This window comes from Paenibacillus sp. CF384 (assembly GCF_900106745.1).
In the GTDB taxonomy this organism is placed as follows: domain Bacteria; phylum Bacillota; class Bacilli; order Paenibacillales; family Paenibacillaceae; genus Paenibacillus_Z.
This window is the reverse complement of the sequence record NZ_FNNV01000014.1, coordinates 1-57,671: the sequence shown is the minus strand read 5'-3', so window position 1 is coordinate 57,671 and position 57,671 is coordinate 1. Positions and strand designations below refer to the sequence as shown.

Annotated in this window: 53 protein-coding genes, 1 rRNA gene and 1 pseudogene (1 of these 55 running past the window's edge); 51 read left to right on the top strand and 4 right to left on the bottom strand. The window is 51.4% G+C overall.

Annotation, left to right across the window (positions count from 1 at the left end; genetic code table 11):
* A protein-coding gene (locus BLW29_RS21190) for a CIA30 family protein (protein WP_090983281.1) crosses the window boundary here: on the top strand, window positions 1-4,193 show its 3' portion. It extends 1,468 nt beyond the left edge of the window; 4,193 of the gene's 5,661 nt are visible here — the last part of the coding sequence; its start codon lies off the left edge, out of view; the stop codon is at window positions 4,191-4,193.
* 339 nt (window positions 4,194-4,532) lie between these two features.
* Here BLW29_RS21190 and BLW29_RS21185 read toward each other — a convergent pair whose 3' ends face one another.
* A complete protein-coding gene (locus BLW29_RS21185) occupies window positions 4,533-6,104 on the bottom strand; it encodes a methyl-accepting chemotaxis protein (RefSeq protein ID WP_143044444.1) in 1,572 nt (523 codons plus the stop codon).
* 407 nt (window positions 6,105-6,511) lie between these two features.
* On the opposite strand from BLW29_RS21185, the gene BLW29_RS21180 reads away from it, so the two are divergent.
* From BLW29_RS21180 to BLW29_RS31870, 5 genes and pseudogenes are all read left to right on the top strand, one after another.
* Window positions 6,512-7,783 (top strand): ABC transporter substrate-binding protein, encoded by a 1,272-nt coding sequence (locus tag BLW29_RS21180; RefSeq protein WP_177186739.1) that lies wholly within the window; start codon window positions 6,512-6,514, stop codon window positions 7,781-7,783.
* 4 nt (window positions 7,784-7,787) lie between these two features.
* Window positions 7,788-8,816 carry a FecCD family ABC transporter permease gene (locus tag BLW29_RS21175; RefSeq protein ID WP_090983275.1) on the top strand — a complete coding sequence of 343 codons (1,029 nt, stop codon included), beginning with the start codon at window positions 7,788-7,790 and terminating at the stop codon, window positions 8,814-8,816.
* A complete protein-coding gene (locus BLW29_RS21170; protein WP_090983274.1) occupies window positions 8,813-9,622 on the top strand; it encodes an ABC transporter ATP-binding protein in 810 nt (269 codons plus the stop codon). The genes BLW29_RS21175 and BLW29_RS21170 overlap by 4 nt, the downstream gene beginning before the upstream one ends.
* Before the next feature lie 29 nt (window positions 9,623-9,651).
* A pseudogene (locus tag BLW29_RS31875) lies at window positions 9,652-10,038 on the top strand (ankyrin repeat domain-containing protein); the annotation flags it as partial.
* A gap of 30 nt (window positions 10,039-10,068) precedes the next feature.
* Window positions 10,069-10,521 (top strand): antibiotic biosynthesis monooxygenase, encoded by a 453-nt coding sequence (locus BLW29_RS31870; protein WP_256208777.1) that lies wholly within the window; start codon window positions 10,069-10,071, stop codon window positions 10,519-10,521.
* Window positions 10,522-11,154: 633 nt separating this feature from the next.
* Here the strand turns inward: BLW29_RS31870 and BLW29_RS21160 are convergent.
* Window positions 11,155-12,633: an esterase-like activity of phytase family protein gene (locus BLW29_RS21160; RefSeq protein WP_256208758.1), complete on the bottom strand. Its 1,479-nt coding sequence runs from the start codon at window positions 12,631-12,633 to the stop codon at window positions 11,155-11,157.
* A gap of 301 nt (window positions 12,634-12,934) precedes the next feature.
* On the opposite strand from BLW29_RS21160, the gene BLW29_RS21155 reads away from it, so the two are divergent.
* The 34 genes from BLW29_RS21155 (at window position 12,935) to BLW29_RS20995 (ending at window position 43,540) form a co-directional block, all read left to right on the top strand.
* Complete coding sequence (locus tag BLW29_RS21155; RefSeq protein WP_090983270.1) at window positions 12,935-14,119, top strand: outer membrane lipoprotein-sorting protein; 1,185 nt, start codon at window positions 12,935-12,937, stop codon at window positions 14,117-14,119.
* A gap of 170 nt (window positions 14,120-14,289) precedes the next feature.
* Window positions 14,290-15,468: an alanine racemase gene (gene alr, locus BLW29_RS21150; RefSeq protein ID WP_090983487.1), complete on the top strand. Its 1,179-nt coding sequence runs from the start codon at window positions 14,290-14,292 to the stop codon at window positions 15,466-15,468.
* Window positions 15,469-15,705: 237 nt separating this feature from the next.
* Window positions 15,706-15,987 carry a CopG family ribbon-helix-helix protein gene (locus BLW29_RS21145; protein ID WP_090644307.1) on the top strand — a complete coding sequence of 94 codons (282 nt, stop codon included), beginning with the start codon at window positions 15,706-15,708 and terminating at the stop codon, window positions 15,985-15,987.
* 3 nt (window positions 15,988-15,990) lie between these two features.
* Complete coding sequence (locus BLW29_RS21140; protein ID WP_090581240.1) at window positions 15,991-16,341, top strand: type II toxin-antitoxin system PemK/MazF family toxin; 351 nt, start codon at window positions 15,991-15,993, stop codon at window positions 16,339-16,341.
* A gap of 174 nt (window positions 16,342-16,515) precedes the next feature.
* The gene (locus BLW29_RS21135; protein ID WP_090983268.1) at window positions 16,516-17,208 is read left to right on the top strand and encodes a polymer-forming cytoskeletal protein; all 693 of its coding nucleotides are present in this window, start codon (window positions 16,516-16,518) and stop codon (window positions 17,206-17,208) included.
* A gap of 14 nt (window positions 17,209-17,222) precedes the next feature.
* Complete coding sequence (locus BLW29_RS21130; protein ID WP_143044442.1) at window positions 17,223-17,900, top strand: hypothetical protein; 678 nt, start codon at window positions 17,223-17,225, stop codon at window positions 17,898-17,900.
* A 184-nt stretch (window positions 17,901-18,084) separates the two neighbouring features.
* Complete coding sequence (locus tag BLW29_RS21125) at window positions 18,085-18,807, top strand: CpaB family protein (RefSeq protein ID WP_090983485.1); 723 nt, start codon at window positions 18,085-18,087, stop codon at window positions 18,805-18,807.
* Window positions 18,804-19,676, top strand: a complete 873-nt coding sequence (locus BLW29_RS21120; RefSeq protein ID WP_090983264.1) for a CpaE/TadZ family protein — start codon at window positions 18,804-18,806, stop codon at window positions 19,674-19,676. Before BLW29_RS21125 ends, BLW29_RS21120 begins: the two co-directional genes overlap by 4 nt.
* Window positions 19,676-21,091 (top strand): ATPase, T2SS/T4P/T4SS family, encoded by a 1,416-nt coding sequence (locus BLW29_RS21115; protein ID WP_090983262.1) that lies wholly within the window; start codon window positions 19,676-19,678, stop codon window positions 21,089-21,091. Before BLW29_RS21120 ends, BLW29_RS21115 begins: the two co-directional genes overlap by 1 nt.
* A complete protein-coding gene (locus BLW29_RS21110) occupies window positions 21,088-22,026 on the top strand; it encodes a type II secretion system F family protein (RefSeq protein ID WP_090983260.1) in 939 nt (312 codons plus the stop codon). Before BLW29_RS21115 ends, BLW29_RS21110 begins: the two co-directional genes overlap by 4 nt.
* 19 nt (window positions 22,027-22,045) lie before the next feature.
* Window positions 22,046-22,936, top strand: a complete 891-nt coding sequence (locus tag BLW29_RS21105; protein WP_090983258.1) for a hypothetical protein — start codon at window positions 22,046-22,048, stop codon at window positions 22,934-22,936.
* Window positions 22,937-22,965: 29 nt separating this feature from the next.
* Window positions 22,966-23,118 carry a hypothetical protein gene (locus BLW29_RS31495; protein ID WP_177186737.1) on the top strand — a complete coding sequence of 51 codons (153 nt, stop codon included), beginning with the start codon at window positions 22,966-22,968 and terminating at the stop codon, window positions 23,116-23,118.
* Between the two features lie 12 nt (window positions 23,119-23,130).
* Entirely contained in the window at window positions 23,131-23,277 is a 147-nt protein-coding gene (locus BLW29_RS31490; protein WP_177186736.1) for a hypothetical protein, read from the top strand.
* Entirely contained in the window at window positions 23,274-23,699 is a 426-nt protein-coding gene (locus tag BLW29_RS21100) for a hypothetical protein (RefSeq protein WP_090983256.1), read from the top strand. Before BLW29_RS31490 ends, BLW29_RS21100 begins: the two co-directional genes overlap by 4 nt.
* Before the next feature lie 26 nt (window positions 23,700-23,725).
* Window positions 23,726-24,214: a hypothetical protein gene (locus BLW29_RS21095; RefSeq protein ID WP_090983254.1), complete on the top strand. Its 489-nt coding sequence runs from the start codon at window positions 23,726-23,728 to the stop codon at window positions 24,212-24,214.
* 164 nt (window positions 24,215-24,378) lie between these two features.
* The gene (locus BLW29_RS21090; protein ID WP_090983251.1) at window positions 24,379-25,344 is read left to right on the top strand and encodes an ABC transporter permease; all 966 of its coding nucleotides are present in this window, start codon (window positions 24,379-24,381) and stop codon (window positions 25,342-25,344) included.
* Window positions 25,345-25,356: 12 nt separating this feature from the next.
* Complete coding sequence (locus BLW29_RS21085) at window positions 25,357-26,238, top strand: carbohydrate ABC transporter permease (RefSeq protein WP_090983249.1); 882 nt, start codon at window positions 25,357-25,359, stop codon at window positions 26,236-26,238.
* Window positions 26,239-26,328: 90 nt separating this feature from the next.
* Window positions 26,329-28,038: a type 2 periplasmic-binding domain-containing protein gene (locus BLW29_RS21080; protein WP_090983247.1), complete on the top strand. Its 1,710-nt coding sequence runs from the start codon at window positions 26,329-26,331 to the stop codon at window positions 28,036-28,038.
* A gap of 101 nt (window positions 28,039-28,139) precedes the next feature.
* Window positions 28,140-29,912, top strand: coding sequence for a sensor histidine kinase (locus BLW29_RS21075; protein ID WP_177186735.1), 1,773 nt, complete (start codon window positions 28,140-28,142; stop codon window positions 29,910-29,912).
* Window positions 29,905-31,458 (top strand): response regulator transcription factor, encoded by a 1,554-nt coding sequence (locus BLW29_RS21070; RefSeq protein ID WP_090983243.1) that lies wholly within the window; start codon window positions 29,905-29,907, stop codon window positions 31,456-31,458. The genes BLW29_RS21075 and BLW29_RS21070 overlap by 8 nt, the downstream gene beginning before the upstream one ends.
* A 148-nt stretch (window positions 31,459-31,606) precedes the next feature.
* Complete coding sequence (locus BLW29_RS21065) at window positions 31,607-32,839, top strand: M24 family metallopeptidase (RefSeq protein WP_090983483.1); 1,233 nt, start codon at window positions 31,607-31,609, stop codon at window positions 32,837-32,839.
* 233 nt (window positions 32,840-33,072) lie between these two features.
* Complete coding sequence (gene uxuA, locus BLW29_RS21060) at window positions 33,073-34,119, top strand: mannonate dehydratase (protein WP_090983241.1); 1,047 nt, start codon at window positions 33,073-33,075, stop codon at window positions 34,117-34,119.
* Window positions 34,120-34,133: 14 nt separating this feature from the next.
* Complete coding sequence (locus BLW29_RS21055) at window positions 34,134-35,006, top strand: sugar phosphate isomerase/epimerase family protein (RefSeq protein WP_090983481.1); 873 nt, start codon at window positions 34,134-34,136, stop codon at window positions 35,004-35,006.
* Window positions 35,003-36,175: a Gfo/Idh/MocA family protein gene (locus BLW29_RS21050; RefSeq protein ID WP_090983240.1), complete on the top strand. Its 1,173-nt coding sequence runs from the start codon at window positions 35,003-35,005 to the stop codon at window positions 36,173-36,175. Before BLW29_RS21055 ends, BLW29_RS21050 begins: the two co-directional genes overlap by 4 nt.
* Window positions 36,176-36,205: 30 nt before the next feature.
* Window positions 36,206-37,009 (top strand): sugar phosphate isomerase/epimerase family protein, encoded by an 804-nt coding sequence (locus BLW29_RS21045; RefSeq protein ID WP_090983238.1) that lies wholly within the window; start codon window positions 36,206-36,208, stop codon window positions 37,007-37,009.
* Window positions 36,996-38,081, top strand: a complete 1,086-nt coding sequence (locus BLW29_RS21040) for a Gfo/Idh/MocA family protein (RefSeq protein ID WP_090983236.1) — start codon at window positions 36,996-36,998, stop codon at window positions 38,079-38,081. The genes BLW29_RS21045 and BLW29_RS21040 overlap by 14 nt, the downstream gene beginning before the upstream one ends.
* A 95-nt stretch (window positions 38,082-38,176) precedes the next feature.
* Complete coding sequence (locus BLW29_RS21035) at window positions 38,177-39,046, top strand: AraC family transcriptional regulator (protein WP_256208755.1); 870 nt, start codon at window positions 38,177-38,179, stop codon at window positions 39,044-39,046.
* A gap of 51 nt (window positions 39,047-39,097) precedes the next feature.
* Entirely contained in the window at window positions 39,098-39,862 is a 765-nt protein-coding gene (locus BLW29_RS21030; protein WP_256208754.1) for an SDR family oxidoreductase, read from the top strand.
* 144 nt (window positions 39,863-40,006) lie between these two features.
* Window positions 40,007-40,552, top strand: coding sequence for an RNA polymerase sigma factor SigY (gene sigY / locus BLW29_RS21025; RefSeq protein WP_256208753.1), 546 nt, complete (start codon window positions 40,007-40,009; stop codon window positions 40,550-40,552).
* Window positions 40,545-40,922: a YxlC family protein gene (locus BLW29_RS21020; RefSeq protein ID WP_090983233.1), complete on the top strand. Its 378-nt coding sequence runs from the start codon at window positions 40,545-40,547 to the stop codon at window positions 40,920-40,922. The genes sigY and BLW29_RS21020 overlap by 8 nt, the downstream gene beginning before the upstream one ends.
* 200 nt (window positions 40,923-41,122) lie before the next feature.
* Window positions 41,123-41,329, top strand: coding sequence for a PLD nuclease N-terminal domain-containing protein (locus tag BLW29_RS21010; RefSeq protein WP_256208752.1), 207 nt, complete (start codon window positions 41,123-41,125; stop codon window positions 41,327-41,329).
* On the top strand, window positions 41,326-42,276 hold the full coding sequence (locus BLW29_RS21005) for an ABC transporter ATP-binding protein (RefSeq protein WP_371264765.1): 951 nt from the start codon (window positions 41,326-41,328) through the stop codon (window positions 42,274-42,276). The genes BLW29_RS21010 and BLW29_RS21005 overlap by 4 nt, the downstream gene beginning before the upstream one ends.
* Window positions 42,273-43,058 (top strand): ABC transporter permease, encoded by a 786-nt coding sequence (locus BLW29_RS21000; protein ID WP_090983230.1) that lies wholly within the window; start codon window positions 42,273-42,275, stop codon window positions 43,056-43,058. Before BLW29_RS21005 ends, BLW29_RS21000 begins: the two co-directional genes overlap by 4 nt.
* A gap of 101 nt (window positions 43,059-43,159) precedes the next feature.
* Window positions 43,160-43,540, top strand: a complete 381-nt coding sequence (locus BLW29_RS20995) for an ATPase (protein ID WP_090983228.1) — start codon at window positions 43,160-43,162, stop codon at window positions 43,538-43,540.
* Between the two features lie 662 nt (window positions 43,541-44,202).
* Here BLW29_RS20995 and BLW29_RS20990 read toward each other — a convergent pair.
* Window positions 44,203-45,075: a hypothetical protein gene (locus tag BLW29_RS20990; RefSeq protein ID WP_090983225.1), complete on the bottom strand. Its 873-nt coding sequence runs from the start codon at window positions 45,073-45,075 to the stop codon at window positions 44,203-44,205.
* A gap of 325 nt (window positions 45,076-45,400) precedes the next feature.
* Here BLW29_RS20990 and BLW29_RS20985 point away from each other — a divergent pair, with 325 nt between their 5' ends.
* From BLW29_RS20985 to BLW29_RS20945, 9 genes are all read left to right on the top strand, one after another.
* Entirely contained in the window at window positions 45,401-46,192 is a 792-nt protein-coding gene (locus BLW29_RS20985) for an ABC transporter permease (protein WP_177186734.1), read from the top strand.
* A 6-nt stretch (window positions 46,193-46,198) separates the two neighbouring features.
* A complete protein-coding gene (locus tag BLW29_RS20980; RefSeq protein ID WP_090983221.1) occupies window positions 46,199-47,014 on the top strand; it encodes an ABC transporter permease in 816 nt (271 codons plus the stop codon).
* A gap of 35 nt (window positions 47,015-47,049) precedes the next feature.
* On the top strand, window positions 47,050-48,036 hold the full coding sequence (locus BLW29_RS20975) for an ABC transporter ATP-binding protein (protein ID WP_218147120.1): 987 nt from the start codon (window positions 47,050-47,052) through the stop codon (window positions 48,034-48,036).
* Between the two features lie 99 nt (window positions 48,037-48,135).
* Window positions 48,136-48,423 carry an Asp-tRNA(Asn)/Glu-tRNA(Gln) amidotransferase subunit GatC gene (gene gatC / locus BLW29_RS20970; RefSeq protein WP_090983217.1) on the top strand — a complete coding sequence of 96 codons (288 nt, stop codon included), beginning with the start codon at window positions 48,136-48,138 and terminating at the stop codon, window positions 48,421-48,423.
* 36 nt (window positions 48,424-48,459) lie between these two features.
* Window positions 48,460-49,917 carry an Asp-tRNA(Asn)/Glu-tRNA(Gln) amidotransferase subunit GatA gene (gene gatA, locus BLW29_RS20965; RefSeq protein ID WP_090983215.1) on the top strand — a complete coding sequence of 486 codons (1,458 nt, stop codon included), beginning with the start codon at window positions 48,460-48,462 and terminating at the stop codon, window positions 49,915-49,917.
* 34 nt (window positions 49,918-49,951) lie between these two features.
* The gene (gene gatB, locus BLW29_RS20960; protein WP_090983214.1) at window positions 49,952-51,394 is read left to right on the top strand and encodes an Asp-tRNA(Asn)/Glu-tRNA(Gln) amidotransferase subunit GatB; all 1,443 of its coding nucleotides are present in this window, start codon (window positions 49,952-49,954) and stop codon (window positions 51,392-51,394) included.
* A gap of 111 nt (window positions 51,395-51,505) precedes the next feature.
* The gene (locus BLW29_RS20955; RefSeq protein WP_090983212.1) at window positions 51,506-53,386 is read left to right on the top strand and encodes a DUF4097 family beta strand repeat-containing protein; all 1,881 of its coding nucleotides are present in this window, start codon (window positions 51,506-51,508) and stop codon (window positions 53,384-53,386) included.
* 83 nt (window positions 53,387-53,469) lie between these two features.
* Window positions 53,470-53,904 (top strand): Fur family transcriptional regulator, encoded by a 435-nt coding sequence (locus tag BLW29_RS20950; RefSeq protein ID WP_090983210.1) that lies wholly within the window; start codon window positions 53,470-53,472, stop codon window positions 53,902-53,904.
* 124 nt (window positions 53,905-54,028) lie between these two features.
* Window positions 54,029-55,756 (top strand): glycosyl hydrolase family 18 protein, encoded by a 1,728-nt coding sequence (locus BLW29_RS20945; protein WP_090983208.1) that lies wholly within the window; start codon window positions 54,029-54,031, stop codon window positions 55,754-55,756.
* Between the two features lie 65 nt (window positions 55,757-55,821).
* Here the strand turns inward: BLW29_RS20945 and BLW29_RS20940 are convergent, their stop codons facing one another.
* A complete protein-coding gene (locus BLW29_RS20940) occupies window positions 55,822-56,196 on the bottom strand; it encodes a YgzB family protein (RefSeq protein WP_090983206.1) in 375 nt (124 codons plus the stop codon).
* A gap of 143 nt (window positions 56,197-56,339) precedes the next feature.
* Here BLW29_RS20940 and BLW29_RS20935 point away from each other — a divergent pair, with 143 nt between their 5' ends.
* Window positions 56,340-57,215, top strand: a complete 876-nt coding sequence (locus BLW29_RS20935; RefSeq protein WP_090983204.1) for a nucleotidyltransferase-like protein — start codon at window positions 56,340-56,342, stop codon at window positions 57,213-57,215.
* A gap of 366 nt (window positions 57,216-57,581) precedes the next feature.
* Window positions 57,582-57,671 (top strand): 16S ribosomal RNA (locus tag BLW29_RS20930); the annotation flags it as partial.

Genomic DNA, 57,671 nt, shown 5'->3' with positions numbered 1-57,671 from the left:
AACATGTGATGAAGGATGTCATGCGCAATTTCTCGAAGCTGTATGACTATTCGACCGACTTGGAATTCGAAGCGAAGAATCCGGTTCGATTCGGCGGCGACCCTTCACGGTTCAAGCAGCTGGAAACCTCGCAGGAGCAATATATTGTTTATGCGCTGCCGACTTCTTCTTCAGGAGTGACGGGACTGCAAGTGAAGGCTACGGCGTATATCGACCCGGAGAAACTGGCTTCTACGGCCTACAGCATCTTCATTTCCGCAGATGGCGAGACCTATGAGGCACTTGATGTTGCAGCTGTTGATAACGGCGGCCCATGGCATCAGGTTGAGTATTCGGGCAGCCTGCCGGCAGCGGCGAAGTTCGTGAAGCTCGTGTTCCCAAGCGATTACAGCGCTTCAGAGCTTGGTGAAGTGGAAATCGAGTACAGCACGGACGGCAGCGCGCTGACCTTCCCGGATTCCATTCAGCGTCCGGAGCTGGCAAACGGCGTGCTGATCGATGATATGAATAATTTCGTCAAAATGAATGACCGCAGCATCAACCTTAGCTTCAGCACCGACAACCCGGATGCGTATTTTGGCGGCGATAACAAACGACTTACCCGCAGCTCCGATACAGAAGAGTTCTTCCAGTATAAGACGAGCGGTGACATGAATTACTTCAAGCTGCTTACGTATGCAAGGCAAGATCCAAGTGCCTATCTCGTGGGGGATTTCAAATTCTTCACGTCTGTTGACGGCGTGAGCTTTACGGAGTACGGCACGGCTGTGAAAGCCAGCAAAGGCGGGGACGGCTGGTGGACGCGCACCGAGTATACGGCGTATAAGTTGCCTGCGGGAACGCGATATCTGAAGGTTCAATTCCCGTTAAGCCAAGCGGATCAGACCTGGAACCCGCAAGTGAGCAGAATTGCCATCGGCGTAGGCGACGAGCAGCTTGAAGCACCGCCTGAGCTGTCGAAGAGCCAGCTTATTGACGGCTTTGACGGCTACAGCGGCTCGAGTACTGCACTTCGCAGCGCCTATGCGGTGAACGAATCCGGTTCGCCGATTACGCTAACGCTGGATGGAGCGCATAAGAACGAGGGCGATTATGGCTTGAAGCTGGAGACCTCGATGAGCCAGGGCTGGGGCGGCCTTGAGATGGCGCTGGACAACGCCGACTGGTCCGGTAACAGCGGCATGCAGTTCTGGGTTCAGCTCGGTGGTGTCGATATGGGCGTTACGCTGCAATTGACGGAGGGCCTTGATACATCAGGCGAGGTGTGGAAGACGGACCTGCGGATCTCCGGCACAGATCCGGTTCTCGTGCAGGTCCCGTTCAGCAAGTTCTACATTCCGCAGTGGTGGAAGGATAGTCATGCATCGCAAGGCAATGGCGTGATTGATGCCGGTAAGGTTGCCTCCTTCGGGCTTTACGTAGACGGTGCGCCTGCGGAGTATGTGGTTTATTTTGACAGCATCAAATTGTACCGGCTTCCGACGATTGATACCTTCGAATCGTATGAGGGAGATAATGCTCGTCTTCAAGCAGCCTATACGCCGAATGCCGGCGGAGACGCGCTTAGTTTGTCGCTTTCTTCCGATGTAAAGGCAGGCGGCGAGTATGGACTGAAGCTGGATTATGCCCTTACCGATGCGAAGGGTTATGCAGGCGTTTCGAAGAACATGGACGCCATCGATTGGAGCGGTAATAATGGCATTGAGCTGTGGTATAAGCCGGATGGCCAGAACCGCGGAATAACCGTACAGTTTAAAGAAACAAGCGGGGAGTATTGGGAAGTGAAGCTGCGCGTGTCCGGCGATGAAGCAAGGCTCGTGCAAATTCCGTTCCATGCCTTTGCCAGACCGGGATGGAATGCACCGGTTAATGGCGTGATCGATCTCGGTTCCATTGCAGAATTCTCACTTTATGTGGAGAAAGGCGGAAGTGGCGCGGGTGAAGGAACGCTGTATTTCGATTCCATTCAAGTGGCTAAAGTCGGGCATATCGATGGCTTTGAATATTATCAGGGCTCGAGCGGTTTAGCATCTGCCGCTTATGTGAGCAAAAGCGACGGTGACGAGATCGTTGCAAGCTTGGATACGGCTCATAAGTCTGAAGGGGACTACGGTCTTAAGCTGGCCTACACGCTGACCGATGAGAAAGGTTATGCCGGCGTGACCAAATCGCTTGGCGGCATGAATCTGGCATCCGGCGGCAACGCCCTTTCCCTGTGGCTCCAATCGGATGGTTCGCAGAACGGGGTCACGCTGCAGTTGAAGGATGCAGATGGCGACTATTGGGAAGCGCAGCTCACGCCTGCCGGAACGGAAGGCGCCGTATATGAAGTACCGTTAAGCGGCTTCGCGCGTAATCCGTGGTCGAGCGGAGATGGATTGCTCTCCTTGTCGGCATTGACGGAATACTCGATCTTCGTCAATAAAGGCGCGGGCTCGGCAGGCAGTCATGTGCTCTATGTCGACGATCTGATGCTTGGCAATGTACCGATTATCGACAACTTCGACTATTACGGCGGGGGCGAGCTGCTTGCGCAGAAAGCCTACACGAGCAATACGTGGGGCGGACCTGTTACACTGACGCCGGACAGCGAACATAAGGAAGCCGGCAAATACGGCCTTCGTTATACGTACACGCTAACGGAAGCCACGAACTTCGCCGGGATGACGAAGAACCTGAATGGCATGTCATGGGCAGGCTACGATGGCGTCTCCTTCTGGCTGACACCGGATGGATCGGGCCGCAAGCTGACCATTCAATTTATCGAACCGGACGGCGAAGCGTGGGAGGCTTACCGCGTTCTATCCGGCACGGAGGCGGGTGTCTTGAAGCTTCCGTTCTCCGAATTCCGGCATGCACCATGGAACACCAAGGGCAATGGCATTATTGATCTTGGTTCACTCGCAGAGTTCTCGCTGTACATTAATCAAGGAGACGGACCGGTAGGTGAAGGCACGCTCTATGTGGATTCGATTGGCGTCTATCATGGTACGGTCGATCCTGAAGTTCCGGATGGTGATGGCAACGGCTCGGGTTACGTTTATGTACCGGACCAGCTGCTCCAGAACCAGCAGAATCTCAGTGAGTCTGATGTGAAGAGCGGCATCAAGGATGGCAAGGTTTCGGTTACGCTGCAAGGCGGTAAGAATGAATTGTTAATTCCAGCATCACTGGCGGGTACTATTGGGGACAACACTCTTGTTGTAGACGCTCAAGGAGTGAAGGCGCAAATCGCTCCGGAGGTGCTGCGTGCATTACTTGCGCTGGTTGAACCGAATGTACGGGGAGATGCGAAGATCTCTCTTCAACTCGCTGCTAAGGAGAATCAGGGTACGGAAGAGGGAGCTCCTCTGCAAACGGGATATCAGCTGGAAGGTAAAGTCTATCAACTGGAGCTTACTATTGTAACGAAGGACGGGAAGCAGCATAAGCTGACGACGTTTGAGAAGCCTGTCATTCTTACAATTCCGGTCCATGTTGGGGCGGACGGACATCCGGAGCTCATGGGAATCTACTACTACAACCCTACCTCTGGCGCTTGGGAGTATGTAGGCGGGCAGGTCGATGAGCAAGCAGGCAGTATCTCTGCACCGCTCTCTCATTTCAGCACTTATGCGGTTATGACGTATAAAAAGACGTTCACAGATGTACCTTCAACACACTGGGCTTTCGCAGCAGTAACAGAGGCTGCGGCACATCATCTTGTGAAGGGGGTAAGCGCCGACAGCTTCGCACCGACGCAAGCGATCAGCCGTGCAGCATTCGTTCAGCTGATGGTGAATGCTCTGCAGCTTTCGGCAGGTGAAGATGCAAAACAGGTCTTCACAGATGTTGCCTCCGATGCTTGGTATGCGGATGCTGTAAAGGCTGCTTACGGGCATGGATTGATCCAAGGCAGAAGCGCCGCATTGTTTGCTCCACAAGCGACGATCAGCCGTCAGGAAATGGCGGTGCTGATGAACCGGATGCTGGCTTTCGGAGGTAAGAAGGAAGCTGCTGACACGCCTGCGGCAGGCGAAGCACAGCCATTCACGGACGCGGAGCAAATTGCTTCGTGGGCGAAGGAAGACGTGAATCTAGCTGTTGCTTCCGGCCTGATGCAAGGAACACGAGCTCAGCAATTCTCACCGCTTAACACCGCGACTCGTGCAGAAGCCGTGCAGGCGATTATCAACTTCATGCATCGCCAATAGAATGCGAAGGCCGGCTGCGAGATGCAGCCGGCCTCTTTACTATTTTGCTAGTAATGCCACGAGAATAACTGCCTAATTATTCTAACGAACCGTAGAGGGTCTATTAACGCGAAAATAGCTACCTATTAATTCTAACGAACCGCAGGGGTCTTATTTTGGCAAAATCGGCCCCAAATCACCTCTAAATCGTGAAATAAGACCTGCACGGTTCGTTACGTTTTTGTGGAGCAATTATGAGGCAAATAAGGCCTCCACGGACCGTTAGCGTTTCCCGCTACCACAAAAGCGGTACGGCCAAAGGCTAGAACAAGCCCTGAACCGCACCGCTTCTTAATAGGTCTAAACTTTGAAGAAATTGATGTTCTTGTTGAGCTCTTCCGACAGATGCGCAAGCGTCTGCGACGAGCTTGCTGTTTCTTCGGCTGCCGCTGCTGATTCTTCGCTTGCTGCTGCAATTGTTTCTACTGCGCGCATGACTTCTTCGGACTGCGCGGCTTGCTCTTCGCTTGCTGCTGCAATTTCAGTCACTTGGTCGGCAGTTTCGCTTACCATGCGTACGATGCTCTCGAAGGTTTGCCCGGTTTTGGAGGTTTGCAGGGTTGCATGCTCCATAGCTCTTAAGCTTTGATCGGTATTATGCTGCATGCCTTTGATGATCTCGGCAATTTGCTGCGTAGCTTCGCTGCTGCGCTCTGCCAGCTTGCGAACTTCATCGGCTACAACGGCAAACCCGCGTCCTTGGTCACCGGCACGTGCCGCTTCAATCGCTGCATTAAGGGCTAGCAAATTCGTTTGTTCGGAAATTTCGTCGATAACCTCAATAATTTGACCAATCTTCTGCGAGTCTTTCTCCAGCAATTGCATTTGAGAGGAGAGCCTCTCCATGCTTTGCACCGATGCACTAACCGTATCGCTGCCATCCTCTGCACCGCGTTTTGTTTTATCCGACAGCTCAGCTACAACAGAGGCTTTGTTCGCAACATCATTAACGGCAATGGACATTTCACGTACAAGCTCGCTAATCACCTGTGCTGATTCGGCTTGCTCTGTGCTTCCTTTAGCTATCTCTTCCGTCGTAGCGGAGATTTCCTCAGAAGCGGCGGCAACACTCTGTGCTGATGTTACGGTTTGGCTGATAAGCCTGCGTAAATTATCCATCATATCGTTGAACGCAGTAGCAAGAGTACCAAGCTCGTCCTTACTCTTCGATACAGCTTGATCGCGCAGGTCGCCTTTCGCCGCTTTGGTCGCTACGTTCAGAATGGAGCGGATCGATTTCACCATCGACTCGGAAATCAGAAGTGCAAGCCCAATACCGACAGCTATGGCGAAAATACCAAAGCCAATGATGAGGGATTTGCCGACTTTATTCGTTTGCGCAGCGCCGTCTACTTCCGCTTTAACGCCGTCATTATTGAACACAATCCAGCGGTCGAAGTCATCTTGTACCTTTTTTCGCTGTGAAGACAATTCATTGAGAAGTGCATACCCTTGTTCAGGCTTATTTTCTTTTCTCGCTTGGATAATAGGAGCTAGCCCATCAGAGTAAGTTTGCATGTTAGCATGAAGCGAATTGTAAATTTCAGTTTCTTCATCGGAGATAAGAAAATGCTCATACGCCTTAAGATCCTGTAAAGCTTTGGTCATACTTTCATTAATTGTTTGTTCAATAATCGCGATTTGGGCTGGATCGCTTTCCAAATTGATTTTATTGACATTAACGCGTGCTTCCATGAAGTCATCCTTGATGACTCCTATATTATTTAAACTCGGCAACCAGTTGGTTTGAACGATGGAACTGGATTTCTGAAGCGATCCCATTTGTACAATAGCAAGTACCCCGATCCCGGTCAGCAGTGCAAGAATGGCAAGAAAGCTGGACATTAGTTTTACGCGTATGGACAATTTCACATGGTTCACTCCTGTTTCATAGGATTAGGTTCTTCTTTGATACTAAAGATACATGGAAAGTGTTAAAACAAATGGGTAAAAACTATTTGATTTCTGTATGGAATTGGGTAAAAGCAGGTTGTTTTTAAGTTCAAATGCTAGAAAAGTGCGAGGTAAAGTCGGACGGAGGAATTTGGCTTGCTTGAAGGATAAACATAGGCTCGAATGCCCCTCTTTCTGAAGCAAATCCATTGCAGTTTCTATGAAAATGCACCTTATAGTAGAAGGGGAAATACGATCTGCAGGCATCTTCGAGATTATTAATAATAGATTAAAAGTTATCATTGACAATGAGAATCATTATCGAATATCATTATTTGTGTTGATTGAGAGTGATTATCATTATTAATTATTGGGAGAGTGGTCATGTGTTTTCCAAAGTTTTAACTCGTTCATTATTAGCTGCATCGGTGCTAGCAGCTCCTTTAGCAATAGGGTCAGGTCAAGCAGCACAAGCAGCAAGTTCATCCATAAGTGTTACGCTTGACGGGAAGTCAGTTTCGCTCGATGCCGCACCTAAAGTGATTAACGGCAGAACGCTTGTACCCTACAGCAGCCTCGTTAATGCGCTTGGCGGTCGTGCAACATGGGATGCGAAGAATAAATCCGTTTCCGCTGTACAAGGCGGCGTTACGGTTAAACTGACAGTGGGTTCTACTTCTGCATACATAAATAATGATTATAAAGCGCTGGAGTCGGCACCTGTGATTTCAGATGGCAAAACCTATGTTCCGCTTCGTCTGATCTCCGAGGCATTCGGCAAATGGGTTACATACAATAAGAACTTCAATTCCGTTGCGATCACCAGCACGATGACTGTGACGACAAGCACAGGCGCGTTTACGCTGAAGAAGAAACCAAGCCGCATCGTAACGCTGTCTTCCTCCGATACGGAAATTATTTATGCGCTTGGCAGCAAAGTTGTCGGTCGTTCCACTGCAATCGGCAAAGTCTTCCCTGCTGAAGCGACGTCCGTTCCAGAAGTGGGAAGCTCTCACGGTCTTAATTTCGAGAAGCTGGCTACATTGAAACCGGATCTCGTCATTGCAAGCCCTGCACTGAAGACGCAGCAAGCGACGATTGAGAAGCTTGGCGCACAAGTGATGTTCAACTCGCACAATTCCTTTACTGAAATTCAAGCTTCGATTAAACTTTATGGCCGCATTCTTGGTCAAGAAACGAAAGCCGCAGAGCTGATTGCGAAGATGAACAGCGATGTGACAGGTTTGAAGAAACCGGCCACAGCTCCGAAAACACTGATCGTTTACGGCGCACCGGGCAGTTTCGTTATTGCGCTTCCTACGAGCTACCCTGGCAACTTCTTGGAGCTTGCGGGCGGTAAGAACGTGGCTTCTTCGTTCAAAGGAATGGACGGCATGCCGCAATACGCGGAGCTGAGCCTTGAGCGGATCGTGGCTGCAAATCCGGACATTATTCTATTCATTACGCATGGCGATGCAGCAGATGTCAAAGCAAGCTTCAAGAAAGAATTCGAATCCAATGCAGCTTGGAAGAGCTTGCCGGCCGTGAAGAATGACAAGTTTGAAGTGCTGCCTTCCGATCTGTTCGCGGCAAACCCAGGCATCAGAGCGCCGCAAGCGATCGAAACCATCAACAAATTGCTCTTAACGGTGGATTAATCCGATGGCGACAATCGTAACCGGACAAAGAGCGCAAGAGGTGCGAACCTCGAGAAGTATTCGCAGAGGCAGTGTACTAATTATTAGTCTTGTCCTGCTGCTGCTTGCAGGGTTGTATGGCTTGATGTCAGGCTCAATTCCGATTCCGGCGCGCGAGGTGTGGAGCTCATTGCTTCACGCCTCCGACTCGGAATCGAGGCAAATTGTTTGGAATCTCAGGCTTCCGCGTGTATTGACCGGCATGCTGGCAGGCATCTGCCTGGCGATCTCTGGCACCTTCTTGCAAGGTGTCTTCCGTAATCCGCTCGCTGATCCCGGTATTATCGGCGTTTCCTCCGGCGGCGGACTTGCGGCTGTTGTTATTATGATTTTGTTCCCCGAGAAGATCGCCTATCTGCCCATTGCGGCTTTCCTTGGTGCGCTTACTGCAGCAGCAGTTGTGTATGCCCTCTCGTGGAAAGGCGGCGCTTCTCCGATGCGATTGATTCTGGCGGGAGTTGCGGTCAATTCGCTGCTCGGCGCGGCGATGACGGCGCTGATGATTTTGAATAGTGAAAAGGTTCAATCCGTTCTGCCATGGATGTCGGGAAGCTTGAACGGACGGAGCTGGCCGCATTTTCAAACGCTGCTGCCCTATGCCGTTATTGGCATCATAGCTTCGATCTTCTTGATTAAGACAGCTAACCTGCTCGTCCTTGGCGACGATGCCGCTAAGCTGCTCGGAAGCCGGGTGGAGATCGGAAGATTGCTTATTATTCTGCTATCTACCTTCCTGGCAGGTGCTTCGATCAGCATCGTTGGGATGGTCGGCTTCGTCGGCCTTGTTGTCCCGCATATCGTAAGGCTGTTAGTCGGCAATGACTATCGAATTCTGCTGCCCATTTCAGCCATGGGCGGGGGAACGTTAGTCATGGCCGCGGATACAGCTGCACGCAGCTGGTTTGATCCGATCGAGTTCCCAGTAGGTATTTTACTTGCGCTTCTCGGTGCGCCTTTCTTCCTCTATTTGCTTAGGAAAGGGGTCAAACGATGAATCCTGCAATAGCTGCCGATCAATTAAAGTATGGCTATGAGCGTTCCGCTCCGATCGTGAACGGCTTCAATCTTAAAGTTGCTGCCGGAGAATGGCTCGGTATCGTGGGTCCTAACGGCTCGGGCAAATCGACTGTTCTGCGCATGCTGGCAAGACTTGCAACTCCTCAATCCGGTAAGATTGAGCTGGAGGGCCGGGATCTTGCTGGCATGGATAACAAATCCGTTGCGAGAACGATGACGATGCTTGCGCAAACACAGGAAGGCGCCTTGGACATTACGGTGCGCGACCTTGTTCGCAGAGGGCGTAATCCTCATTTGAAATGGTATGAAGAATGCAGGGGCCCACATGAGGAAGTGGTCGATTGGGCGCTGCAGGTTACCAGCATGACGAGGCTGCAGCATCGTTCCCTGTTGGAATTATCAGGCGGAGAGCGTCAGCGTGCATGGCTTGCCATGTGTATGGCACAGACGCCTCGTGTTCTGCTGCTGGATGAACCGACGACTTATTTGGACATTGCGCATCAATTGGAATTGATGGAACTGATCCGCAGCTTGAATCAGGATCAAGGCATTACGGTTGTGATGGTCCTGCATGATTTGAATCAAGCGGCTCGTTTCTGCGACCGGATTGTAGCGATGAAGAACGGAGCGATCGTGAAGCAAGGCACGCCGGGCGAAGTATTCCGTGTGGAGTTCTTCCGCGAAGTGTTTGGCATCGAAGCCAAAGTGTACTACGATGAAGGTGTTCCCGTTTATTTGCCAAGCGGTATTGTAAACAAACAGCCTCATGAAGCGACAGCATAAAAGTAAGTTATAATGAGGAGGAGATTCGATTGGCCAAAGCAGCTTTAAGCACCGAATTGGTGCGGGAATTCGTAGGCGCAGCACACGCGGATTTGAATAAGGTCCAAACCCTGCTTGAGCAAGAGCCTGCTTTATTGCACGCATCCATGAACTGGGGCGGCGATGATTGGGAGACAGCTCTTGGCGCGGCATCTCATGTAGGACGCCGTGACATTGCAGAGTGGCTGTTGTCCAAAGGGGCGCGAATCGACTTATTTGCTGCCGCTATGCTCGGTGACCTGGAAGTGATCCAATCGACGCTTACCAAGTATCCGGAATCGATTCATGCGCGTGGACCGCACGGCATTACGCTGCTGCAGCATGCGATGATCGGCGGGGAGCAAGCGAAAGAGGTTGTCTCTTATTTGAAGTCGCTCTTGAATATCGATGAGAAGGGGACGAAGACGATGATTGTGGTAGAAAATCGGATTGAGGTTCGTGCCGGCTTTGCAGAGGCGGTATTGGAACGCTTCAAGACGCCTAAGACAGTACATACATTCCCTGGATTTGTCCGGATGGATGTTCTGCATGCTGTCGTTTCGGAAGAAACCGAAGAAATCCGCGTATGCACAACTTGGGAGAAGGAAGAAGATTTCCAAGCTTGGGCGAACAGCGATTCTTTCCGTCATGCACATACTCGCCGCGAGGGAGCGCAAGGTTCAGCTCACGGCCAAGGCGGCCAAGGACACGGTCACGGCCAAGGACACGGCGGCCAAGCACATGGTCAAGGCCAAGGACACGGCGGCCAACCGGCTGCGGAAGCAGCAGCAGGTCCAATCGTCGGCAACAAAGTGACCATCTATCAAGTTGTGGTCTCTCATTTGCCAGAGTCCGCACCGGTTGAGTCAGCCGCTAACTAATGCAGCAAACAAAAAGCCTCCAATAGTGGAGGCTTTTTGTTGTTTGCCCACGTTTATAAAACTTGAGAGTAGGAAAACCCGACTCTCGTAGCCGAAACCGTGCTGTTACGTAGCTGAGAGTCGTGAAACCCGACTCTCAGCCCTCAACCCCCCGCAATTACACCGGTTTAAGATGCTGAGAGTAGGAAAATCCGACTTTCAGCGCCGAAACCAAGGTGAAATGAAACTGAGAGTCGTGAAACCCGAGTCTCAGCCCTCAACCTACCGCAAATACACCGGTTTAAGATGCTGAGAGTAGGAAAACCCAACTCTCAGCGCCGAAACCAAGGTGAAATGAAGCTGAGAGTCGTGAAACCCGATTCTCAGTCCTAGAAACGCCACAGGTTCACGGCCTGTCCAGGCTGAGAGTTCAAAAACCGAACGCTCAGCTCCAAAACAGCTGCTAAAAACCATCGAGAATTCGAAAGTGGAACTCTCGACACAAAAATCGCCACGTGTGCTACCGACTGTTAATGTTGAGATTTGTCCCGGTTTGTGATATCCGTTAGCAATTCGGAAACCGCTGGAAATATCAATGATGCCAAAAATTGAAGGGCTGCCCAGTCATCGAAGACGACCGGACAGCCCTTTATTCTACTTCCACATATCTTTTACTTTAATTACCCACACTTGAGTTTGCTTGTCCGTAATTTTGAGAACGCCGTTAGCATCGTATTCACCAACGCCGAAGTCGTTGTCATTGGCAATAACCAGCGTGTTCTTGTTCAGCGCGGTCAACCCTTCGAATTTCTCGAACGGATAGTCGAGCGTCGTCAGATCCACAACCAGCTCTTTCGGCGCAGTTGTTACGTTCAGCGCGTTCCAATCCGATGTCCCTTCAACGTTTCCGCTCACAGCGGCGTTGTTAAGGATATTTGTAGCTTTCGCGAGGTCGATGCGGTAGACGCGTTTGATTTGCGCTGCTGCGCCTTCATTCTTATCGCGCTCATCCACGAGCAGAACATCATCGGACAGTGCGTGAAGATCGGAGATGACCACGTCCTTCTGCGCAACGTTCACGAATGATTTTGCATCCTCGGCCACATACACATATTCGCCTACAAGCTTCTTCGTTGCCAAATCCATCTTCAGAATGCGCAGATTGCGGGAAGCTTCGCCTGTCGCTTTATCCGGCACAGCCATCGGGCTTTGAATGGAAGCGTAGAGGAATTTGCCATCCGGGCTGATCGTTACGCCTTCGAAACCGCGGTTAACGATGCGTTTGGAATAGACAGCCGGAATCGCTTCGATTACCGGAATTTGCGCGTTTACAAGCTTCGCTTTATCGCCTACCGGAACATAACGGCTGATAATCGTACCGTCACGTTTCAATTGAATGAGCGAAGGGCGGTACTCATCGGACATCCAGAACGTATCATCTACCTTGTTGTATGCGATGCCTTCGAGATCGAGTCCATCCGGATCTAGCGGCAGCAAAGTCTTGCCTGTGTTGTCGTATGATTTCTCGTCGGAAGCGATGTTGCTAAGACCAGTCGTGAAACGACTTCCCGAAACGACGCCTTTGGTGCCTTCCGGAAGAAGCAGCTTGTTCGTCTCAAGGATGTTCACGGAGCTGCCTTCCAGCTTGATTTTATAGAAACGAGGTACATAATCCTGCACCGGGAATGTGCGATTAACCGTCTTGTCGATCGTAATTTGTCCGTTTGGACCACGATCAGCAAGCGTATAGAAGACATTGTCCGGATCGCCCGGCAAATGAGTCAGACCGGAGAAGCCGCCTTCCTTCAAATCGAGTCCAAGGCTTGGAGGGTTTGTCCACGTGTATTTGCCGGCAACATAAGGATACGCGCGCAAAGTCACTTTCTTGCTTGTGCTGTCCCAAGCCACTTCTTGTCCAAGTGCCTCGCCCATCGCTCTCACCGGCACGTATAAGCTGCCATTGATCGTGACGGCGTCTTTATCCAGCTTCACTTCAGAATCGCCTGCAAACAGCTTGATTTGGACTGCTAGTGCTTTGAGTGCGGTGTCGGCAGCTTGTACAATTTGCGTACTGCCCATGACGAGGCAAGCAGCGCCTGCTACGGCAACCCATTTCTTTGTTACAGCTTTCATTCCCATCTCTCCTCTATTATACATACTGGCAGGGCCATATCTCTGAACAGCATAGAAGAGAATTATTAAGCTAATATGATAGTGGTTTGGAGAAATTGTAAATCAGACCATTTTCACACATTGGAGGAGATCCTATACGGGCTCTTCTTTTCTTATGTCGAGATCGATCCCGCAAGCTTGTCATGCTAGTCTGCATAATTGTCCAAGTCCTCTCATAGACATAGTACAAGTCAAGCGTAAACGGCTTTTTGTCAAGGGCAACTCCGGATACGTTTAAAAATTGTGATGAGGGGTGGATCTCATGCGTCGTCGATTCAGTTTAATCGCAGCTATTTTGCTTTGCCTTACGGCGGTGCTCGCAGGCTGCGGGACTAAGGACGCGGAATCGGTTGTCAAGGAATTGGACAAAACACTTACTAACTTGGGCAGCTATCATGGCAAAGGCACGATGACGCTGTTTACGGGCCAGCAGCCGCTGGAGTATCAGGTGGATGTTTCTTATCAGAAGCCGCAATACTATCGCATTGCTTTGACGAACGCGAAGAAGGACATCACGCAAATCGTGTTGCGCAACGATGAGGGCGTTTTTGTCTTGACGCCGCGCCTGAATAAAGTGTTCCGTTTCCAAAGCGATTGGCCGGCTAACCAAGGGCAAGTGTACTTGTATCAAACGCTGGTCCAAAGCATTCTGCTCGACAACTCGCGCCAATTTGCAGTGGACAATGATGCTTATGTATTTGATGTCATGGCTAATTATCAGAACGGATCGCTTGCACGGCAGAAAATCTGGCTGAACAAATCCGACTATGCCCCGAGCAAAGTGGAAGTCAGCGATGCCAATGCAGCGGTGATGGTATCCGTTAAGTTCGATTCGTTCGAATTCGGCTCCAAGCTGGAGAAGAGCGTATTCGATACGCAGACGAACATGGGTGCAGCGGCCGACAAACCGACTACAGCTGAGCCGGATTCCGATCAAAGTAATACGAATGCAAATGTTGAAACCGATGCGAATACAGATACGAGTACGAATTCGAATAATGCAGTCGAATCCGATTCGGATGCAACGGCGAATCCGGACAATAACGGAACAACCAATGAAGAGTCCGATGACGGCTCACAAGGTACGCTTGGACCGATCAATCAGGCATTCACAGCGATGGAGCCATCCTATCTTCCAGATGGCGTATCGGAGAAAGACCAGCAGGATATCGTGTTCGGCGGAAATGCGGGCATACTGATTCGTTACGCAGGCAGCTTCGACTACACCTTGATTCAAACGCAGCCGAAGGATGTCGCGGTATCCGCAATGAAAGGTGATCTGATCGATCTGGGCTTCACTTACGGCTCTATAAGCGGTGCCGAAGACGAACAGCGCACGCTGACATGGACATACGACGGCACAGAATTCAGAATCACAACCGGTAATCTGCCGCAAAATGAAATGATCAAAGTCGCGCAATCCGTACAAGGCGAGATGAGTAAATAGTGTGTACAATAAACATTTTCCAGCCTGAATCGAGCCTGTTAAACCCTCCAATTCATTGACATCAGGAAGCAAAAACGTTTAACATATAGGTTACGGGTTAATAAGATAAACGCCTGCCCTCACCAAGGCGGGCGTTTACTTTTTGGAAATGAAGGTGGAGCAAGTTGGATGTGAACGCTTATTATCGCCCTACTCGGGCAGAGATATCTTTAGATGCGCTTTCTCATAATTTGCAGTCTTTTCGCCGGGCAATGCCTGAAGGCATGAAGCTTATGGCATCGGTGAAAGCGAATGCTTACGGCCATGGCGCCATTGAAACGGCTCGGGAAGCCGAACGCTGCGGCGTTGATTTTCTCGGTGTCGCTTTTCTTGATGAAGCACTTCAACTCCGGCAGGCCGGTATTAAGACGAACATTCTGGTACTTGGCTATGTACCGCCGCAAGGCTTAGCTGCTGCGCGGGATGCGGACATCGCAATTGCGCTTTTTAGCGATGAAATTTTGGAAGCTGCGGCAGCATTGCCGGCAGCCGATAAGAAACTCGCTGTTCATGTGAAAATCGATACGGGCATGGGACGATTAGGCCTGCTTGCTGGTGAGGATGCATTGGCGTTTATTTCGCGCGCGATGGAACAGCCAGGCATTCATGTCGAAGGTTTGTTTACGCATTATGCGAAAGCAGACGAAGCCGATAAAAGTTATACGCAGTTGCAATATGAGCGTTTCTCTACGTTCGTCAAACAGCTTAAGGCAGCAGATCTTCATATTCCAATCATTCATGCTGCTAACAGTGCGGCCGGAATTGATACACCGGAGATGGGCGGCGGCATGCTGCGCCTTGGTATTAGCATGTACGGCTTATATCCTTCCGCTGAGTGCAATCGGCAACGCGTTCAGCTTGAACCTGTCATGACACTCAAGACGGCTGTCGTAATGGTCAAGGATGTGCCGGAGGGCTGGGGAATCAGCTACGGTACACGTTATGTGACGAAAGGCAACGAGAGAATCGGAACGCTCCCGGTTGGTTATGCGGATGGCTTTAGCCGCATGCTGTCAGGTAAGGCAGAAGTGCTGCTGCGTGGTCAGCGTGCACGAGTACTCGGCACGATTTGTATGGACCAGTGTATGATAGCGCTGGATGATGCTGATGCCGCTCAACAAGGTCCCGTTCAAGTCGGTGAGGAAGTTGTGCTCATGGGCAGGCAAGGCGACGAGGTGATCTCTGCAGAGGAATTCGAAGAGAAGCTCGGCACGATCAATTATGAAGTCATCTGTATGGTCGCAGCGCGTGTACCGCGCGTATATATGCGAGGGCAGCAAGTTGTTGCTGTGACGAATCCCCTCCTGTAAGCGCGATGCAGGAGGAACGAATTACCTGCTAAGGATTTTCAATGGATTTAAAGGATTTTATCGTCTTATCTCGAATAATGTTGTTAAGATGTTCTTTGTTGTCGGTCTAAATCGTTTATCTTCGGGTGCAGCATACTTGCTATACGGTCTGCATACATATGAAGGTGTATAATACGGACCAAACAATGACATACTGTTACTGTTTTTTGCTGGAAATGTTTTGGGGGTGCGAGTTCGGTGGCCAATTTGCAAAATACCAAAAGGATTATGATCAGTTTACCGGATCATTTGCTGGAGGAAGTCGACGGAATCGTCGCCAAAGAAAACTCGAACCGAAGCGAATTCATTCGTCAGGCTATGAAATTGTATTTGATCGAGCGGAAGAAACGACAAATTCGCGATTCGATGCAGCGAGGCTATCTGGAAATGGCAAAAATCAACCTAGTGATGGCGTCGGAAGCTTTTCAAGCGGAGGAAGATGCCGGCGATACGCTCGGCCGACTCGTAAGCGGGGTGTAAAGCTTGATCGTTAAACGCGGCGATGTGTTTTTTGCGGACTTGTCACCTGTTGTCGGTTCTGAACAGGGGGGCGTTCGTCCTGTTCTGGTAATTCAAAATGATATTGGCAATCGTTTCAGTCCAACCGTCATTGTTGCAGCCATTACGGCCCAGATTCAGAAGGCTAAGCTGCCGACACATGTGGAGATTGATGCGGCGTTGCATGGATTTGACCGTGATTCCGTTCTGCTTCTGGAACAGATCCGCACGATTGATAAGCAGCGTCTGACTGACAAGATCACTCATCTGGATGATGAGACGATGCGTAAGGTAGACGAGGCGCTTCAAATCAGTGTCGGTCTAATCGATTTTTGAACTGAAGAGCATCACACGACAGCAGGGCCGGATGGCTCTGTTTTTTTTGTCCATTTACATAGCAAGGATATCAGTCTTCGGACGTAGCTTATGTTCCATCCTGCGCCGCTGTTTGAAAGCGTCGTTTCCATCCATAATGAAAGTAACATATGGAATGGATGGAGGGTCATGAGAATGACGACAATGAATCGACCGGATTTTGCAATTGCAGGCGTGGGTACGACTGGCGGAGGGGACTTTCACCGCGTTGAGCTCGAAGGTGTCAGCAAAGTAGACGGAAGCTTGGACTGCTATTCCTTTAAGATGAACGGCTTGGCTAAGGTGAAAGGCAGCATTCGTGTAGAAGAGAGCTTCGAAGCGTCGGGCAAGTTGACCGTGGATGGTTCGGTGAAGGCGGTCATGACTAAGATTGAGGGTCAGTCTACGATTCGTGGTCATGTGGATAGTGAGTACTTACAAGCGAATGGTTTTGTGAAAATTCAAGGTGATTGCAGGACGCAGGGATGCGATGTTAGAGGTGCGATGACCGTGGATGGTGTGCTCGATGCGGAGCGTCTGCATATTTATATGGATGGTCCTGTACGAGCGGAAGTCATTCGCGCCAAGCAAATCAGCATCATGATTACAAGCAGCGGGACACTTAAACGACTGATGAAATCGATTTTACCTGCAACATGGCAAACTCAACTTCGCGCAGATCACATTGAAGGCGATGATATCCAGTTGGTTGAAACTACAGCAACAATTGTGCGCGGCAGACGAGTTAAGATTGGCGCAGGCTGTGTAATTGACCGCGTCGAGTTCGAGTCGGAGCTCATTGTCCATCCGGATGCGGTTGTTCGCTCGCGAGAGCGGATTTTCGGATAAGGGGCGAGGTGGAGATGCAGATGATGACGGGGACCAGAAGAAAAGTACGGATTACCGGAACAGGCTCAACCTCCGGCGGTTATTATGAGAGTATACGCGTGCTGGGTGAAGGGCAAGTGCTCGGTTCGATAGAGAGTGAATCCCTTCATAGCATGGGGAACCTGACCGTATCAGGCGATTTGAAGGTCGGCCTTTATCGCCAGGTGGGGGAAACGACCGTTCGAGGCGATGTTTATGGCGCCCAGATGAATGTGCTTGGCGAGATGGATACGACAGGCAGCATTCGCAGCAAGTCGCTGAAGGTACGGGGGCAGCTGGCCGTTCTTGGAGAATGCGAGGCTGAATACTTTGACGTTCGAGGCGGGTTCCATATTCACGGCTTATTAAGTGCGAATGTAGTGGAGATTCGTCCATGGGGTCCTTGTCACGCCAAGGAAATTGGGGGCGGACGGATCAATGTTCGGCAGAGCAAGTGGGGCGGAATGAAGCAGTGGTTTACAAAGCCGCATTCGATGGAACTGAACAGCGAGCTGATCGAAGGCGAGAATATTTACTTGGAGCATACGACTGCCGATGTTGTAAGAGGAACGAACGTGGTCATCGGACCAGGGTGCAGAATTGGGCTGGTCGAGTATCGGAAGTCGCTGAAGGTAAATAAGGCATCGGTTGTGAATGAGGAAATGAAAAGATAACAATTTTTGAGAAAATGACAATTTATGCTAGACAGTGATAATTGGGTCTGTTATTATGAGTTCAATATTATAGTAGCAGATTTTTAGCGACCGCTATGCGAAGAACGCAAGCTTGGGCTCCATGCCCCTGCTTGCGTTCTTTTTTTGTTTATCGCTATTTGAAGAGCTGCGGAAAGGAATTGCCATGAATCGAAAGCGTCATATAGGGGTTACCGTTTCGGCAGCCCTATTGTCAGGTTTACTTGTCTACGGAGTATATGTTCTGCAGCTGCGTCAGGTGAAATTTCAAGAGACGGTGAATGTCATCGTGCCGGTTCGCTTCGTAGATGCCGGAGAGCGGCTGACAACGGAGATGCTTGGCGTGAAGCAGATTGCCAAAGCATCCTACGTTCCGGAGATGTTTCTGCATGAAGAAGAGATGAACGGCATGGAGGTGATCGTACCTCTGGGAGCTAATGAGCCTTTGCTTAGCTGGAAGGTGGACAAGTTCCGGTTGCTGCCAAGCCGAGAGCAAGCCACCTTTCAAATCCCGCGAGACTATGTCCTCTCCGTCTCGAATGGCATTCGTGCCGGAGACAAAGTGATGCTGTATTTATCGGGAGAGTCTGTGGCATCTGCCAGGTTGTTTGCTGAATCGGTAACGGTTGCCTCAGTGAAAACATCGGGTAATCTCGAAATTGACGATACAAGCAATTCGAACTTGATGTCGTTAGCCAACTCGGACAAAGAAGGCATGTATGCCGCCAGACGTGATGCGAACGGCATGATTGATGCCGTCAATCTTAATCTGACGGAGGCGCAGTGGCTGAAGCTCGATTCGATCTGTAAAGGCGGCAAGAGCAAAGTGGTGATTGCCTACTCGTCCGAATCGCTGGCTATTGCGGCAGCCGAGGGGGGAACGCGATGAATGATTATGCCGTAGCCGTAGCCGGTGCCGCGACATCCAATCCGATCATCACTTTTCTAGGTACGACACCTAATATCGGTACTACTGCTGCGGCTTTCGCTTCGGCCTGCCGAATTGCAGAGGAAAGCGGGAGGTCCGTTGGGTATCTATGCCTGAATCTCAAGAGTGCGAAGGCGCATCGTTTCCTAGGTGTAGATAAGCCCAGTGCAACATTGGATTCGTTGCGACCTGAGCTGCTTACCGGTTCCCTGCAGCCGGATAAACTGCTTCGTTCCATGCATCGCTGCCGAGGAGCAGCTGATCTGCATGTGCTGTTCGGCAACATTATGCGAGATCAGGCAGAGTTTTTTACCATCGAAGAAGTGGAGCATTTGCTCGCTGTCGCTGAGCAGACTTTCGGCATCGTGATTGCGGATGTCGGTGCGTATTGGGATAATGCAGCCACACTATGTGCGCTTCGTAAGGCACATAAACGGATTATCGTAACGACAAGCGCGTTGTCTCACTTTCAGGAGGACGGACAGCGCTGGATCAAGCAGCTTTCCGCTATGTACGGCGTTGCTCCTCACGATTATGAAGCGATTATAATACATCAGCCCTGGGGCAGAGGAGGATTTCATGTGAAGGATATTTGTAAAGAGCTCGGAGTTGCGTTTCTAGGTGAGTTGACATTATCGGAGCCGATGTTATCACAGCTTGATAGCGGAACACTCGACGAGTGGCTGCTTCATGACGAGAGAGGGAAGGCGGTCATGAAGGAGCCTTCAAGTAAACTCATTGCGCATTACGGCTTGAAACGGCAAATGAGGATGACGGTGCAGCCTTGGTATAAGAAGCTGCTAACCCATCGCGGCGGAGTCAGCTCCTAATGAAAGGCGACGGGCGCTTCTCGCCATCGGCCTTCTCGGCGAAGCTGCTGGCGGTTGAGTCGGCAACTGAGGCTGCTGCCCCGGCAACAGAGCATGATGCACAGCGGGACTTTAACCGGTTATCGGAAGACGTGCGTGCCTACTTGGCGTTGCCGCGCGGCGAGACAGAGGAAGAGCGGCGTGAATACAACGAGAGCTTGAATCGAGCGGTGCTTGGGTACACGTACGATCGGGAGCGAATTCTCGCGGTTATTGCAGATCGTCTGCTTCGGCAGCGGATTCACGAGCTGCCCGGCTATCAGCATCCTTATTCGACGCTTGCGGAGGCACTGTTCGCCGAAGTGATCGGAATGAGCGTGCTGGAGCTGGTGCTGCAGAAACGGGAAGGGCTGGAGGAAATTCAGGTCGTGGGCACGAGGATATTCGAAGTGCGAGACGGACGGAGTACGCCGTCCCACTATGCCTTTGAATCGCTTCGCGAGGTTGAGCGGATTCAGCAGAACTTAGTGCTCTACAATAATGATCGCATCAATCCGCGCAAACGATGGGCGGAAGTGATGCTTCGAGACGGGACACGGGTCACGATGACCGGCCATGGGTTTACGGCTCAGCCTACGCTGACATTGCGATTCTATACCGTTAGGCGATTTGAATTGGAACAGCTGGGGCAAGAGGAATTTGGAACGATTAATGAGCGGCTTCGGCGGATGCTGCTGGCCATTCTGGAAGCAAGATTCAACCTTGTTGTCATTGGCCCAACGAACTCCGGCAAGACGAATCTCATCAAGGCGCTGATTGGTGAGTTGCCGGACGAGGAGCGGATTGTAACCATTGAGGGCAGGCATGAGCTGATGCTGATGCGGGATTTCCCAAAGAAGAATGTGATTGAATATGAAGCAGACGAGGAAGATGCGATGCATCGATCTTCGCAGGCCTTCAAGCTGGCTCTGCGTCAGTCGCCACAGCGCATTATTCATGCCGAGATTCGAGATGAGGATGCCAACATCTATGTGCGAGCGTGTACGAGAGGACATGCAGGCAGCATGACAACGCTGCATGCCAATATGCTGGAGGATGTGCCCGAAGCGATTGCGGATATGTGCATGCTCGATGGCCGGGGGATGAACCCGGAGAGGCTGACGAAACGGATTGCTGAATATGTGACTCAGATTGGAATTGAAATGCGTATTGCTGCAGGGCGACGCCGGCTGGTCCGATTAGCGGAAATGGGATGGGCTGACGGTGTAGTGTTTGTCAGAGATTGGGCTGTATTCGATGAGAATCTTGGCGATTGGCGGTATCCACAGGGGCCGTCGGCGGCGGCGCAGGTTAGGATGACGACGCTGTCTGTGGAGCAATGGGATCCCGTATGGATGCCGGATATCGTGCGCATGGCGGGGGTTGAGCCGAAATGATTGTCAAGCTGGGGCTGCTTACATTCATCTTTGCGCTCTTCGGTGCCGTATTTGTTGCTGTTCGAGGAATAATGGGCATATGGCTGCATCGGCAGCAAGTCATCAATCGCCTGAATTATCGAAGAGATCGTGGTGTTCATGAACGGTTTACGCGTTTTCTTCAGCGCTTCGATCGAACGTATCGCCATCTATCTGAGCTGCTTGAATCGTTGCAGCTGAGCTGGCGTCCTGTCTCATTTGCCGTTGCAAGTTTGCTTCTGCTGCTAATTGGCCTATCCTTCGGGGCGCTGTTTTTCCAAAGCGCCAAAGGAGCATCCATGCTTGGCGGTGTGATGGTCACGGCGCCGTATATGCTGCTTCGGACGATGCTGGTGCACCGCCAGATGAAGACGCGAATCGATTTCCTGCCCGCAGTGGAGCTGTTCTATCAATGTTGCCTCGTCAGCGGGGGAAGGCAGATTAAATCGGCGCTTCAGCGGACGGTAGAAGAGAAGCGGCTTCTTGGTCCTATGCAAGCTGTGTTCGAGCAGCTGTACAGGAATGTATCCGTCCGCGGCGATGATGAAGCCAGTTTGCGAATTTTTGCGGCATCGCTTGGACATGTGTGGGCGGATTATTTTGTGAATATAGTCCGTGCAGGGCTGGCAGAGGGACATCCGATCGCTGCCAACTTAAAGGACTTGATTACCGATATGCGCAAGGCGCGCAGAGCCAACCAGCAGGAGCGCAATAAGCTGCTCGAGATCCGTATCGCGAACTTCTCGCCGATCCTGTTTCTCCTTCTCTTCATCGGGATCAACTTCCATTACAATCCTGAGAATGCTTACCACTATTATATTGTCGATCCGGCAGGGCGAGATTTATTGCTTAACGCAGGGATGATGATTTTCGGCTCATTCGTTATGGGGTTATGGTTATCTCGCAAGAAAATGTAAAGGAGGTTCATAGTCAACTATGAGTGACTCTATTGCGAAACTCGTCATGTGGGCAGCGCTTGGCGGCCAATATGCAGTGTTATTCCTGCTCTTCGTCTCCCTGATGAAGCTTCTGACGTTTAAGAAGCCGCGTTATGTGCATGTAATCATGCAGCATTGGCGGAAGAAAACGGTCAGTGATCAGTGGCTTTCATTTGCGAGAATCAGTCGTGAAAGCAGCTCATTTAAGGAGCGGGAACGACTACTCGCCGGATGCGGCTATACAGGTGATGCGGCTCTGTATGTGCTGCTGCGCAGACTCTTCTTCCTGCTTGTCCCGATCTGGTCGGCAGCAGCGTACGGTTTCACCTATGTGGAATGGAATGCTTTGCCGCGTATAAGCGCGCCGTTACTGCTGTTTATCGTAATCCTGTTCTTGCTCTGGGATCTTCCTTGGCTGGAAGCGATTCGGAAGACGAGAGCAGAGCGGATGACCAAGGAGATTTATGTCGTCAGCAATCAATTGCTTTATCTGGCAGGTTCATCGCTTCATATTCATACGAAGCTGATGCGCTGTTTGCCTTACACGCGCACCTTGCGTAGCGAGCTTCAGATGCTGCTTGGCGAGTGGTACCACGATGCAGAAGGGGCATTAAGGCGGCTTAAGCTGCGGCTTGGAACCGAAGAGGGGCTGAGCTTCGTCGAGACGATCGATTCCCTGCGGCTCCACGGGAGCGAGCAGTATTATGAGCTGCTGCGAGAGCGAATTCAAGATTACAAGGAGAAGCTGGAGTTGGCTAAGGACAGTCGCAAGGAAACGACATCCTACTTGTTATTTGCCATAGCAGGGCTTCCGATCATGTATACCTTTCAGATTTTTATTTACCCTTGGGTTCGAGAAGGCCAGAAGCTGTTTAGCTCCCTGAATTAACGAATTGTGAATATAAAGGAGGTGAGGGCATGAGGAATATTCTGATAACCGTTATGATGCTGGTTGTCGTTGTCCTGTTGTTTAATGCGATTGTGGCCAAGGATACGACAGGCACGAAGGATCAAATCGAAACACAAGGCAATGCTGCAAATACCAAAATTAACACCATTATGATTCCATAAGGAGGCAGTGGCATGCGCTCACTATTGATGACGCTGCTGCTTATCATCGTTGCAGTCACTCTGTATAAAGGTGTAACCGGCGGCAAGCAGGGGACGAACGCTCAACTCGAGCAATCCGGGCGGCATATGAGCGATGGGATTCGGAGGATGAGCCCTTGAAGAGTTTACTTGTCTTTATCCTCTTGTCTGCCATGATGTGCTGGTTTATGTTTTCGCCGATTTATAAGCATGTGCTGATTGTCCGGCAGGCCGTTCTTCAGCAGGAAGTAGATTACATGCTGGAGATTGGGGCTAACGGCGAGCATGGCTACATAGATGCAGCCATGCTGCAGGAGTCCAAACTTCGACTAGCCAAGTACGGTCTACTCCCCAGTTCAGTCGAGTTTATAGTCAGCTCAGGGAGCGGCGCCTCAGCGACCGACGCCGCTCAACCACTGCTAAGGGGAACATCCTTGTCACTGACAGCGAGCTATCCCATCGAAGGTTTGCTCGCCATCGACCGGCTGATCGGGTTGGCACCGCCACCGGCAAATACGAAGCTTCGAGCCTCCGGGATGAAGATGAGTGAATATGTCCCATAACCATTCCGGGGAGAGGAAGCTGACGTATGTATAAGCTGGTGCTTGTCATGCTGATGATGGTCGTATGGATGCTGCTGCACGCACTACAAACCGATGAGGAGCTGGCGATTACAGCACTGTTTCAGAGCAAACATGCGGTTAATCGCGCCGCGCATGCAGCGGCACAGCAGGTGGATGCTGCTGCGCTGGCAGAGGGCAGGCTGCATATTGACGAGATTGCGGCGAGCAGTGCGGCCGGGCTATACTTGCAGCGCAATCTGCAGCTGGATGAGAGCGGGCAGCCTTTGCCCGGCTCCTATTTGAAGGAGCAAGTGGAGGTCGTTGAATTCCAGGTAATCAACGGGGACTCTGCGGCGTTCCCATATACCTATCGCAATGATACCTACGACTATAAGGTAACACTGCACCGCCCCGGCGTCATTCTGATCGCCAAGATTGTATATCCCCGCGTATTTACGGTAATAGAACCAATAGAGTGGATGATTAAAGGAGCAGCGGAGCTGACGTCAAGTTGACGGGGCCGCTGCTTTTTTTTGTGTTGCCGGGCAGACGCAGTCTGAAAACTCAGTGGATTTGTGCACCTTTTCAGTTTCACAGTGTACCTTTCTGTTGTAAGCGTTTGCTATACTGTGTTTATCAAACCGGCAACGCTTCGGAAAGTGAGAAGGAGGAAGCAAATTTGGCAAAATCAGGCCTTAAGTCAGTCGCAGCTACGCATCCCTACAGGGCTCCTTCGAAACGCGGCCTATGGCAACGGATTGTGGATCATCGCGTGCTCTATCTGATGTTTCTGCCCGTCATCGCGTATTACGTTATTTTCAGGTATTGGCCCATAGTGCTGGCATGGATCGTTGCATTCAAGGATCTTCAGCTGGGTACCGGCGTCTTCAGCAGCGAATGGGTCGGCTTCGATAATTTTCGCATGATCTTCGAGGATCCCGAAATCGTCAATGTGCTGAGAAATACGGTCGAAATTAGCTTGCTCCGCATCCTGGTCGGCTTCTTCCCGCCTATTATCTTGGCTATCATGTTCCATGATCTCGCCTCGAACAGGATGAAGAAATGGCTGCAAAGCGCCGTGTACATCCCGCATTTCTTCTCGTGGGTTATCGTTTATGGGATCGTGTTTGCGTTCTTCTCCACGGGCTCCGGCTTCGTTAATAATGTACTGGCCTGGATGGGCTACACCAGATTCGAGTTTTTTCTATCCGAATCTTGGTTCCGTCCGCTGCTGCTCGGTTCTGCACTGTGGAAGGAAATCGGCTGGAGCACGATCATTTATCTGGCTGCGCTGACGACAGTTGATCCACAGCTGTATGAGGCGGCCACGATCGATGGCGCTGGACCGATCAAACGAATCACGGCGATTACGCTGCCGAGCATTCTGCCTGTGATCACCTTTGTGCTTTGCATCAGTCTCGGCAATATCCTGTTTGCGGGCGGTGAGCAGATTCTGCTCTTCTATAATAAGGCCGTGCTCGATTCCGCAGACGTCATCGAGACCTGGGTGTATCGTGAGGGACTTAATCGACTTCAATTCAGTATCGGAACGGCTGTCGGCGTCTTCCAGTCCATCATTGGCATGGTCTTCATCATCTCCAGCAACTTCATCGCCAAAAAATATACCGGCCGCGGCATCTGGTAGAATGGGGGCTTTATGATCTATAAATCGCGAAGCGACATGATTTACCAGATAATTATTCATTGTATCGTTATTCTGGTGGCGATCACCGCTATCTTCCCACTGGTCTACGTCCTCGGGATGTCGTTCACGACCAAAGCGGAAATGATTCAACGCAATTATTTTGTCATTATTCCGAAGGAACCAACGCTGGAGGCCTACAAGCGGATCATGGCTTCCTCCGTTGTGTGGCATTCGTTCCTGATTTCCGTCTTCCGCAGCACGGTCGGGCCGCTGCTTTCATTGGCGTTGACGACAATCGGGGCATACGTCTTGGCGCAGCGGACGCTGCCTGGAAGGAAGCTGTTTCTATTCTTTATATTGGCTACTATCCTACTGAATGGCGGTATGATTCCAACCTACCTCGTCATTAAGCAGCTGGGGCTTATCAACTCGCTATGGTCTATGGTTCTGCCTCTCTTGGTAGATAGTTTCGGGCTGCTCGTCATCAAGATCTTCATCGAGAATCTGCCCGATGGGCTTATCGAATCCGCCAAGATCGACGGAGCCGGAGAATGGAGCACATTAACGCGAATCGTACTTCCGCTGGCCGCGCCGGCACTAGCCGCCATTGGGCTGTTTAACCTCGTAGCGCATTGGAACAGTTGGTTTGATGCACTGCTTTATTTGAATGACAAGTCGCTCTATCCGCTGCAGATGGTGCTCAAGAACATGCTGACCGTCGATTCGATCAGCGGCGACAATATGAATGGGATGTTGAAGTCTACTCAAGCTGTGAGTACAGAAACAATCAAGATGGCAACCGTCGTCATCGGCCTTGTCCCGATTCTATGCGTCTACCCGTTTCTGCAAAAGCATTTTGTCAAAGGCATGTACATGGGTGCTGTAAAAGGGTAAATACCCGGCAAGTGTAACAGAGGTGTCGAGAAGCCATCAGGAGGCGCTTCTTCACATATATCATTGGTTTCAGAGAGGGGATCAAGAGCTATGAGAAAGAAAATGACCTATTCCGTATTAGCCGTTATATTGGCTTCCGTTACGATGCTGAGTGCCTGCTCCGACAACTCGAAAAACAACAGCGCCACCAATAATACGACAACGGATAACGGAGGCAGCAATAACACAACAACGGATAATAGCAGTGGAAATGCGGGTAACGGCAAGACAGAGCCGCCGCTCCAAGAGCTCAATTTCCCGGATGCGTTTCCGAAAATCCCGGCAGCCGTGGATAAATCAAGCTATGCGTACGACGATATGAGCAAATCCTACGACCTGGATATTATGGTATCCGGCTCCTTCAACCAGTCGGTGCCTGAAGATAAGGTGAAGGAATTCTTAGAGAAGCAATTCAACGTGAAGCTGAAATTCACAAGCATGAATGCGGATGATCTGAAAAACTCCGTTAGCGTGCGCTTCGCTTCCGGGGATGAACCGGATATGGTGATGATGCCGGTCAAGGATGTCGCATTATCGCTCTATAATGCCGGCCAACTGCTTGACGGCAAGGACGTTCTGCCATACATGCCGCAGGCGATGCAATATGTCACGAAGGAATACAAGAACTGGGCGACCACGAAGGATGATCAATTAATCGGGGTGCCGCGTTACAGCGTGTTCCCGGACAACTGGGCTTATTTCATCCGCCAGGACTGGCTGAAAGAATTTGGCATGAGCATGCCAACGAATGAAGACGAGCTGTTCGCTTATGCGAAAGCAGTGGTCGAGAAGGATCCCAACAAGAATGGCAAAGCCGATACCTGGCTGATGGGCGCTGCCGGTGCCGGCAACGGCTGGTCCATGATGGACGCGCTGAAGACGATGTATGGGCATCCAAGCTGGAATGAGCAAGACGGCAAGATCAATCATCCGATGCTGGATGGTACGACCAAACAGTTTCTGCAATTTGTGAAGAAGTTGTACGACAACAAGCTGCTTGCACCGGACTGGTATACGATTGGCTGGGAGCCGTTCAAAGCCTATAGCTTGAACGATCAGGTCGGTCTCGTCTGGTACCCGGGCTGGAATATCGTGCAGGAGCAATATGATGCGAAGAAGAAAGACGCGGTTGCAGCTACGCTGTGGGAACCGCTCAATCCGCTGAAATCGAATGACGGCAAAGGCGGCATGTACGGACCGGGCGGCAATCCGGGCGGGCTGTTCATTTTCTCCAAGAAGCTGAAGGATGACCAAGGCAAATTAATGCGTCTTGCCCATATGCTCGATACGATGATTTATCCGAACGAGAATTACTGGGCGGTATCTCAGGGCGGCGGGCCGGAAATCTTCCCGGATGACTCGACCGTGAAGCTGAATGACGATGGTACGAACGTCTTCTTCATTAAGGATTCGCACATCTCGAAAGTGAAGCCGGAATATCAATCGCTCGCTGACTGGCAGTTCTTCGGCTACACCTTGATCTGGCAAGTCTACGATGACGAACCGGTTGGCGTAACAGGCAGCAAATGGAATCAGCAGGTCATCGCCATGCCACGCTATAAGAACTTTGATATGAATCTGACACTCGATGGTCCAACGAGCCAGAAACTGTCTGACTTCCAGAACAAGAACGAAATTTCCTTCGTGCTCGGCAAACGTTCCTTTGACGATTGGGACGCTTATGTGGAAGAATGGAAGAAAGCAGGCGGACAGAAGCTCATCGACGATGCTGCCACGCAGCTGGGCGTAGAGAAACAATAAGGTTCTACAGGTATTCGGTATACTCATGAATGCGCACTCTCGCATTCGTGAGTATACTTGTCTATTCCCGGATAACGCCGCCAAGGAAGGGTGCAACAGGATTGAAACCTCGCTTCGCGCTTGGTTCGCGCGCCAAATTAATTGTGCTCTTGTTTATACCAAGCACGTTGTTCGTGTTTTTCGTCGTTCAGATCGCTAAAGACTATACGCTCGGGTTCCTCAGGGAAACGCAGAACGAAGCACTTGCCGGCATGTCCAGTCAGGTCACGCATCTGATCTCCATCTATAACAGTGAAATTACCTATAACATGCTGGAAATGGAGCAGACGATCAAACAGGAGGGCGGCTCGGGCGATAATCTGAGCAGTTCCATGCATACGGCGGCGCAAATCCGCTCTGATTTTGTTCGGGGTATTGTTTATATACGCAATGACGGGGTTATTACCGGATATCCGCAAACCTTCTGGGGCAATTTCTCGGAGAAGGAAGAGCAGCTTGTGCGAAAGCAGGCGCAAGAGAGCCGAGGCGTGTTCGAATGGTCGGATACGATTCGTTCCGATATCGGCCGGACTGGTGCATACGGCCCGACGAGCCTCGTGACAAAGACGGTTTTCGATGAAGAGGGTCATACTTCCGGCTATCTGGCGTTTCTCGTCGACTTGTCTGGTTTTCTGGATCGAAGCGCGGCCTTCGCCGGCAGCTACGATACGCAGACACTGCTCTATGGCAGCGACAATCAATTGATCGACTACATCTGGGCAAGCCCATCGACGCAGGGCAGAAGAAAGCTTATCGAGGAGAAGAACGTGGAGACGCTGCCTCAGGCGCTTCGTTATTTCAAAGAAGCCGGCGTCTATCATTCTGTCTCTTACATGAATACGAACTTAAAGTGGAAAGTCATCGTCGTCGGCGACGTCAATAAACTGGAGAACCGATTCAAGCCTCTCGGGCAGATCGCTTGGTCCTTGCTGTTGTTCGGGCTCATCGGTTTTCTGGGCATATATATTACCGTCTCTTGGTGGTTTACGAGGCCGATTCTCGCACTGACCAAAGGAATTCGCAAGGTTGCCAGAGGAGATCTGGAAGCGAAAGTGCAGGTGAAGCAGCGAGATGAGCTGGGGGAGCTGGCGAATCAGTTCAATCAGATGACCGGCAAAATATCCGATCTTGTCATCGGGCTGCAGCGAACGGAAGAAGCTAAGCGCCAATCTGACATGCAGGTGCTGCTGTCGCAGATCAATCCGCATTTTCTGTACAATACGTTGAATACGATCGACATCATGATCGATGTCAGCCCCAAACCGGAGCTGCACGAAATGATGGCCGTGCTCTGTAGATTGCTCCAATACAGTCTGGAGGACAACAAACAACCGCCGTTGGAAGAAGAACTCCGATATGCGCGCGATTATCTGCATATTCTATCCGTCCGCTACGGTAACCGCTTCCAGTTTCGGATTGGATCTGCGCCGTCTGAGATTGCGCGCATGCCGGTTATGAAGCTGGTGCTGCAGCCGATCGTAGAAAACGCGGTCTTCCACGGACTGCATGCATTGGAAGAGCGTCAAGGCGAGCTTGACGTTTCGGTTCATGTCGAGGAACGAGCGGTCGCGATTTATGTGCGCGACAATGGCGTCGGCATTCCGCAGGAACGACTGGAATGGCTGCGTCAGGCACTTCGGGAAGACGTGGATCCGGGCAGTGAACGCGGCATCGGGGTGCTGAATGTGCATCGACGGATTCGGCTTCATTTCGGAGAGCGCTATGGGTTATCCATCGTCAGCGAATTTGGTGAAGGAACGACTGTCGTTATTCTATTGCCACGGCTGGAAGATGAGAGAACTCTCAAAGCTGACGGGAGGTTAGCGAATGAATGAATCTACGTTTCGCCTGCTTATCGTCGATGACGAACCGTTAGCCAGGATGCGCATTCGTTCATTCGATTTGGCTGCCCGCGGTTATGCTATAGCCGGGGAAGCGGAGAACGGTGAACAAGCTTGGCGCATGATCGAGAAGCTGCAGCCGGATATCGTGATTGCGGATATTGGCATGCCGATCCTTGATGGACTTGGCTTATTAAAGCGCATCCGCGGCATGACGTCGCCGCCGGCAGTCATCCTGTTGACTTGCTTCGAGGACTTCGAGAAAGTGCAAAGCGCCATGAGGAACGGTGCGGTTGATTATTTGACGAAGCTGCTGCTAAGCGAAAAGGAATTTATCGCTTGCCTTGATCGGGCGGTCGAGGATATTCGCAAAGCGCGTATGCAGAAGCATTGGACACTAAGACAGCTGCTGCAAGACCGGCTGCTCTCCGGAGGTGCATCGGCATCAGCATCCGCGGAGGCGCCGGAATCCGAATTGTCAATCTACAAACAATTCAGGCTCTGCCTGCTGCGGTTTCCAAGCCATGTCAAGTATGATGCGGCGCAGCTGATAGACGCCTATGAGAAGGAAGAGGCACCTTATTCTTCATTTGTCATTCGTCTGGCAGAGCCGCTCTGGGCAGTGCTGCTCACTTCAAGCGATACGAATCATAGCGCCGAATTCAATGCTTGGACCTTGCATACGTTGAAGCAGGGCTTTGAAGAATGCACGGTTCGCGGCAACCAGCCGCTTCAATCGCTAACAGACCCCAAGTATAAATGGGCACAACTGCCGGATGCGCTGATAACCTGCCGCAAGCTGCTCGATCATGCTTTCTATGAACCGAAAGGGACTGTCATCATCAGTGAAAGCAGTCCGGGAGAAGAGTCATCAGCATCAAATGCCAGACTGAAGGCGCTCTATGCGGGTATAAAGAAGGTAACGGAAGACAACGACGTGAACGCTATCGGAACGCTTCTGAATACATGGCAGGATGAAATTTCCTTTCATTTAAAGCCCGGTATGGAACAGTTGAAGCATGCCGGCTTCGAGCTCAGCAGCTGCTTCAGAGAGGACGTAGTATTGGAAACGGAAGAAGGGACGGTCGCTGTTCGCGAATGGATTCTTGCTGCAATCGAGCAGTGCGAGCATGTCAGCAGCCTCTCCTTAATCGTCAAGCAGCTAATTGACTTGATCAATGACAAAACAATGCCGAATAATCGTTGCCGCCATGAAATCCGTGAGGCGATTCGATATATCCGCAGCCGTTATCAGGAGGACATTGATTTGGTGAGCGTTGCCCGTCAGGTCAACTTGAGCCCAAGTTGGTTCGGGACGCTGTTTCGCAATGAAACGGGACATAGCTTCTTGGATTTCCTCCAGGACTACAGATTAGAACAGGCAAAGGTGATGGTGGCTCAGTCGGACCTCAAAATCTACGAAATCTCCACCATGGTCGGCATCACGAACCCGAGATATTTCTCACGGCTGTTCAGTGATAAATACCGGATCAGTCCGCAGGATTACCGAAGCAAGTCAAGAAGCAAGCTGCTGGGATGATTGGACGGTATAGCTGCCAACGGATGAAGTGGGCCATTGAAAGGAACAGCGGAACGAACGTCAAGTTGACGGAGCCGCTGTTCTTTTGTTGTAATGGAGGAAATAAGCTTGGAGCAAGGAGCGGTTGAAAGTGCAGGTGAACAGCGGAATGACGGAAACGGTGCAGCAAGTCGAAATCGAGGATCGTATTAGCCGGCTGCAGCAGCTAATGGGGGCAGCAGGTATTCATGCTTTCCTGGTCACACAGCATGTGGACCTTTATTATTTTACAGGCTCGATGCAGGCCGGATATGCATTTATTCCTAGAGAAGGCGCGGCAGTGTTCTATGTGAGGCGCAGTTTGGAGCGGGCCATTCAGGAGTCGGCCGTTCAAGTGCAGCCATTACATTCGCTGCGCCATTTCCGAGCCCAGCTGGAGCAGGATCATCCTGCCGTGTTTGGCAGCGGCAATGGAAGCGGCGCTCAAGCGGTGAAGATTGCAACGGAGATGGATGTCCTGCCGGCAGCTACATTCGCCAAGCTAGCCGAAGTGCTGGCAGGCAGCAGCAATGATTGTTTACTCGTAGACGGATCAGCTCTTGTTCGACGCGTAAGGATGGTGAAGTCACCTTGGGAGATTGGCCGAATTGAGTCTGCTGCACAGGTTGTCGCAGAAGCGCTGGAAGCTGCAGTGGGCATCATTAAGGAAGGTCTTACCGAACTTGAGCTGATGGCTCGCATCGAATATGAAATTCGCATTCGCGGTCATATTGGATTAATGCGTACGCGAAGCTACAACATGGAAATTTCGACCGGCATGCTCGGCTCAGGCGCAGCGGCTGCCGTTCCGAGCGCGTTCGACGGTCCGGCAGGAGGGCTGGGGCTCGGACCTGCTTTTCCGCAAAGCACAAGCCGCAAGTCGATCATGCGGGGGGAGCCGATTCTCATCGATATCGGCTGCTGTATCGATGGCTACATTATCGATCAGACGCGAACCGCAGTAATCGGCAGTCTGCCTGATGACCTAGCGGAAGCGTATGCGCAGGCAGAGCTCATCATCCGCCAATCGGAAGCGCTGATGCGACCTGGAACATCCAGCGAGTCTATCTATGCGGCTGCGCTGAAGCAAGCTGCAGATGCAGGACTTGCTGATCATTTTATGGGATATGGCAGCAATCAGGTCAAATTCCTTGGTCATGGCATCGGGCTTGAAGTCGATGAGTGGCCTGTGCTGGCGAAGGGATTCAGCGATCCGCTCGAAGCGGGCATTACGCTTGCGGTAGAACCGAAATTCACGTTCCCGGGACGCGGTGTCGTCGGCATCGAGAACAGCTACCTCATTACAGATACCGGCTGCCGGCCTCTCACAAGATCGCCTGAAGGGCTGATCGTTATACCATAGAAGAAGAGGCTGTTTGCGAGTTAACGATAAGTTGCTCGCAGGCGGCTTCTTTGCGTTTTCCGGTTGTCGCCAGCTTGACTCAGATGCGGTACTTCTCTCTTAGATTTAACTGTGGTTAAGGTAATCGGTAAAGCCGATTTCTATTGGACTTTGCTGTGCTACAATAATGCTGACTTCAAATGCCATGTCGCGAATAGCGACCCCATTCTCCTATAAATAAGAGGTGCAGTCCGATGAAAATGACGTTTAGATGGTTTGGCAATGACGACCCTGTCACCTTGCAAAATATCCGCCAAATTCCTGGGATTTACGGGATTGTAACGGCACTTTACGATGTGCCGGTCGGTGAAGCTTGGCCGGTGGAATCCATCCATCGGCTGAAAGAAACGATCGAAGCCGCAGGGCTGCGGTTGGCCGTGATTGAGAGTGTCCCCGTACATGAAGACATCAAGCTGGGACGACCTTCGCGTGACCGACTTATTGAAAATTACAGTCAAACGATTCGCCGTCTTGGCGAAGCCGGGGTTCCGGTCATCTGCTACAACTTTATGCCCGTGTTCGACTGGACACGCTCCCAATTAGCCTATACGCTGCCGGATGGATCCACGACATTGACGTTCGAGGATGAAACGATTTCCCGCATGGATCCGGTGAACGGTGACTTGTCGCTGCCTGGCTGGGATCAGAGCTACACCAAGGAAGAGATGGGACAGCTTATCGACGCCTACGCCGAAGTAACGGAGGACGTGCTCTGGAGCAATCTCGCTTACTTCTTGGAGCGCATCATTCCCGTTGCCGAAGAAGCCGGCGTCGTAATGGCCATTCACCCGGATGATCCGCCTTGGCCTATCTTCGGCCTGCCGCGTATCGTAAGCAATTTCAGTCAATTGAAACGTCTGACTGAGCATGTCGACAGCCCTTCGAACGGCATTACCTTCTGTTCCGGCTCGCTCGGTGCTAACGAAGATAACGATTTAACTGCGATCATTCGCCATTTCGGCTCACAAGGCAAGCTGCATTTTGCCCATACACGAAACATCCTTCGTACAGGTCCGCGTTCCTTCCAGGAATCGTCGCATCGCTCGTCCGACGGCTCGATTGATATGGTGGGGATTCTGGGAGCACTGCACGAAACCGGGTTTACCGGTCCGCTTCGTCCGGATCACGGCCGCATGATTTGGGGCGAGCAAGGACGTCCCGGCTATGGACTCTATGATCGCGCGCTTGGCGCAACGTATTTGAACGGGATTTGGGAAGCGATTTCAAAGACAAGGAGCTGACCGCAAGCCATATGTTGAAACTTTCTGTATTCACGGTTGCGACACCGGACCTTACGCCGGAGGAGTTATGCGAAGCAGCATCAGCTGCCGGAATCAGCGGCATCGAATGGCGCTGCAAGGACACGCCGGCCGAGCTCCGCAAGGAGGCGCCTTCCTTCTGGGGGAACAACATTAGTACACTTTCGCAGCATGCGGATGAGGAAGAGATTAGCCGTTTCGAACAGGCGGCGAACCGATCGGGGATGAAGACCATCTCCATAACGCCGTATATCCAATGCGGCGACATTGAAAGCACAGAGCAGGTCATGCGGCTTGCTAAGCGTTTTGGCGCATCCATGATTCGAGTCGGCGTTCCCGGTTACAACCGCACCCGCAATTATAACGAGCTCTTCGAGGAAGCGACCGCGTACCTCAAGATAGTAGAGCAGCTGTCCCGCCATTATGGTGTCAAAGCGCTGGTGGAAGCTCATCATGTAACGATTGCGCCAAGCGCTTCGCTCGCACACAGACTTGTGTCACCTTTTGATCCGGACTGCATCGGCGTGCTCTATGATCCAGGCAACATGGTGTATGAAGGGTTCGAGAATTACCGGATGGGCTTGGAGCTGCTTGGTCCTTATCTGGCGCATGTTCATGTTAAGAATGCAGGCTGGCAGCAGCCGCGCGAGGAATCATCAGATCCTCTGCAATCGCAAGAATGGTCTTGCAACTGGCGCCCCGTTGCCAATGGCCAGGTGCCGTGGAAACAAGTACTCCGCGACCTGAAGGCTGTCGGATACGACGGCTGGTTTGGCGTGGAGGATTTCAGCAACACCTTCGATACACGAACCATGCTTCAGACGTACGCCAATCAGATGAAAACTTGGATGGAGGAGATCAACGAATGAAACAGCTTCGCTACGGCATTATCGGAATCGGAAACATGGGCTCGGGACACGCAAACATCTTGACTTCAGGTGCAATCAAGGGGGCTGTGCTCACGGCGGTTTGTGATGGCTTCGAGAGCAAACGAGACTGGGCCAGAGAGAAATTCGGCGATAAAATCGCGGTGTTTGAGAGTGCCGAGTCGATGATCGATTCCGGCCTTATTGACGCCGTCGTTGTGGCTACGCCGCATTACGATCATCCTACGGAAGCGATTCATGCTTTCAGCAAAGGCATGCATGTATTGATCGAGAAGCCTGCAGGCGTCTATGCGAAGCAGGTGCGGGAGATGAACGAAGCGGCTGCGGCAAGCGGCAAAACCTTCGGGATCGTCTATAACCAGCGGATGAACCCGCTCTATCAGAAGCTGCGCGAAATGATTCAATCCGGCGAGATTGGCGAAGTTCGCCGCATTAACTGGATCATCACGAACTGGTACCGGACGCAAGCGTACTACGACTCCGGCACTTGGCGTGCAACATGGGGCGGCGAAGGCGGCGGCGTACTGATCAACCAATGCCCTCATAACCTCGACTTGTGGCAGTGGACAACAGGTATGATGCCAACGCGGATGCGCGCATTCTGCCAATTCGGCAAGAATCGGAATATTGAGGTCGAGAACGACGTGACGGCATACGCAGAATATGAGAACGGAGCAACGGCGGTGTTCATCACATCCACTTCGGATGCGCCGGGCACGAATCGCCTTGAAGTATCCGGAAGCCGCGGCAAAATCGTCATCGAGAACGATAAAATGACGTTCTGGCGTCTGCGCGAAGAAGAAGCGGCATTCAACGCCCGCAACACGGAACCGTTCGCTTCGCCTGAATGTTGGAAAATCGATATCCCAAGCTCGGGACCGAGCCCGGAGCATGCGGGTATCCTGCAAAACTTCACGGATGCCGTTCTGCTTGGAACGCCTCTCGTTGCACCGGGAGAAGAAGGAATCAAGGGCTTGACGCTCTCCAATGCGATGCATTTGTCCACTTGGCTGGACGGATGGGTGGACCTGCCGCTGGACGAAGCGCTGCATGAAGCGGAGCTGAATAAACGAATCGCTAGCTCGACGTTTCAGAAGCCTGAGGCGGCAGCTGCAGAGACCAAACCGGCTGATCTGACGGGTACGTTCTAATCTTACTCAATATAAGGGAGAGTGGCCTCATTGTATAAGAAGCAAATCGCCGCACAGCTCTATACGCTCCGTGACTACTGCAAGACAGCCGAGGATCTGGATGCCGCGCTGAAGCGGGTCAAAGCGATCGGCTACGATGCTGTGCAAGTTTCCGGCATCGGCCCAATCGCACCGGATGAAGTGAAACGCATATGCGACAGCCATGGCTTGGCCATCTGCGCCACACACGTACCGACTAACCGTTTGCTGAACGATCTTGACGCGCTTATTGCGGAACACCAAGCATGGGGCTGCCAATATATCGGCATCGGCTCTATTCCTCCTGAATATCGGAATGACAAAGCGGGCTACACGGCCTTTGGGGACATTATGAATGAGATCGGCGATAGACTGGCTGATGCCGGCCTGGAGCTCATCTATCACAATCATAAATTCGAATTCGAGAAGTTCGAGGGCAAGACGGGCATGGATTGGCTGCTTAATGCCAAAGACAGCCCGAGCGGCGCATTCAGCTTCGAGCTGGATACGTACTGGGTGCAAGCGGGCGGAGCCGATCCTGTCAGCTGGATCATGAAAGTGGCCGACATGAAGGTCGTCCATCTGAAGGATATGGCGATCGTAAACGACCAGCAGGTATTCGCCGCAATCGGTGAAGGCAACCTGAACTGGCCGGCGATTATCGAAGCCTGCCGCGAAACGGGCGTTGAATGGTATGTCGTCGAGCAGGATGTCTGCCCGGGCGATCCGTTCGAGAGCCTAGAGATTAGCTACCGCGCGCTGCAGCAGCTCGCCTATCAAACGGAAGAGGAGTTGAAGGGCGATGTCAGGGTTTAATCGCAGCGACGGCATGAACTACGCGCCGGTAGCAATCAAGAAGCCGGAACCGGTCGTCGGCATCGGCGAGTTCGTATTCGCCGCCATGGGCCTCGACCACGGCCATATCTACGGTCAGACGAATGGCCTTCTCGAAGCCGGTGCAACGCTCAAATGGGTATACGACCGCGATCCGGCGAAGGTCGAGCAGTTTCTGAAGGTGTACCCGCAGGCGACAGCTGCCGCCTCGCCGGAGGTTATCCTCGAAGACCCGCAGGTCAAGCTGGTTGCTTCTGCGGCCATTCCGTCCGAACGCGGTCCGCTTGGCGTCACGGTCATGAAGCATGGCAAAGATTATTTTACGGACAAAACCCCGTTCACCACGCTGGAACAGCTTGCGGAAGCGCGGGAAGTCGCCGGGCTAACAGGACGTAAATACATGGTCTATTACAGCGAACGGCTGCACAACGAGAGTGCGATCTATGCCGGTAAATTGCTGGAGGAAGGCGCTATCGGCCGTGTCGTGCAGGTAATCGGAACCGGCCCGCACCGGCTGAACAAGCCGTCGCGTCCGGATTGGTTCTTCCGTAAGGAACAATATGGCGGCATTCTATGCGATATCGGCAGCCATCAGATCGAGCAGTTCCTGCACTTTGCAGGCTGTAAGGACGCGACTGTTGCGAGCAGTAAAGTCGCCAACTATAGCAATCCGGACTATCCGGAGCTGGAGGACTTTGGCGATGCTACGCTCATTGGCGACAACGGGGCGACGAATTATTTTCGCGTGGACTGGTTAACTCCGAATGGACTTGGCACTTGGGGCGACGGACGGACGATTATTCTCGGTACGGACGGCTATATCGAGCTGCGCAAGTATATCGATGTGGCGCGCGACAAGAGCGGCGATCATGTCTTTCTGGTCAACCACGAAGGGGAGCATCATCTCTCGGTTGGCGGCCAGGTCGGATTCCCGTACTTCGGCGAGTTGATTCTGGACTGCCTCAACCGAACCGAGAATGCGATGACGCAGGCACATGCATTTAAGGCGGCGGAGCTCTGTATGCTAGCGCAAAATAAAGCCGTCCGTTTGTAAAGGAATCTATACAATGGCGCTGTGCGACATGGTAAAATCATTTCATTAGGATGCGCCTCGGGCAAGACAAGGCGCCTCAAATGGAGGGGAACTGTGTGCCGCTCACGATGCAATGGCAGCAGCCGATCGAGCTGATGTACCGGAACGATGAACCGTATCCGGGCGCTCAATTTCATTCGCATGCCTTTTACGAGATGTATTATTTTCAAGAGGGCGAATGCAACTATCTGATCGGTGACAAGCTGATTACGCTTCAACCCGGTGATTTGATTCTGATGCACGGAATGACGCTTCATTGTCCGAACCCGGCACCGCATAAGCCTTACATTCGCACGATCATACATATGGATCCGGCTTACATCCATAAAGTGCTTCAAGCGGATACGGCGGCGATGCTGCTGAAGCCGTTCGATGAGCTGCGCAACATTCGCATTTCGCTTAGCCCGCAGGATCAGGCCGAGCTTGAAAAGCTGCTGGCTGAGATGGATCAGCTGTTTAAGCGGACGAACGAGGCAGGCGTGCGAACAGCTTATAATCGGTTTGTCATGCGGGTCATCGAGTTGCTGCATCTTATTCGGGAGTGGTGCAGCGAGCCGGTTAATGAGCGGGAGCATCGTTCCCAGAAAGAGCAGCATGTTCAGCGTGTCATCTCTTACTTGGAGGATCATTACCTCGAGGAAGTGACGCTTGATCATATTGCCAGTGCACTCCATCTAACGAAACCCTATCTGTCCAACCTCTTCAAGGATGTTACCGGCACGACGGTATTCAAATACTTATATAATCGGCGGATCAATCAGGCCAAAATGATGTTTCGGCTCGAGCCCAAGCAGTCGGTTTCGGAAGTGTGCCGCGCCGTAGGGTTCCACCATCTGCCGCATTTCAGCAGGCTGTTCAAAACCACGGTCGGCGCAAGTCCGGAGACATACCGGAAGCGAATGCTCCAGCTCGTTGCCGAAAGCTAAAGCCTAACGTGCGCCGCCGCATATACGGAGGCGTTCTATATCGGAAGCTCATTGTTTGATTTAACGGGCCGTACGGCGGTCATTATTGGCGGCGCCAGTACGCTCGGCAGTGTCATGGCCGAAGCGATGCTTGACCATGGCGCGCATGTGGCACTTGTCGTCCGCAGCAAGGAGAGAGCGGAAGAGAAGCTGACGCATCTGATGAAAACCGGCCAAGCGGCGCTGTTTGAAGCGGACGCAGCGGTGAAATCGGATCTGGAGCGGGTGCTCGACGAGATCAAAGACTGGTCGCCAACCGGCCGAGCGGATATCTTGTTGCATGCGGCAGGCACGAACAGTGCGACGCCATTCTTCGATATTACGGAAGAAGAATGGGATCGAATCATGGACGTCAACGCGAAGAGCGTGATGTTGGCCTGCCAGGTGTTCGGCCGATCGATGATCGACGCCGGCCATGGCGGAAGCATCATTACGATCAGCTCCGTCTCCTCGGGACCGCCGCTCTCCCGCGTGTTCACGTATTCGGCTTCGAAGCATGCCGTGAACAGCATGACGCAGTTTCTGGCACGTGAATTCGCGCCGCATGGCGTTCGTGTTAACGGCATCGTACCGGGATTCTTCCCGGCGGAGCAGAACCGCGCCATTCTATCACCCGAACGGGTGGAAAGCATTATGAGCCATACGCCGATGAAGCGCTTCGGCGATCCGAAGGAGCTGCAAGGCGCAGTCGTTTGGCTGGCCTCCGAGGCGGCATCCGGCTATGTCACCGGCTCGCTCATTCGCGTAGACGGCGGATTTGGTGCAATGACGATTTAACAACCCATACGGCCGTTCCGCATCATATGCGGAACGGCCGTATTTTTTTTGCGGAGCAAGTGAACAAACGAGCAACCTTGATCGTCATATTGGCGAGACTGAAGGAATGAGGCTTAATTCAAGCAAGCAGGTGGGGAGAACACGATGATCGGGATGGAACAGCTCGGGGATGAAGCGCAGCTAGTGAAACGTGCAGTTCGCGGCGATGACCATGCGCTGTCGACCCTGCTGCGCAGCCATTACACCTTGTTGTATCGATACATGCTGAAGGTGACGATGAACAAGGCGATGGCCGAGGACTTGGTACAGGATACGATGCTGAAGGCCATTGAGAAGATCGGCACGTTTCGGAAGCAAAGTAAATTTTCAACATGGCTGATTTCCATAGCAACCCGGCGTTATATCGACGAGATGCGCAAGCAGCAGAGAGAGCAGAAGTGGCAGACGCAGGAGCAGGCGCTGCAATCCATTCGGTTTCATGCCGCGATGCAGCAGCAGGAATGGCCGGATGCGCTCGATGTACTTGGTGCGTTATCCTATGAGATCCGCGTGCCGATCTTACTCAAATATTATTACGGGTATGCTTACGAGGAAATCGCCTCATGGCTCGACATTCCTGTCGGCACGGTGAAATCGAGGCTGCATAACGGCTTGAAACAGTTAAGGAAGGAGCTTAACGAGGATGAATAGAGACGGTAGGCGCAGCAAGCAAAGCGACAATGATGATCATCAAGAGGAGCAGCAATTTCAGCAGCTGCTCGGGGTTCATTTGGACGAATGGGACCGCTCCATGCAGCCTGACATTCCATCTGTCGAATCGATAACGAAGCTGGTTCGCGAGCAGAAGAAAGAGCTGGGTCGTCGTCATATGCGGGAACTGCTCTTATTCTGGCTGGTCAGCGCTTGTGTGCTAAGCGGCTTGCTGCTGCTGTGGGTGAGCAGCATCGCGATATTCGTAGCTGTGCAAATCTTGGCGTTTACGGCTGCGGCCGTATTCGTGATGCTGTTCATAGTCAAGGGCAGAGAAGGGCGGCGTCCAAAATGGTCGGATGGAAAATAGCTGTAATCATTGGTGCTGTCGTTATTTTACTATGCCAATCTTCTTGGCTGTTTAAGGATGCGAGGAAACGCAGTCGTTATCCTTGGTTTTGGGGAATATGGGGGCTTATTCAGTGCCCGATGCCGCTTATATTCTATCTGTTGATCGTTAGGGTGAACTGGTCGAAGCGAAGGAATACTTAAGGAAGAGGAGGTACGAATATGGATGATTTTTCGAATAAAATGCTGCTTTCCCTTGTATTGCCGTTCCTCATTGTGCAGCTAATCCTGATGGTTACGGCACTTGTTGTTTGCGCGCGCGCTGCTGAGACAAGAGGGCCGAAGTGGATGTGGGTGCTTATTATTATTTTTCTGAATTTACTTGGTTCGGTGCTGTTCTTCCTCTTCGGAAGGAAACAGTCGTCATGATGGAACTTGTTGCTGTCGAAGGACTTAGCAAAACATTCAGCGGAGCAACGTCCGCGCTGCAGGATATTGATTTCACGCTTTGGGAAGGGCGCTGCACAGCGCTTCTTGGTCCTAACGGAGCGGGCAAAACAACCACGATCCGCATTCTCAGCGGGCTGCTGCAGCCATCGTCAGGCAGTATCCGCTTCCGTGATCTTAAGCCGGGCGATGATCATCGCCCGCTTATTGGCTATTTGCCGCAAACACCGGCGTTTCACGGCTGGATGACCGGCGACGAATTTCTTCGCTACGCTGCGGGGTTGTGCGGACTGACGAAACGGGAAGCAGCCGCCCGCAGTGCGGAATTACTGGAGCGGGTTGGCATTGCCGATGCAGGCAGGCGGCGAATCGCCGGCTATTCCGGCGGCATGAAGCAGCGCCTCGGCCTGGCGCAGGCGCTTATTCACCGGCCGAAGCTGCTCATTCTGGACGAGCCGGTATCTGCGCTTGACCCGATTGGACGCCGTGAAGTGATGCAGCTGCTTGGGGAGTTGAAGCGCGAGACGACGATTCTGTTCTCCACGCATTTGCTCCATGACGCCGAAGAGCTGTGTGATGACGTGCTTATTATGAAGAGCGGCCGCATTGTTATTAGTGGGGCAATCGAGGATATACGCGCTGCCTATCGCGAGCCGGTTATGATGGTTGAGGTCGAGAATACGGAAGAAGCGCGGACGGCATTTTTGCAGTTGATTTCGGGGGTATCGTCTTCGGCGCAGTTTTTTCATTCTGTGAGGCTTCAACCTGGTGGAAACGCTGTTAAGCTGCATGTACAACACAATCAGATCGATCATGCCAGAAGGATCGTTCTTCAGCAGCTGCTGGATCGAGGAATACCCGTGACCAAGCTGGAATTCGGGTCGACGACACTGGAGGACTTATTTATGAAGGCGGTGCAGCGCGTATGAACCGGTGGATGGTGCTATTCGGCAAAGAATGGACAGAGCTGATCCGCAGCTACAAGCTGGTTTGGGTACCGCTTGTCTATATCCTATTTGGTGCGATGCAGCCTCTCTCCACGTATTTTCTACCGGACATCCTTGCGCACGCTGGTAACTTGCCGGAAGGAGCGGTCATTTCAATTCCGCAGCCTTCGGCGAATGAAGTCATGGCCGCGACACTGCAGCAGTTCAACACGATGGGACTGCTGGTGCTCGCCTTATCGGTAATGGGCAGTATTTCCGCGGAACGCACGAGCGGCTTGACCGCGATGATTCTAGTAAAGCCGATCTCGTATCTCTCGTTTGTCTCGGCCAAATGGGCTGCCATGCTGGTGCTCGTCACACTCGCATTTGCAGGCGGCTTCGGCGCCGCGTTGTATTACACAGCGACCCTATTCGAAACCGCAGATTGGCAGAGCAGCCTCTATGCCTATCTGTTGTTCTTGCTGTGGCTGAGCTTTGCAGGCTCGCTCACGCTGCTGTTTAGCGCTTTGCTGCGCAGCGGGGCAGCGGCGGCCGCGTGCGCGCTTGGCACTGCGGCCGTGCTCGCGCTGACGGCCTCCGTGTTCCCGCACGCGCTCGCGGCAAGCCCGGGCATGCTGCCGAAGCTTGCCTACGCGCAGTTCACGGCTTCGCCAAGCGGACAGGGCAGCCCGTGGCCGGCTGTCTGCATCGCGCTTGGCATCATGATTGCCATAATGGCAATCGCCGCTTGGTCTCTGCGACGACGTCCATCACTGGAAATGTAATAACCAATAACCATTCTCATCTATTGGACTTCCTTACTGAATTTTAGTAGGATAGAGTAGAGTCATAGAGTATGGTTATTGGTGACAGGAGTGAGACGCTAATGTATAAGCTTGGCCAACGTATTATTATTATATCGGACTTATTTGAACAGACCCTCCCGGTCGGGGAGTATGGTTATATAATCGCCTACGATCGCAATGCGGATAACGCGTTCGATTATGTGATCCGAGTTCCCAAAGCGAACCGGAATTTCTACGTGCCTGCCGCAGACATCGAGCTGGAGGAAGTGCTGATTAAGCAGGAGGTCGACCGTTTGGAGCGCGAAGCGCTGATCGACTTTGCGCTGGCAACTCATAATGCGGATCTGTTTCATCGCATCATGAACGGCGGGGAAGAACCGCTGCAAGAAGAAGAAGTGGAAGGCGAACCACAAACTCGCGAAGAGTTTATTCGTCAAGTCCATTTGAAGGCTTGGATTTAACGCTAACGCGAATGCGAACCAAGCTACGCCTAAAGAGAAAGCCTCCATCCGAGTTGGGATGGAGGCTTTTTCTGCTTGGGAGACTGCTGCCGCTGCCTCCGAGAGCGCCAAACTAACTGATTTCTAAGCTGTAAGCGGTATATCCGCTATCAAAGCTCCAAACTAACTAATTCCTAAGCAATAAGCGGCATATCCTCTTAAAATCGGTGAAATTCCCTTGATTAGCCTCGTTTCAGCACTTGAATCGCCTTGATAGCCGTATATCCGCTATCAAGGCTCCAAACTAACTAATTCCTAAGCAATAAGCGGCATATCCGCTTACGGGAGACCAAATTTTCTTGTTTCGAAGTTTAGAGTTCACTTTTGCGACTCTCACGATACGACGAGAGGGGATTTCAGCTAGTTTAACCACCGAGAGTTCAAATTCGGAACTCTCAACCTCAATTTCCTCCTGTTTCGAGCGCGAGCGTTCACTTTCGCGACTCTCACGATACAGCGAGAGGGGTTTCCAGCTAGCTTAACCACCGAGAGTTCGATTACGGAACTCTCAGCTGCATCTCTTCCACCTGAGACTCGCGCCATACGCACATGAACCCGCCCCAAAACAAACGAATGGCACAGGGGCAAAACCCTGTGCCGTTATCCCTAAGTCAACTTAGCTACTAAGCGTCCGTATCTGCTGACGGAGCCGCCGATGTACCCGTATCTGCTTTGGTGCTCGCATCTTGCTTCACACCATTACGGTCGATTTTGATGGTATGTGGTTTTCTGTCCATTTTCCCGTTCACGATCCGTGTGGCGATATCAGCTGCTTTGGCGATCTCTTTATCAGCTTCAGCTTGTGTGAGCTTGCCGGCTTTCACCGCGGCATTCAGATTGTCCACAATGACCTGCTTCTGAGCATCAATCAGCTTCTGAACGTCGATGCCTTTCTCTTGAGCTAGATCAGCAAGGGACTTACCGCCGCTCAGTGCAGTCTTCAACTCCTCATCGCTGAGTCCAAGCACCTTGGCAGACGCACTGAAGTCGGCTATTTCGGCGCGAATGCCTTTCTTGAACTCCATCTTGAAGTTACCGCCTCGCTCGCCGCCTCTTCCGAAACCGATGTTATCTTTCATTGTGGAATCCAGCGATTTATCGAGATTTTCGGTGAAGTCCTTCTTCTCTTCGGCCTGCCGCTTCTCGAAAGCCGCTGTCATCGTTGCCTTCAATTGATCCCGCGTGACGCCTTGTTCTTCCGCAATTTGAGCCAATGTTTTACCGGCTTCGATTTTCTCTTTCAACGCCTTCATATCCAGCTTGAGCAAATCCAAAACCTCTTGGCTGTAGAAGCCGCCAGCACGAACTTTCATCACTTCACCTTTACCACCAAGGCCAAAAGGTCCTTGTCCCACTACTACCGTACTGGTAGCCGTTGTTGTCGACTTTGCACTGTCCGAAGTTGTAGGAGTAGCGCTTGTTGCGGCATAGGCGCTAAGTGGAATCATCACCGCGATAGCGGCCGTTAAACCGAGAGCTTTCATTGTTTTGTTCATTATTTCTTCCTCCTTGAGTGTAGTTGTGCTTGGTTACATTCCCCAGTATGGGCAGCAAACCTTAAAGAAAGCTGAAGGCAACGTAAAAGCTCCCTTAGCCCAGGATGAAGTTTCTCTTCATATTTAGCCTTCATATTTAGCCTTCATATTTAGCCTTCGTATTTAGTCTCCATATTTAGCCTTCATATTTCCCCTCCATATGTCCTCTCCATATGTCCTCTCGATAATCTCTCTTCCTAATTTACTTATTGCCCAAATCCCAATGGCAACGTTATCATATAACAAAAACATCCAATTCTTAGACGAGGTTGGAAGGGGGGCTTGCATGGCTGCTTACTACTACTTTTTCAAAATGAGAATTTTAACGACGATCGCCTATCGATTCGAAGTGTTCACCGGTATGGCCTCTAATGCGGTCATGCTGCTTGCATCCGTATTCCTTTGGAAGGCGGCTTATCGGGGCTTGGGTTCCATACAAGACGTGAGTCAGGATCAAATGATCGTCTATGCTATCTTAGCCGTCGTGATGGGGGCGGTTCTATCCGTCAATGTTCAGAACGACATGTACTATCGGGTCAGGGAGGGGCATATCGCGACCGATTTCATTAAGCCCATTCATCTGCTTGGCATGTTCCTGGCCGAGGATCTCGGCACCACGGTAAGCGCGCTCGTCAACCAAGCCATCCCGCTTATTCTGCTGGCCTCCATTCTGTTTAGCCCGCCGCTGCCGGTAAGCATGACTGCCTTTCTACTCTTTATCCCAAGCTTGATGCTGAGCTTTCTATTGCTCTGGCTCATGGGGGCTATCGTCGGCATGATCTCCTTCTGGGTCATGGAGCTGGGTAACCTCGGCAACGTGAAGGATGCAATCGTGCGCATTCTGTCAGGCAGCCTTATTCCGATTTGGTTCTTCCCCGGCTGGATGGCGACCGTCTCGAGCTATCTTCCGTTCCAGTACATGTACCAAACCCCGCTTTCCATTTATATTGGCAAAATCTCATACGCACAGGCAGGAACAGCGCTTGTTATTCAAGCGGTTTGGATTGCGGTGCTCGCTTTTATCGCGTACGTCGTGTGGCAGCGTGCCCAGCGTGTCACGCTCATTCAAGGAGGTTAATCCGTCATGGTTACCGCGATTCGTTATCATGCATCCGTAGCTTATTTTTTTGCAAAATTAGCCGTTCAACGTCAATTGGAATATCCGCTGTTCTTGGTCAGCTGGTTTCTTATGATCCCCTTACAGTACATTAGCGGTGTATGGGTGCTGAAGCTGATGGTGGAGCAGTTTCAAGCGCTGGCAGGTTGGACCTTCCCGCAGCTCGCATTTCTGTACGGATTAGGACTGCTGAGCCATGGCCTGTCCGTTATTTTCTTCATTCAAACCTGGCATATCGATAATATGGTGATCCGTGGTGATTTCGACCGGATGCTTCTTCGCCCCATGAACGTCTTTTTTCAATTTGTCATCAACTACGTGAACTTTATCGGACTCATCGATCTCATTCCCGGCTTCCTTATTTTCTTCTACGGTTGTGCTCAGATCGGCTTCGACTGGACTGTCATCAATGTGCTCAAGCTGCTCGGCGTCGTCATCGGCGGGATGTTCATCCGTGCCTCGATTTGTACGATCATGGGTTCAGCGGCGTTCTGGACCAAGCGCAGCGGATCACTCGTTTCACTGACCTTGGCTACGATGGAACGGACGACCATGTACCCGCTCTCCTTATACCCGAGGCTGATCCAGCTGGCGCTGACCTTCATTTTGCCGATCGGGTTTATCAGCTTCTATCCCGCAGCGGATTTCATCGGCCAAGAAGACGGGTTCACACTCCCTGTCGGACTGGCGATTTGGACGCCGGTTGTCGGACTTCTTATTTTTACGTTATGCCATTTCGTTTTCCAAAGCGGATTGAAGAGATATGAAAGCGCCGGCTCGTAGCGAGTCGCAGCAGCAGAGAGAGAGGATACGTGCATATGATCGAACTTACGAATGTCGTCAAAGAATACACCGTCATTAAGAAGAAAAGCGGTCTAAGCGGCTCCATTCAGAGCTTGTTCCGGCCGGAGAAAACGATCGTGCGCGGCGTGGATGGCATCAGCTTCCGAATTGAGCCAGGTGAAATGGTTGGTTATTTGGGGCCGAACGGAGCGGGCAAGTCGACGACCATTAAGATGCTGACAGGCATTCTTCATCCGACTTCAGGCTCGGTGAGAATTGGCGGCATTTCGCCGCAGGAAAGCCGGAAGTCCGTCGTTAAACAACTGGGCGTCGTCTTCGGGCAACGCACGCAGCTTTACTGGGATTTGCGGCTTGGCGAAACGTTCGAGCTGCTCAAACGCATTTACCGAATCGATGAAGAGACCTATAAGACGAATTTGGCGATGATGCATGATGTACTCGGCATTGATCAATTGATTAATACACCTGTAAGGCAGCTGTCGCTCGGACAGCGCATGAAAGGCGACTTGGCGGCGGCGATGCTGCATTCGCCATCCGTTCTGTTTCTCGACGAACCGACCATTGGACTCGATGTCGAAGCCAAGCAGAACATCAGAACGTTTATCAAAGAGATGAATAGGAAGCGCGGCACGACGATTATTCTGACGACACATGACTTGGATGATGTGGAGCAGCTGTGCAAGCGTCTGATTGTCATCAATCACGGTAAAGTAGTCGAAGACGGTCCGTTGTCGGAGCTGATTCTGCGTATGGCGCCTTATCGATTGCTCGTGCTCGATCTGAGCGAACTTCCGGAGCCATCGGCCTTGCAGCATCCAGGTGCAGAGTTAATCAAACAAGAGGGTCTTAAACTGACATATCGGTTCCACAAAAGCGATATTTCCGCGTCCGAGCTCATCAGCGGTTTATCGGCCAAGCTTTCGGTTGTCGATCTCAGCGTCAAGGAGCCTGACATCGAGGATATGATTCGGGAAATGTACCGCAGCTCCACACCGGCTTAGGCACATCCGCATTCGCATTCTCATTGAGTTTAAATGCAGGCTTACGTTATAATAGGTAGAATGTGTGCAAAATGGATGGAAAGGACGGGACCATAGACAATGAGCATAACCATCAAAGATGTCGAGCATGTGGCCAATTTGGCCCGACTGGAGCTTTCTGAACAAGAGAAGGAACAGTTTACCGGACAGCTGAATGCGATTCTTAAATACGCGGAGAAGCTGGACGAGCTCCAAACGGACGGCGTGGAACCAACCAGCCATGTGCTGCCGGTTCACAATGTCATGCGTGACGACGTGACTCGCGAGTCGGTTACGAACGAGACTGCACTGCGTAATGCGCCGGATGATGAAGACGGCCAGTTCAAAGTGCCGGCTGTTCTTGAATAATAGTGTGAGGGTTTATACCGAAGGGAGGAACGGCTGTTGGCACTCTTTGACTTACGCCTACAGGAAGTACATAACCAATTAAAGAAGAAAGAGCTGTCGGTTGGCGATTTGGTGGATGCTTCGTATTCACGAATTGCAGCTACAGATGCTTCCATACAAGCGTTCCTGACGCTGAATGAAGAAGGCGCGCGCGCTGCAGCAGCTGAGCTTGACGGTGCTTTGGCAGCTGGCGAAGAGCAGGGATTGCTGTTCGGATTGCCGGCTGGCATTAAGGATAATATCGTGACGGAAGGCTTGCTGACAACTTGTGCGAGCCAGTTTCTGCGCAACTACGATCCGATTTATAACGCGACAGTAATGAAGAAACTGAACGCAGCCCAATCGGTTACGATCGGTAAGCTGAATATGGACGAGTTCGCCATGGGCGGCTCCAACGAGAATTCGAGCTTCCATCCGACACGTAATCCGTGGAATACGGAGTATGTACCGGGCGGTTCAAGCGGCGGCTCTGCGGCTTCCGTTGCGGCAGGACAAGTTTATTTCGCGCTTGGCTCCGATACTGGCGGCTCGATCCGTCAACCGGCGGCGTACTGCGGTATTGTCGGCTTGAAGCCGACTTACGGCCTGGTTTCACGTTTCGGTCTTGTTGCCTTCGCTTCTTCACTCGACCAGATCGGTCCACTTACGAAGAATGTTGAAGATTCTGCCTATGTGCTGCAAGCAATCGCAGGCTACGATGCAGGCGATTCCACATCAGCTAACGTGGAAATTCCCGACTATGTCGGTGCACTAAGCGGCGATGTCAAAGGACTTCGCATCGGCGTTCCGAAGGAATACCTCGGACAAGGTATCGATCCGAAGGTCAAAGAAGCAGTGCTTGCTGCGCTGAAACAATTCGAAAGCCTTGGCGCAACATGGGAAGAAGTGTCTCTGCCGCATACGGAATACGCGGTTGCGACTTACTATCTGCTTGCTTCGTCGGAAGCTTCCTCGAACTTGGCACGCTTTGACGGCGTTCGTTATGGCGTTCGCGCAGAGAACCCGGATAACTTGATTGAGCTGTATCGCAAATCCCGCAGCCAAGGCTTCGGACCGGAAGTGAAGCGCCGTATTATGCTTGGGACTTATGCACTCAGCTCCGGCTATTATGATGCGTATTATTTGAAGGCACAGAAAGTCCGCACGCTGATCAAACAAGATTTTGACAACGTGTTCCAGAACTTTGATCTGATCATCGGGCCGACTGCGCCTACTCCTGCTTTCCGTATCGGCGAGCAAGTGGGCGACCCGCTCACCATGTACTTGAACGATATTTGCACCATTCCGGTCAGCCTTGCTGGCATTCCGGCAATTAGCGTACCTTGCGGTTTCGCAGATGGCCTGCCTGTTGGTTTGCAAATTATCGGCAAAGCGTTCGATGAGCGCACGGTGCTTCGCGCCGCGCACGCGTTCGAACAGCATACTGAGCATCATAAACAGCGTCCGCAGCTATAATTCTCGGATGCCAATAAAGCAGGAGGGCTAAACGATGTTTGAACCGAACACTTACGAAACGGTTGTCGGGCTGGAAGTGCATGTTGAGCTCCATACGAAGAGTAAAATCTTCTGCGGCTGCTCCACCTCCTTCGGCGCCCCGCCGAATACCCATACATGTCCGATCTGTCTTGGACACCCTGGCGTGCTGCCGGTACTGAACCGTCAAGCACTGGAATTCGCGATGAAAGCAGCGATGGCACTCAACTGCCAAATTGCCGACATCAGCAAATTTGACCGCAAAAACTATTTCTACCCGGATTCTCCGAAAGCGTACCAAATCTCGCAATTCGACAAGCCTGTCGGCGAGCATGGCTGGATCGACATTGAAGTGAACGGCAAGACCAAACGCATCGGCATTACGCGCCTTCACTTGGAAGAAGATGCAGGCAAGCTGACTCATGTCGAAGGCGGTTTTGGATCGCTGGTCGATTTTAACCGTGTCGGTACGCCGCTTGTCGAGATCGTATCCGAGCCGGACCTTCGGTCGCCGGAAGAAGCGAAAGCTTACCTCGAGAAATTGAAAGCAATCATGCTTTATTGTGACGTTTCCGATGTGAAGATGGAGGAAGGCTCGCTTCGCTGCGATGCCAACGTCAGTCTGCGTCCTTACGATCAAGAGCAGTTTGGTACACGTGCCGAACTTAAGAACATGAACTCCTTCCGTGGTGTTCAGCGCGGTCTTGAGTATGAGCAAATGCGCCAAGCGGATATTCTCGACAGCGGCGGCAAGGTTGTTCAGGAAACACGCCGCTGGGACGAAGCGCAAGGCAAGACGTTCTCGATGCGCAGCAAGGAAGAAGCGCATGACTATCGCTACTTCCCGGATCCTGACCTTGTGCAGATCCATATCGACGAAGAGTGGAAGGCTCGTGTCCTGGCATCCATACCGGAGCTGCCCGATGCACGCCAAGCTCGTTACACAACTGAATTCGGTCTCCCTTCCTACGATGCAGGCGTCATTACGGCTTCCAAGAAACTGGCTGATTTCTTCGAGGAGAGCCTTCAATTTACGAAGGATGCCAAAGCGGTATCCAACTGGATCATGGGCGATCTGCTCGGCTACTTGAATGCAGGCGGCCTTGAACTGGAAGACATCAAGCTGACAGGTCAAGGACTCGGCGAGATGATCGGTCTGATGGAGAAAGGCACGATCAGCAGCAAGATCGCGAAGACGGTCTTCAAAGAAATGCTCGAAACAGGCAAACGTCCTCAGCAAATCGTTGAAGAGCAAGGCCTTGTTCAAATCAGCGACGAAGGTGCAATCGCAGAAGTGGTTGACCGCATTGTCAGCGGCAATCCGCAATCCGTAGAGGATTTCAAAGCCGGCAAAGAGAAAGCCATCGGCTTCTTGGTTGGTCAGGTGATGAAAGAAACGAAGGGCAAAGCAAATCCGGCGCTTGTTAACAAGCTGCTGCTTGCGCGCTTGAATCAATAACTACAATAAAGAGGCATGTCCGGCGTCATCATGCGGACATGCCTCTTTTGCTGTGGGAAATTATGATACAATATTTGTAATCATCAACAGTCAGGAGGTGCCATCCATCTCATGCGGGAATCATCTCGAAGTACACTGCTTGCGTCGCTGCTCGCTTTTCTCATTCCGGGCGGCGGACATCTTGCGCTGGGCAGGCATTTAACAGGCATGCTGCTGCTGCTTGGCACGCTGACCGATATCGCTGCAATGATTCGCTTTGCCGACGAAGGCGGAGGGAAATATGCACTGCTGATCATCTTCCTAGGATTGGCGCTGCCTTTCTTTTGGTTCTATAGCGTATTCGATACGCTCCAGCAGGCTGCGAAACAGCGCGAAGCAGCCGCGAGTCCGGCTATGGAAGAGTCGCCTCGTGTAGGAATAGGTACGATTATTCAAGGTGTTGCTGTCATCGGACTGGCCTTTCTCTTGCTGGTGTTTGTCCAAGCGCCTGTCGTCTTTCAAACGATCGTGGATACGATAGGCACCTATGCACCGGGAATTGCTTTTATTGTACTGGCGATCTGTTTTGCCTCGAGGAGGAATAGGTTGATGTTTAAAATGGGGAGATTCACTGCTGCGGCGGTGATGATTACGGTAGGGGCATTATTGCTCTGGGACCAAATTCGCGAACGCAACGATATGGAACTGATCGGACAATGGTGGCCGGCAGCGTTTGTCCTGTTAGGCATTGAAGTCGTCATCATGAGCCTTGTGTATCGCACAGCCTCCAAACGGCCGTCTTTTGATATCGGTGGCACGTTCCTTGCTGCTCTCATAGCGGTTACTGCTTTTGGGGTGACGCAGTTCGCTTCGATGCCATTTCGCTGGCTGGATGAATTTAAAGTTAATTTGACCGGAACGAGCGCCTACGGGGAAGAGAAAGGATTCCGTTATGCCAAGGAAACTATTCATGCCCCGGTAACGTCTGAGACTATAGGGATCGAAATCGTGAACCCGAACGGCAAAGTTACCGTCAAGAAGGGGAATGTAAGCGAGCTGACGGTTGAATCTGTCATGTGGGTCGATGCAGCTGAACAAACAGAAGCGGATGATACGGCCGGCAAGTCGGAAATCACGGTCAGCGGCGAGGATGAGCTCAAAATCGAGGCAAAAGGTCACCCGTATGGTGCTAATGGAGATCGTGTGCCGCGTATAAATATAGTAGTGACCGTACCCGCCGAGTCGGCATTTGGGAAGCTTATCCCAACAGAACCCGCCGAGTCGACTGATTCTGAAACAAACACCTCCGAGGTTTCTGACCAGCCCCCGTCTGTAGATGATGAATCTACAGGCACAGGTCAGCCCGAATCGGAAGAATCCACCAGTCCGCAGATCAATTACATGCAATCCGAACTCGCCATCCAAATCGTGAACGGTTCAGTCGATGTAACAGGGTTATCCTTACCGGGAGGACTAAGTATCAAAGCGACAACCGGTTCGATTATCATGCATGGCCTGGCAGGCTCGGTGAAGGCTGATACCAAGAATGGCAGCATTGATGCCTCGTCAGTAACAGGAGATGCGAAGCTGAGCACATACAATGGCGATGTCAAAGCAGGTTATATAACCGGCGCAATCGAAGCTTCTACGCTTAGCGGAAGCATCAACCTGCAGCAAGTTACCGGCGACATCGATACGGATACGAAGAATGGCGAGATCATGATTAAAGAAGGAACCGGTGCAATCAAAGCGGATACCCTCAATGGTGATATTCAGATTGCGAGCTCTCAAGTCGGCGGAGACTGGGACATCGACAGTTCCATCGGCGAAATCAAGGTATCGCTTCCACTGTACGGTAATTATTCGGTTAACGGCTCGGCTACTTTCGGCGAAGTAACAAGCGATTTACCCCTCACAATCAGTAAGAAAACGATCCGCGGCAGCATTGGAACGGCGAATTACAGAATCAATATAGACGCCAATAGCAGCATTCAGGTAAATCGTTACAAATGATAAAATGATTCCCGCTTTCATTGACAAAATGAAAAGTATCCACGTACAATGGTTCTAACAAAAGCAGAAAGGACGTGTTGGGCATGGGTGCGACCGTTGAGCAGGCGCTTGAACAATTGAAAAGTACCGGCGTACGAATGACCCCGCAGCGTCATGCAATTCTAAGCTTTCTCATGCACTCCATGACACACCCCACTGCAGATGAAATTTATAAATCACTCTCGCCATCGTTCCCTAGTATGAGTGTGGCGACCATTTATAATAATCTCCGGCTGTTTGTCGATGCGGGCTTGCTTCGCGAATTGACTTATGGCGATGATTCAAGCAGATTTGATGCCGACTTAACCGATCATTATCACGCCATATGCCGATCATGCGGAACAATCGTTGATTTTGACTATCCGCCTCTAACGGATGTAGAAGCAGCGGCTTCCAAAGAAACGGGCTTTAAAGTAGAGGGGCATCGAATGGAGATTTATGGGTATTGCGCTGATTGCTCCGCGCGGCACACCAATTAACAAGCGATGATTGAAAGACTAATAAACGCGCAGGGGTAGAGGCAGCTCACCATCATGCGCGTTTTTTATTTGAAGAGTTCGCACATCAGTGGACTAGCTTAATTTGGAGAGGAGCGCTTTACAAGTGGAAACCGTACGTATGCGGCCTAGACGACAAAGTGGCGGCGGCTGGTTGAAATGGGTAGTACTTGCAAGCGGGATAGCAGCTGCAGCAGCAGGCATGTGGTTGGGATGGCAGCGACTAACGCCTAATAATACAGAAGTTAAACCGGAATATGGTGCAGCGCACCCGATTCTGTTTCATGGACAAGTCGCCGAAGGCGGTGCACTGGTTAATCAAGATATCATTAGTCTTCCCTTGAACTTCATTCATGATCAGCTGGGACTTAAGGAAGAAGTTTATTATGAAGCGAAGACCGGATCGATCGTTCTAACCAATGCGAATAAAGTGCTGCGGATGAAAACAAATGCATTAACCGCCACGATCAATAAGAAACCTTACCCGCTGCGCATCGCCGCGCAGGTGAAGGACGATGCCGTCTACTTGCCGATCACACCGCTTGAAGAGCTTTATGGACTTCATGCTGAATATAATGAGCAGGACGATATTATTACGATTTTGCGAGCAGGAGATGCGGTTCAGCGCGGAGTTATAGATGACGATACGGTCATTAGACGCGGACCGACCATCAAGGAACCGATTGTAGATCGCCTTGCGAATACCGATACCGTGCGCATTTGGGGAGAGAAGGAAGGCTGGTATACGGTCCAGAGTACTGATGGTATCCTGGGATACGCCAAGAAACAAGATATCAAACTTACGGAAACGGAACAAATTAAACAGCAAGTTGAACCGGCTCCTTTCACAGCATGGAAAGCCGTCGGCAGCAAAATCAATCTAACCTGGGAAGCTGTCTACGAGAAAGCACCGAACACCGATCAAATCAGTGAAATGCCCGGTGTAAACGTCGTTTCACCGACGTGGTTCGAGCTTCTTGACGGCGAAGGCAACATTAGAAGTAAAGCGGATATGCACTATGTCAAATGGGCTCAGAACAGAGGCATGCAAGTATGGGCGGTGTTCAGCAACGGGTTCGAACCGGAGCGAACGTCGGCTGCATTAGCGAAGGCCGATACTCGCCTGCAGATGATTCATCAGCTTGCTGCTTTTGCGCAGATGTACAAGCTTAAAGGGATCAATCTTGATTTTGAAAATGTGAATACGTCAGATAAAGCAAACCTGGTTCAATTTGTTCGAGAACTGACACCGCTCATGCATGAGCAGAATGTCGTTGTATCCATAGACGTAACGCCGAAATCGAACAGTGAAATGTGGTCCTTATTCCTGGATCGAGGGGCACTGGGTAAGGTAGTCGATTATATGATGATTATGGCCTACGATGAGCATTGGGCATCCAGTCCTACATCAGGCTCGGTTGCTTCCCTACCATGGACTGAGCAGTCGCTTTCGCGGATCATCGAAGAAGACGGGGTGCCAGCTAACAAAATCGTATTAGGCATGCCGCTGTATGCACGGTTATGGACGGAGAAGAAAGATGATTCCGGCAAGGTCAAAGTAAGCTCGAAGGCGCTCGGAATGGAAACCGTAAAGTCGATTATTAATGAACGCAAGCTTAAGCCGACCTTTGATGCCGATTCCGGACAGAATTACGTGGAGTACGAGGCTGACGGCGCATTGCAGCGCATATGGATCGAAGATGGAGTCTCTTTGAAGGCAAGAACCGCACTAGCTAAGAAATACGGAATAGCAGGTGTTGCGACTTGGCAGCGCCAGTTCCAGTCCGATGATATTTGGGCCATTATTCATCAATCCTTAAATAAACTCCCATAATACTAATGCAAAAACGCCCTTCGCCGGCTGTAACCGGTCGAAGGGCGTTTCTATTATCGCGTATTCTAGGCTTGGGGCTGCGTGATTTCTTCTTTCTCTTCCGTATCATCCAGGTCAGTTGCCTGACTGGGATCCAGTGTAAGCTTTGTTTTGCAATACATACAACGATCTGTTTTGCCAAGCATCTTCGTATGTCTGCCGCATTCCGGGCAAACCAGGATAACTGCGCTTGTCGACAGCATGCCTGCCCAGAAGTAAACACCTACACTCGCCAGCATGGCGATCATCCCAATAACCATGAAGATGCCCGCAAATACTTTACCGGCTTGTCCCCAGAACACAATTCCCGCAGTACCCAGTATCATTAGTCCCATTCCAAACAGCGTGAACAGAAGGCCCCAGAGCCGAAATTCATTGATTTTACTTGATTTTCCGAACATATCACAAATCCTTTCTGACATTTAGGTACGGTTTTCTAAGACCATAGGCAGGAAAACCTGCGTACATTGTCGAACAAGAGTATAAACAACTGCGAAATCATTATAGCTTAAACAACAGCATGAAGCTATATGGGGGATAGACCGTGGAACATATAAAGGCATATTTTAAAACAATTTTTGAACATAATGAGGCGCTGATCAGTTTGGCAGCTATCGACAACCCGGTTCCGTACAATCCTATGATTGACGGATTGGATCTTCTATTATTGGTTGTTTCTACGCAGAACGACCCAAACCGGGGTATCGAACATGTACGCATCGGCGAAGATCGGGTGCAAATTCGAACCGTATCACCTGTAATGCTGGAGCAATGGACAACGGGCGGCGAGAACCGCAGCATCATACAATGGCTTGTTCGGGGGGAGATCCTGGTGGATCGAGACAATTACTTGTTCAACCTCAGGGAAAGCTTGCTTTCTTTCCCGGCATCCTTGCGCGGACAGAAGGAATTGGTGGAGTTCTCACATTTCATTCGTTCTTATCTGCAGGCGAAACAGGATTTGCAGGATAACAATTTGCTTGATGCTTACTCCAATGTACTAACTGCTCTTCATCATTGGGCGCATATCGCGTTTATTGAAGAAGGCGTACACCCGGAGCTTACGGTTTGGCGTCAGATGAGGCGGTTCAACCCAGGCATTTATAAACTATATGAAGAGCTGACCATTTCGCCGGAATCGCTTGAGAAGCGGGTACAGCTGGTATTGCTGGCTTGCGAGTTCTCGGTTATGAGCAAAATGAAATCGTCCTGCGGACTGCTCTTCTCCATTCTTGGCAGCCGCGAGGAGCCGTGGAGCGTGATGGAGCTGCAAACTCATCCGCACCTGAAGGACTTGCATATGGATTTGTCGCTGCTTCTGCAGAAGCTGGTCATGCGCGGGTATATAAGAGAGGTTGCCTACATGCCGCTTCTTGGGGATACAGAAGCGTTGGAACTGCGATATCACAGTGTTTCTTAGAAGGATTAATCGCGGGCAGCGTGCCCGCGATTTTTTTATTAATTAATGCTTGACGTAGCGCGCTGACATATGATAAATTCTTTATTACCGCCTCCGAGGCAAACATGAAACAGCTTAATGCTTGCAAGCGAGTAAGAAAAAAGAAATAAAAAAAAGCTTGCAATTGAATGGCCGGATGTGATATATTAATCAAGTCGCCGCTGAGACATGGGCGCACAAACATGAAGTATTTGTTCTTTGAAAACTGAACAATGAGCGACCAGTCAAATGGTCATAAATCGCGAAATTAACGTTTCGCAAAGCTAGTTTTTTGAATGAGCTAACAAGCGAATTCTTAAAAATGGCCAAGCCTTCGGGCTTACCACTTTTATGGAGAGTTTGATCCTGGCTCAGGACGAACGCTGGCGGCGTGCCTAATACATGCAAGTCGAGCGGAGTTATTCCTTCGGGGATAGC

Bases quoted from the DNA above. Each gene is read 5' to 3' on its own strand.
- BLW29_RS20940 (WP_090983206.1), bottom strand. From the start codon at position 56,196: ATGTTCGGAAAATCAAGTAAAATCAATGAATTTCGGCTCTGGGGCCTT.
- BLW29_RS21050 (WP_090983240.1), top strand. From the start codon at position 35,003: ATGAAACAGCTTCGCTACGGCATTATCGGAATCGGAAACATGGGCTCG.
- BLW29_RS31495 (WP_177186737.1), top strand. From the start codon at position 22,966: ATGAGGAATATTCTGATAACCGTTATGATGCTGGTTGTCGTTGTCCTG.
- BLW29_RS21010 (WP_256208752.1), top strand. From the start codon at position 41,123: ATGGATGATTTTTCGAATAAAATGCTGCTTTCCCTTGTATTGCCGTTC.
- BLW29_RS20950 (WP_090983210.1), top strand. From the start codon at position 53,470: ATGGGTGCGACCGTTGAGCAGGCGCTTGAACAATTGAAAAGTACCGGC.
- BLW29_RS21125 (WP_090983485.1), top strand. From the start codon at position 18,085: ATGAATCGAAAGCGTCATATAGGGGTTACCGTTTCGGCAGCCCTATTG.
- gatC (WP_090983217.1), top strand. From the start codon at position 48,136: ATGAGCATAACCATCAAAGATGTCGAGCATGTGGCCAATTTGGCCCGA.
- sigY (WP_256208753.1), top strand. From the start codon at position 40,007: ATGATCGGGATGGAACAGCTCGGGGATGAAGCGCAGCTAGTGAAACGT.
- BLW29_RS21130 (WP_143044442.1), top strand. From the start codon at position 17,223: ATGCAGATGATGACGGGGACCAGAAGAAAAGTACGGATTACCGGAACA.
- BLW29_RS20990 (WP_090983225.1), bottom strand. From the start codon at position 45,075: ATGAACAAAACAATGAAAGCTCTCGGTTTAACGGCCGCTATCGCGGTG.
- BLW29_RS21105 (WP_090983258.1), top strand. From the start codon at position 22,046: ATGAGTGACTCTATTGCGAAACTCGTCATGTGGGCAGCGCTTGGCGGC.
- BLW29_RS21115 (WP_090983262.1), top strand. From the start codon at position 19,676: ATGAAAGGCGACGGGCGCTTCTCGCCATCGGCCTTCTCGGCGAAGCTG.
- BLW29_RS31490 (WP_177186736.1), top strand. From the start codon at position 23,131: ATGCGCTCACTATTGATGACGCTGCTGCTTATCATCGTTGCAGTCACT.
- BLW29_RS20980 (WP_090983221.1), top strand. From the start codon at position 46,199: ATGGTTACCGCGATTCGTTATCATGCATCCGTAGCTTATTTTTTTGCA.
- BLW29_RS20985 (WP_177186734.1), top strand. From the start codon at position 45,401: ATGGCTGCTTACTACTACTTTTTCAAAATGAGAATTTTAACGACGATC.
- BLW29_RS21000 (WP_090983230.1), top strand. From the start codon at position 42,273: ATGAACCGGTGGATGGTGCTATTCGGCAAAGAATGGACAGAGCTGATC.
- BLW29_RS21085 (WP_090983249.1), top strand. From the start codon at position 25,357: ATGATCTATAAATCGCGAAGCGACATGATTTACCAGATAATTATTCAT.
- BLW29_RS21095 (WP_090983254.1), top strand. From the start codon at position 23,726: ATGTATAAGCTGGTGCTTGTCATGCTGATGATGGTCGTATGGATGCTG.
- gatB (WP_090983214.1), top strand. From the start codon at position 49,952: ATGTTTGAACCGAACACTTACGAAACGGTTGTCGGGCTGGAAGTGCAT.
- BLW29_RS21080 (WP_090983247.1), top strand. From the start codon at position 26,329: ATGAGAAAGAAAATGACCTATTCCGTATTAGCCGTTATATTGGCTTCC.
- BLW29_RS21020 (WP_090983233.1), top strand. From the start codon at position 40,545: ATGAATAGAGACGGTAGGCGCAGCAAGCAAAGCGACAATGATGATCAT.
- BLW29_RS21160 (WP_256208758.1), bottom strand. From the start codon at position 12,633: ATGAAAGCTGTAACAAAGAAATGGGTTGCCGTAGCAGGCGCTGCTTGC.
- BLW29_RS21065 (WP_090983483.1), top strand. From the start codon at position 31,607: ATGACGGAAACGGTGCAGCAAGTCGAAATCGAGGATCGTATTAGCCGG.
- BLW29_RS21040 (WP_090983236.1), top strand. From the start codon at position 36,996: ATGTCAGGGTTTAATCGCAGCGACGGCATGAACTACGCGCCGGTAGCA.
- uxuA (WP_090983241.1), top strand. From the start codon at position 33,073: ATGAAAATGACGTTTAGATGGTTTGGCAATGACGACCCTGTCACCTTG.
- BLW29_RS20995 (WP_090983228.1), top strand. From the start codon at position 43,160: ATGTATAAGCTTGGCCAACGTATTATTATTATATCGGACTTATTTGAA.
- BLW29_RS21070 (WP_090983243.1), top strand. From the start codon at position 29,905: ATGAATGAATCTACGTTTCGCCTGCTTATCGTCGATGACGAACCGTTA.
- BLW29_RS21110 (WP_090983260.1), top strand. From the start codon at position 21,088: ATGATTGTCAAGCTGGGGCTGCTTACATTCATCTTTGCGCTCTTCGGT.
- BLW29_RS21175 (WP_090983275.1), top strand. From the start codon at position 7,788: ATGGCGACAATCGTAACCGGACAAAGAGCGCAAGAGGTGCGAACCTCG.
- BLW29_RS21155 (WP_090983270.1), top strand. From the start codon at position 12,935: ATGCGTCGTCGATTCAGTTTAATCGCAGCTATTTTGCTTTGCCTTACG.
- BLW29_RS20955 (WP_090983212.1), top strand. From the start codon at position 51,506: ATGCGGGAATCATCTCGAAGTACACTGCTTGCGTCGCTGCTCGCTTTT.
- BLW29_RS21135 (WP_090983268.1), top strand. From the start codon at position 16,516: ATGACGACAATGAATCGACCGGATTTTGCAATTGCAGGCGTGGGTACG.
- BLW29_RS20975 (WP_218147120.1), top strand. From the start codon at position 47,050: ATGATCGAACTTACGAATGTCGTCAAAGAATACACCGTCATTAAGAAG.
- BLW29_RS21005 (WP_371264765.1), top strand. From the start codon at position 41,326: ATGATGGAACTTGTTGCTGTCGAAGGACTTAGCAAAACATTCAGCGGA.
- BLW29_RS31870 (WP_256208777.1), top strand. From the start codon at position 10,069: ATGATTGTGGTAGAAAATCGGATTGAGGTTCGTGCCGGCTTTGCAGAG.
- BLW29_RS21120 (WP_090983264.1), top strand. From the start codon at position 18,804: ATGAATGATTATGCCGTAGCCGTAGCCGGTGCCGCGACATCCAATCCG.
- BLW29_RS21170 (WP_090983274.1), top strand. From the start codon at position 8,813: ATGAATCCTGCAATAGCTGCCGATCAATTAAAGTATGGCTATGAGCGT.